This window comes from Pseudotamlana agarivorans (assembly GCF_001642835.1).
GTDB classification, from domain to species: Bacteria; Bacteroidota; Bacteroidia; order Flavobacteriales; family Flavobacteriaceae; genus Pseudotamlana; species Pseudotamlana agarivorans.
Genome location: NZ_LXEI01000008.1, coordinates 1 through 57,671 on the forward strand (window position 1 = coordinate 1; position 57,671 = coordinate 57,671).

A 57,671-nucleotide genomic window follows, 5' to 3' on the forward strand; every position below is an offset into this window, starting at 1 on the left:
TTTTTAGGGAAGGCTACAGATTGATATTCTGGAGAATAAAAATAAGGCAAGTATTGAAATTTATCATAAAGGTTATTTGAATTATGAAGACTTAAGGCATCAATATCAATAATTAAAATTTTTGGTGATTTATTTCTGTTGATATAAGAACGCCATCTAATTTTAAAAATAGGATAGGGAGTCCCGCTAAGTCCTAAGTTATATGTTCTTAATCCTGTTAGATTATTAATAATTTTAGTATTGTAATGCACCTCTGCTCTTGATGTTCCTATTATTGCAATATCGGTATTTAGTTTTCCTTTAAATATTTTATGCCAAGTATTGTTATTACAAACATTCTCTTTTGATAAAAAATAATCCATTATAAAATGTATACTAAATAGCATTAAATAAATAAACAAGAATGACTTCACTATTTTATACACAAACTTTCTCACGATTAAAATTGAAAATATATAAAGTTAGACGACTGATTTTTTATTGAAAGTATAATCCCTATAATAGCAAATAAATAAATTAAGTACTTAAATATTATTTTGCCTTTAGTTGGAGTGTAAATTGTAAAAACAACATCATCATTTCTAAAATACCAATCAACAATTATGAAAAAACTCAAGTAACCAATTAATGGTCTAATATCAGATATATAAGTTTGAGCTGTTTGTAGTTTAAAGAAATTATTTTGATTAAATATACCCTTTATGTATTCAAATGCATCAAATATTGATTTTGATCTAAAGAATATCCAAGCAAACGTAGTTAGCATGAAAGTTAAAAATATACTACAACTCTCCTTAATACTTGGAAAAAACTTATTAAATTTTGTTGTGTTGAGATATTTCCTGTTCCTTTTCATTAAAAATATTGGCAAAAAATAAATAGCATTTAAAATTCCCCAAATTACATAGGTCCAATTTGCACCATACCAAAATCCACTAACTATAAAAATTATAAAAACATTGCGAATTGTTCTTATCTTGGATCCTTTTGATCCTCCTAATGGTATGTAAAGATAATCTCTAAACCAAGTAGACAACGAAATATGCCATCTTCTCCAAAATTCAGCTATATTTCTTGAAAAATAAGGGGTTCTAAAATTTGTCATTAATGTAATTCCAAATAATTTAGCTGTACCGATAGCTATATCTGAATATCCTGAAAAGTCACAATAAATCTGAAATGAAAATAAAATCGCTCCAATTATTAAAATGCTCCCGGAATAATTAGAATAATTTTGAAATATATCATCCACGAAAATTGAGCATCTATCTGCTATTACTATTTTTTTAAATAAGCCCCATAGAATTTGCTTCACACCCTCTGATGCTTTATTATATTCAAAATATCGTTTTGAAAAAAATTGTGGTAATAATTTTGTTGCTCTTTCAATTGGCCCAGCAACTAATTGAGGAAAAAAACACACAAAGGCAGAAAAGGCAATAAAGTCCCTAGTAGGTTCAAGTTTACCTCTGTAAACGTCTATAGTATAACTTAATGTTTGAAATGTATAAAAACTAATGCCTACAGGTAAAACTATGTTTAATGAATTTGTTGTCAGGTTGCCTCCAAAAAATGAAAAAGCAGTTATAAAATTATCTAGGAAAAAGTTATAGTACTTAAAATATACTAGAAGACCGATATTTACAAGTACACTTATCCATAGTAAAGTTTTTCTATTGAAACTATTTTTTCCCTGAACAACTTTAAACCGATAGAATAATCTACAACAGTACTAAAAAATATTAGAGCTAAAAACTCCCATTCCCACCAACCATAAAAAATATAACTCGAAACGGCAATTAATGCATTTTGTGTTTTTATGGTTTTGTTAAAGACAAACCAATATAAAATGAAAATAACAGGCAAAAATATTGCAAAATCAATGGAGTTAAATAACATTTTTTTATTCTACTAGTTTTTTTACTTTTTAATGGTTTGTTACCTAAAAAACCTTACAAACTATCTTGAAATACTCTTCTCTCCTCAGGTAATTAAGCCATAGATGTCGGTTTGAGGCTTGTAAGGCTTCAAATTCTTCTGCAGTTAAACTATTATGAAAATTCAAAATTTGATTTTCTAAACTGTCTGGGCTCTGACTATTTAAAATTACAACGTGTTTATTCCAATCGATGCTATCTTCTAAAGGTAACTTACAATCTGTATCTAATAATATGGGAATACGTCCAACGGCTAAGGTTTCATAAAATCGTACCGAAAAATTGCCCCGTCCTCGAATGCAAAACGTGTACGCATTCACATAAATATTTTGAAAAAACTCTTTTTCTGTTAGTTTTTTTCCTTCTTCAATGCTTAAATCACCGCGATACTTATTTCTTAAAATAAAATTTGTTTTTAGACTTTGACTTTGCTCTAACTTTCGAAGTAATTTGGCGCGTTTTATACTTGAAGGGAAAAATGATTGTGAATCTACCGTTAGCCTGTAGGCTTGTCTTGTAGCGTGAAATTTTAAATGATTTACTAATTCTTTTGTATATTTTAAAATACCTGATTGTGCATGACCAACAAAACCAATCGAGGGCTTTTCAGCTTTTTTAACCGCAACGAACCCTCTGTATTCCAACACCATGTCATAAGGATCGTTTATAAATGATGGCATCACAAAAGTGTGTTTGGGCAACTGACTTTTAAACCCGCCTAACCTAAAGGTATACGCGTTTTCAATAGAATTGGTAAAACCATAATCCCCAGCTGTATAAATCCACAATGGCATTTTATATGTTTTAGACAACATTAGTAAAGTGTCGAATGCTTTTTGATGCTTTATAAACTTGGCATAATCTATGGGCATAATCATGATATCACAATCCTTTGCCTCTTCAACCAAACTGAAATATTCTACTAAACCCTTATGCTTTAAATAGCACAAATCAAAAAGTAAGGGAAACACTTTTTTACGGTATGCTTCCGTTAAAAATGTTTTGTTGGTGTAGATTTTAAGCATAGGTGTTTTGACTTTTTTCTGACAGTAATTCCGCCCATTTTTCACTTTGCTTCCAACGTTTCAAGAAAAATCTTACCTTAAAAACATTTAATTTATGCATTTTAAAAAAAAGAAGTAATTGATAACCTTGAATTTGTTGTTTGGTATAATGCTTCTGCTTTAAATACATGATGGTTGGAGATGGCTTAGGCTGAACTTTTTCATGTTCCCAAGGCTGAATAAATGTTGATCGAAATCCGCCTCTAGGTGCCTTTAGATGCGTTATACTCAAGTTCGGAAAATAAATAACGTCAACGCCAATATTACGTAACTGCATGCCAAAATCGGTATCTTCACCATACCCAAATTCTAAACTCATATCAAAATTCACCTTAGACAAATATTTAGCTTTAACAAAACTATTCCCAGATCCGAAGATAGAGGTTTGGTGAACTTTTTTATACCGTAGGTTTTCATCGGGCTGTAAATAACTGGTTAAAATAGCTTCTACACCGTACTGTTTGGCATATTGTAAAACTTCAGTTAAAAGATTATGAGCAAACCTATTATCATCATCATTTAAAAACACCCATTCACTTTGTACTTTACTTAAGGCCAAATTTCTTGCAAAACATGCCCCAGTTTGATGTGTAAAGGTATGGTCAATTTCAAAAGGCCAGGTTTCAGTATGTAAATAATGTAAATCGGAAACACTTTCAGGAGCGGGATTTTGCTCTACAATTATAACCCGTTTTGGCAGATGACTTTGCTTTCTTAAATCGGCAAGCACATCATATAAATAATCGGGACGACCTATGGTTGGAATGATAACGTCTATGGTCGAATGACCATCACCTTCTTTATTTCCCTTTTTTATGGAAATTGATTGTAGTTTGAATGACACTTGAGTCCGTTTGGTTGTAAACGTATGACACAAGGCATATAAAGAAAAGCTTCCTTCATAAATCCATTTATTTAAAAATAGCAACCACACCCATACCCATTTATAATGCTGCTTTACAAAGTTAAAAAGTAAATAAGTACTTGCTTGTTTCTCGTGAGAAGGCAGTTCTTGTTTTAATAACCTGGGTTCGGAATAGCACCACAAACCTTGAGGCATTCCTAACTTAGCTATCGCATTTAAGGCATAGGAAAAATTTATCGAATTCACTTCCTTTTTAAACTGTAATAAATTACTAGCTTTGATGACACCAACCAGTCCAGACATCTGCCATGTGGGGTAGCACACCTCTTTCTTGATATTAATAAAGGGTGATTGTTCTACATAACCAATAGCATCTGGGAAAAAAGATTGTGAACAGTAGGACAGACATTTTCTTTCTAATGCTGGAATTCTTTCAATATAATCGAAATTGACATGAGATTCTGCTGATAAATGTTGCCAAACCAAAATGTGGTTCGGAAACTGCTCGGCCAAACCATACATTACATTTAAAATGGTATGAGTTGCTTGAAAAAGAATATCGGTGTTTTCACTAATATCCTCAACACGAAGCACATATTGGTTATTGTGGGTCAGTACTATCATGATTTTATAAGTTTCTTATAAAATTCAACATTCCTAACCACTTGTTTCTCCATATCAAAATGATTTTCAACATACGCTCTTGCGGCATTTCCCACTTCCAAGCATTTCGATTTATTATTAAAAAGTACTTTGATTTTTTCAGCGTACACACCATGATCTTTGGGATGGACTAAATAACCACTTTGACCATCTTCCATAAGTTCTTGTGCCCAGCCAATATTACTATTCACCACAGGCTTTTGCATGGCCATGGATTCTATAGTCACCATACCCAAAGTTTCTGCGTAGGTAGGAAACACACAAACATGAGCATCTTGAATATGGTTTTTAATGGCATCATAGGGTAATCTTCCTAAATAATGCACATGATTTAAATCTTCTTCAGAAAAACTTTCCTTTAGCAAACTCCATGTTGAATGGTTACCTGCTTGAATATCGGAAGCATCATTACCAATAAGTTTTAACGTTGCTTGAGGGTATTCCTGCCTAACTTTTTTAAAAATTTCAGGTAGTTCAAGAACCCCTTTTTTGCGTATAAGTGTCCCTAAATACAAAATACTGTATGGTGTATACATTTCTGGATGAGTATTCGTGAACTTTTCTAACTGTAAGCCGTAGTGAATGGTTTTAATAGGTATATTTTTAATATTGAACAGCATTTTAGACTGTTCTCCTGCAAAATTAGTGGGAGCTATATAAGCTTGAGCCCCACGAACAGCTATGGTTTCAAACCACTTATTTTTAAGTTTTTGTGTACGCTGTTCTAAATGGCAAAAATAGGTATCACTACCATGAAACCTCATCACTACAGGCACCGAAAACTTCATAAAAGCAGAAATCCCTGTCCAATCTGGAACCTCTAGAATCTGGATTTGCTCTTTATTTATTATTTTCTGAACTTCCTTTTGAACGTATTTACGATAGTAAAACCATTTTGCAAAAGCAAAGTCTTTATCAGCTATTAAGTAAAAATGAATCCCATCTTCGACAAAGTCTTCCGTTTGTTTTTGACCATATACAAATACATAAACAGCATGCCCATGCCTGACTAAGGCCTTTGTTAAATTACCGATACTAGTTCCTAATCCTGCAGCATGATTTACTTTAGGATGTGGATATTCAGGGGTTAGGAAGCCAATGCGCATTAATAAATTTCTTAAAAGATTATTTATAATAAATTCGTTTTAATTCTTTTTTAATTTTTACCATAAGCTTATTTCTATCCTCAGATTTATTTACATAAGGAAACTTCTGATTAGGCTTTTTTACATTTAGAAAATTGGCTAGTTCCTCCCATCCATCAGTAATAGGATCAAAGACTAAAAAATTGCCTTTATTAGAAAAAAAATCCTGTACATTGGTATTGTGTGCATTATAAACATTTAAATAAATGGATTCATCTTTTAATGAATTATTTGTACCATAAATGAAATCATGATATTTGATTTTTTGTATTCCAAAATGATTCTGTACACTTTTAGCCCATTGTTCTGGGTGACGCTTGGTTAGAATAAATTTAGCTTCGGGATAAAGTTTGTATAACTCTTGATACAATAGAAACCAAGGGGTATCTTGAAAAGCGTCATAACTAGATAGAAGAGGCTTTGCTTTTTTTAAAATATAGCTTTTCACATCTAATGCTGTGTCATAATCATAAGCTTCCTTTATACTTCCACATACTCTATAACCTAAAATTTGTAATGCTTTTCCCAAAGAAGAGGTTCCTGTTTTATGAAACCCTATGATAAAAACTTTATCCCTGTCATGTTTAAAAACTCTTCTATACAGGCCTTGAAAAAACGCCATAGACGCTTTCATACTATTTACCTCATGTCTATGTAATTCAGGAAAAATCATTTTAGATTAGTTTAATATCAACCTCATAATTATTAAACTTAATTAAGAGCCTTAATTCTTTACTATTATTATGTATTATAAGTAAAAACTTTTAGTGCTTCAGAAGCAAAATTATGTCCTGTTCTCGGGCCATAAGAGTTAGAAAATATAATTGTTTTATTTTTCATCATATTATATTTTTTATGGTTTTCCATATTTTTTCAGATGCTCCATTAGGATTTTCACCCGCAACTATTTTAAACCATTGTTTTCCTTCCTCAACATTAGAAAGTTCCCCATCTAATATTTGTTTAACCAGTCCTTCTAGTTCCGTTTTATCTCTACAGAAAACAGCGGCACAATCACTTGGCATGCTTCTAAAGTGCACATATTTATAATTCTGACCAATATCTCGAATACCTTTTTTTAATTGTGGTTGTTCGTAGTTATAATAAATACACGGTTTGTTATGCGCCACAAAATCGAATACTGTGGAAGAACATACGTTGGTAACCAATTCACTATGTTCACAAACGTTATACAGCATTTTAAAATCTTCAGGAGTTGGCAGGACTTGGTTCCATTGTTCGCCCACTTGTTTCCATAAAGGATCTAGAACGTGTATAATATCTTTGTTAGCTTCTATTACGTCATCATATCTTGTAGTAAAATCAACCGGGCATTTTCTGTAAATAACCCCCAAGTTGTATCCTTTATCATTTAAACGTCTTACCGCATGGGCTAAATCTTCCAAATAATATTGATCTAGTGGTGATGTGGTTTCATCATCGCCAGAGTAACAAATGTATTTCTTGTTAGGATCTAAGCCGTACTGATTAAAAAATTCTGCTTTAGTTTGTTTTAAGCGTGGATCAAAATGCGGTTCAAACTGAGGCGTTCCGGTAACAAACACCTGTTTTTCTTTAACAAAAGGATAATATTTTAAAAGCTCTTCCTTCATTAAATCACTCCAAACGCAGTAATAATCGGTTTCAACCACCTGCATGGCTTTAGGTACGTTATCCCAAGAGTACACAAAAGCCACGGTTGGAATCCCTAAATCCTTAGCTGCCAATAAAGCGCTTATGGATTGGGTAGCTCGTTGTGTGGTACAAAAAACAACATCGGGTTTATGCTTTTCTAATTGCGCTTTGCAATAGCTGTATTTTGAGGTTGAACGTTCTAATATGTTTATTTTATGTCGTAATTTAACGAGTCCTTTCTCCGAATTATAAAGACCAATTAACGCTTGAGTATACAAACTTTTTAAACTGTTTTTAGTACCTGAGTAATTAAAAGGGAACTTATAAGTGGGATAGACGGCATCATTAAATTTATCACGAGAAATATTTAATTCTACTCTTTTCCTTGCTCTGGAATAAAAAGGTAGTAAGGGGTGTGCTGTATGGTCTTCTATTTTTACTTCTTTGAATCCTAAATTATCTTTTAAAGAAAAAACAGTATTATTCCAATACGTTATATCGAACCCCATCTGTTCTCCATTCTTCTTAAAATCGGTAAAAGCAAAATTTCTTAAACCAACACCATCGGGGAAAAATATAAAAACCTTTTTATTCATTACTATTCTAGCCTTTTTTATTTTTTAATTTGTCGCGTTGCACTTGCTCAATAGGTAAGACATCTTGACTTTTATAGCTAAGCGCTTGATAAACGGCATTCAAATCTCTTGTTAATTTACGTAATCCCATAGGTTCTAATGAGGCTGCGTGATCGGTACCTTTCCAGGTTCTATCTATGGTATAATGGCGTTCAATAATATTCGCACCTAAGGTATAAGCAGCAACATCTACAGCGATTCCTAAATGATGCCCCGAAAACCCAATATGTTTAACCTCATCTTTATATTTTTCAATTAGCAAATTGATATCCAACAGACAAACATCTTCAAAAGGCACAGGATAGCCCGAGGTACAGTTATAAAGCACTAAATCTTTATTTCTATTGTATTTTTTAAAAAGCTTGACTAAATTTTCAATTTCATCTTTAGTCGTCATTCCAGTTGAAATGTGCAGTTCACCCTTATAGTTTTCACACAACCATACCAACATAGCTTCATTGTTATTACACGCCGACGGAATTTTAATAAATTCTGGATTTAAAGATGTAATTTCTTTAGCTGATGTTACATCCCAAACCGATGTGGAATAGGTAATCCCAATTTCCTCACAATAGTTTTTTAATTCTTGATGTTGTGTAACATCAAACTCTAAAAACTCACGATGGGCCCCATAAGTATCTCCATATGAATTTGCAGGATTTGGATGGGGTTGATTGTATTGGTCTTCCGTTAGTAGCTCTCTATTATTTCTTTTTTGAAACTTTACGGCATCGGCATCACAAAAAATTTTTGCCACTTTTATAAGTTCTTTGGCAATAGTCATATCGCCTTTATGATTACAGCCTATTTCTGCAATAACATATGGTTTTTTATATGAAGTCATTATTTCCTTAGTTTACTTTTTATAAATTTCTTTAGCTTATTGTACCTTTTTCTTAAACTGCTCACTCTTGAGTATCTTGCTTTTACAGGAATAATTTTTTCATTACTAATAGTTAAATTAAAAAAATGCTCTATCTCATTTATTACTTTATTTGTGTTATTTATATAATCCTTATAATATATAACTAAGGTATTACGAGGATCCATAGACTCGAGCCATTTATTTTTAAAGAATTCTAAATCATCATTAAACCCATCTCTTTTGGCCTTTTCTAAAAAAACCTTATTGGATAATTTAACCGAATATCCTTCTGGCAATCCATTATGAGCTTCCTTTGCTCCTCTTTTATAAGCAAGTAATATTTCACTACTATCTCTCAATAAAATGACTTTTTTTCTATCCTTTAATAAGTTTAAATTGTTTTCGGAAGGAAAAATATGCTGTTTATAAAAAACATCATCTCTACAAAACCTATCTACATCAGTCCTTGTTAACTCCCGGATATCAGAATGTACTGTGTGTACAACATTAGACATAATTGGGGTACTTTGATTTCTAAATGAAAAGTCTTGAAACGCCACTAGATTATGTAATTTTCCTAAGGTTGTTAAAAGAGAGGAACTTGCACTCTTGGGAATAGCAACTATCAGCATATAAGACTAAAATCTTTTATTATAATTCATGATGAACTGACAAGCTTCTCGAATAGCCCCTGCTCCTGAAGGTTTGGAAAGCACCACATCGACATGACTTTTAACAATATCGGTAGCGTTATTAGGCGCTAAGGACCAGCCCACACTACAAATATTAGTTAAATCGTTTACATCATCGCCAACATAGGCCACATTGTTCATGCTTATCCCGTGCTCTAATACCAGTTTATGAAGCAGGGTATATTTATCTTTCACACCTAAAAACACATGGTCTATATTTAATTTTTCCATGCGTTTTGCCACAAGCTGGGAATTTTCTGAAGTCATAATCATCACCTGAATATCAAACTGCCTTAAAATTTCAAGTCCCATGCCATCACGCATGTCGAAACTTTTGGTATGCTCGCCATCTTTGGTGTATGTAATGGTTCCATCGGTAAAAACGCCATCGACATCGAAAACCACATGAGTGATTTTTGCTGATATTTTAGATCGTTTTTGACGCTCGATGAGCAAACTCTCTACAGCAATCCAATCGGGTTCACTATCAATTTCCAATAGAGAATCTTCAGGCATCTTTACAACCGCTGTATGTTCACCTAATCTATTTTTATGCTTTTGCAACACCACCTTTGTAGCTGTGTAAACCGCACCATTCTCAACTAAAAGTCCGTTAAAATCTTGTCGTCGTGGTCTGTTTAAGGGATCGTAATTTATTGGTGTACCGTTTTCATTCCATAAAAAACGATGGGTATTAACCACAGTTAAAGCCGAATCGTAATCCTTATTTAATGGTTCTAAGCAGGCATTTATATCGGTTCGTGTTGTAAAAGGAGATGTCGCTTGAAGTAAACAAAAGATATCGAATTGATAGTTGAGAGACTCACAAAACTCTAGCATAGCGTACTCGGTAGACGCCGTATCGGTAGCACTTTCGTCACTTCTTAAAACTGCTTTTACTTTGGATGTCCAGTGATATTCTTTTTTTATAAAGTTTATCACCCATTCGTCATCTGTAAACACATAAACTTCGTCCAAATTAGAAAAAATAGCTTCCCCCAACACCCAGGTAAACAATGGTCGTCCCACCATTTTACGTTTATTTTTATTTGGTATGCCTTTGGAATTTTTTCTAAGCGGAATGAATCCAATTTTTTTCATAAATTCAGTATAGTAAATATCCTTAATTTACGCTAAAATACATTTTTTAATGACATTTAAAGGTCTATCGGATTAGGAATTTCAATGCGTTGAATGTCTTTATTTTTATTTAAACAAACCTCTAATACGGAATGAAACTTTTCAATAAAATTATCATGTTTCTGGTCTAAATAATAAACTTTATTGTTATCTAAATAATTCTCAAACATTTCAAAACCTACATTATGAATAATAATACTCGGAACACTTAACATTAAAGCTTCAAGAACACATCCTGAATAATTTGTAACATGTAGAACGGATTCAAGTAAAACAGTTGGTAACGGAGTACTTTTAGAGTCTTGAAGGGTTACAATATCTTGTAAATCCTTTTCATTTAAATAAGCTTGCAACTCTACCATAGGCACGTTATTTCTCGGGTGTAGCCTGAATACCCAATGATACTTAGTTGATCTTACGAGTTCTAAAAACCTATCTGTAAACAGATCTACCGGAGACGTTTGCATACTAAACAGGATAATTTGTTGATCTCTGTTCGTTTTGTAAGTTTTCAAACAGTAAGCCACATAAGGGTGTCCTGCAACTTTAGATTTTATATCTGTATACTTTGCCCATGAGTCAATATTACTCTTTGAAAATACATCCCAGTTCCAATATTCATCTGGCATTATATTAAACCCATGATATGGCATTTTACTCCAAGAAACGTAAGCCATATGGACATTCGTCTGAGGACCGTGCTGAAAATCTATTGTTTTAATATTTAATTGTTTAGCAACAAATATTAAAGCATAATTATCATCAAAACCATAATAACTTAAAAATATAATTTTTTCAGGTCGAACTTTCTTCAATATTTTAGAATAAAATTCTTTTAAGCCTACTATTTTCTTCGACCATTTATCTAAATGGTTTTCCGTCAAATAAAAGGCATTACCCCCCGGAATATGTTTATCTAAATAACTTTTAAAGTTAGTATAATCTTCTAATTGGATTGAGCTTTTTGTTTTTTTAAAACGACTAGAAATCTTATTAAGTAATTTAAAGGCTTCTAAATATTTAGCTAATGGAACTACTGCCTTTTGATTAAAATAGTTGTTATAGAATTTTTGAAATTCAAAAATATAAACTCGATTATGAAGATTAAATTTTTCTATTAAAGGATCGAAAAATTTATTGTAGTATAAATTATTTTGATTTAAAATTCTATGAAAGTGGGAACCGACAAAAATAATTTCCTTTGGTTTCAAACTTAAATAAAACCACTTTAAACTTACATAAGATTTAAGGAACTTAGCGCATTTTTTAAATATGTTGATATTGGTAGAAACTTCTACATGTTCCGTTGACAACCCGGGAGTACCCGTTTTATTATCTTCATTTACATTTAATAAATGATAGTATAATTTTATCCTGATATAAGGCCAAACATGAACGCCGTTTACAACCCATTCATCCACAGGAAACTTTAATTCTATGTCTCCGAAAAGATTCTTTATTTCCTGTTGAGAATTTAAATGCGACATATTATAATTACTCTTTAAAAGGACACACCTCCATTAACCCTGTTTTAATTTCAGTAATAACCTCCGGTTTTGGCAAAGTATTCGGACTTTTAAGTAACTCTTCCAATTGAGCATAAGTTAATTCCTTATTAATTATTTCAGGTGTATAAGGTTGTATTTGTACGGACTCAAAATAGTCCTGAAACTTAATATCATCGCCAAATAATTTATCGGAAAACCGTTGCCACACCGCTGGTATGCCATAAGCATGTGCTACAATAATGCCATGAAGTGAGGAAGATACTATGGCTTCACATTCCAAAAACCTAATCGTTGTCTCCTCGACATTATTCGTCATTAAGTCTAATACTACAATATTATTTTCTGATAGAAACCATTTTTTTACCACAGCATAATCATCATAATGCGGAACGACACCTATTTTGTATTTTTTACTAACCTTTGGAAAAAAATAATCTGGAAGTAATAATGCAGGGTCTCCATACACTTTGGGCACTTCATACCCTTGATTTACCAAAAACTGTCTAGTTTGCGGACCTCGAACTGCTAAAAACTTGGCTTTTTTTATTGGATAATCCTTAGATATAATACCACTACCCCAAACCACACATTTTTTGTTAACGTGGGTTAAAATACTCCCTATAGTCGCATAAATGGGTTGAAAATGATTTAAGATTGAAAAATCTTTAGGACGCACCCAAACTACTTCTTTCTTCGAAATTTTTTCTACCAGATAAGCACCCAATAAATCACCGTAATTTTCTTTTGACTTATTTTGAATTTTAACCTCATTCCACCAGAAGAGGCGTATTTTATTGCTTTTTATCATGAATTATTAGCTCTTATTAAAAAGTAAAACTTTTAGTTTTTTCTTGTTTTTATTTATTCTATTTCTGATTCTAATTCTAAATCCTATAAAATAATGTATTAGTTCTATATTTTTCTTTTTTTTAAGAAGGCTTAACAACTCTTTATCAATCTGATCCAATTTATCTCTAAATAACAACTCTGCTATATAATAATCTTTATTAAACTCGTAAACATCCAAATTAAATACTTTATCATATAATTTAAGTTTTCCTAATAATTCCAATGTTAATTGTGTTCTCATACACTTTGAACATTGTGAACAATTAATTTTAATAGCACTAAATGAATTCGTACAAACATCTAAATGTTTATAAGTACTTGGCTCTTCTGAAATAATTTCTGTTCTTTTTAAACGAGTATATTGTACAACAGAAGAAAAGAAACTTAAGGATTCTGTTTGCAAATATTGAATTAATACAATATCCCATCCGCTAGTATCCTTGTTAGATAAATTAAAATAGTCAAACCTATAAGCTGAAGCATAATAATAAACAGATATAGCTTTTTGTATGGTTAACACACATGATAACTGAAGAATACTATGTAACTTTTGAAAATTTATACGAACAACTTCACCTATATTAGATTCTATAACTATAATTGGCAAATTAACTTCTCTTGCATATAACTTAGCATTCTCTAACCCTTTAGCAAAAGCTATTTCAGACAGTCTTCCTTCAAAAACACCGTGAGCTCCTGCTTTAAAATATGTTAAATAATTTAAAGCATATTCTTTTTTATCTTCCTTCTTATGTGTCGCAATTGTAGAAAGTGAATCTATTCCACATGAAATACCCGTAGCTACTTTAAAACAACCTTCATTTAGTCGTTTAAAATTTAAGTTCTCAGCATTAATCGTTATTATATGGTAATCATTATCAGTAAAATTTAACGCAGGAATTAAATAAGAAATGAGCGTATAGTGTAGTCTTGCTGAAATTTGACCTTTTACCGCAATATTTTCATTGTTTTTCATTGCTAACGGCAACAAAGCAACCACTGCTGCATCTTGATTCTCAGTTACAAAAAACTCTTTATACTGAGAAGCCAATTTATACCATAAAGCTTGTTCCTTGCCATCAGTTTCAAACACTATCTTTAAAATAGCGTATTCTCCTTGTTCTATAATTTCAGCTGGGTATATTATCATAATATTAATGGATACTATTATAGGCTGCTAATACTTCTCCTTTTATTCGCTTTCTTTCTAACCTAGGTTTATGCACTACTTGATTAATATTAAAAGCATTAATAAGTAAGTTCATATCAAATAAAGCTTTTAATACTAATTGCTCCATTTCTTCTACATCTTCAATATCTTCTATCAAAAAACCATTCTCTCCATGATTTATAATCTCAGATGTGGCATTTCCTGGGTTAGATTGCAACGGGAAAGCCCCCATTGTAATGGCTTCCAATAAGGTGTTTGGCATACCATCAGACTGACTGTTTCCAATATAAATTAATGAAGCTCCCATTAATTTTAATATTTCTAAATGAGATATAAATTTATCTTTATACAATAACTTTATATTTAGAATATCACAAATATTATTACCTTCAACATAAGAAACAACCTCTTCATCTGCTGCGAAAACTATAATTTTATATTTTTTTAAATGGAATGACAACTTAATTAATGCCTTTATAACCTGTATACATCTACCATGCTCACCTTGATAGCCTTTTACTAAAATTATAGATCTTCCACTTATGGGGGTTAATATAAACTCTTTTAATTTAGGAGTATAAAACCCTCCTCCTCCAGGAAAGCAGCCTAAATATTCACCCTTAAACCCATAGTTTAATGCAATTTGATAATCTCTTAAACAATCTGTAAAAAGATAATCTACTCTAAGTAACACCTCCCTTAAATCATTCTCATAATTCGGTTTATTATTTTTATAAAATAAATCACTTCCCCAAGCAGAATAAACCCATGTAGTATTAATGTACTTTTTCATAACATCAAGAATAGGAATACAAGATATCTGTAAAGCAAAACTATGCACCAAATCTGGTTTAATATCTTGAAGTAGGCTCTCAAAAGTATCTTCAACCTTATTTTCTATCAAAAAATTAAAACGCTCATATAGTTTAGGTAATTTCTTTTTAAAAAAGTGTCTCCCTTTTAAATTGGGATACTTTTGCTTCCACCCATGAATTTGTTTTACAAAAGGAATACGGTTGCTTGGTTCCCCATCTCGAATATCAAACCAATACACCTCATGTCCGGCTTGTTCCAATTGGTTTGTCCACCTAAAGAAATGAATTGAAGACATTGAAACTAATAATATTCGCATATTTAAAGAGCTCTATTTTATGATTTAGTAAAAGATGTAAGCTTTAGATTTATCCCAATCATCTTTATAAAAAGTAAGTAAATGCATTTTTAATTCTTCAGGTAGCTCGAATTTATCCGACTTCACTTCCTTTAATCTGATTTGACAAATATCTCTAGGTGTAATTTTATACTTCATAAATTTTGAATTATATAAACTAGGCAAAAACGGGAGATTCAATAATTTATAATTTATAGCATTCAACCTTTTTAACCATTCAACTTGTAGCTTAGTTGAAACGCCTTTATTCTCTTCCTTTTTTTCTAAAGTATCAAAATTAAAATAACAAGAAACATCCATAAAAAGAAATAAAGCCTTGAAAAATGATGAAGGTCGCGATTTTAAAGTCTCTTGAGAATATATGAAGACGTTTGAAAACATTTCTTTTAACATCGCTATTCTTTCATAGAAAAATAAATCTCTTTGTTTTAACATCCCAGAGTCATCTTGATGATATAAAAGACTTAAATCTTTATATCCTTTTTGATGTAAATACTGTTTATAAAGCGAAAGTATAAATTCATCATGCCTTCTAATTCCAAAAATAATTTTCACATCCCCATATAAACGCTTTACATTCCTAATATTTCTTTTGAACTCATCTAAATAACTTCCATTCCATGGATCTCCTGAAATCCCTTCATCTGTAATTAAAATTTTTTCTTTAAAATTAAACTCTATAATTTTTCTATGAGTATCCCATGCTCGAATTACTGACAAAGATTCTATTCTAGGAAAAACATGTTTTTGTAAAAAAGTAGTTCCTGTTTTATGTAATCCTATATGTATTATTATTTCCTGATTCTTCATAAAAACAAGCAATAATTCAAATTAATCGTATAAAAAATCATTAAAGGACGATTTTTAACTGTATTGTCTCCTTTTCCCTATCAAAACTATAATTATATGCCTGATTTCTATAGTTTTTTATTATTTCTATTAGCAACATATTATTGATGACTTCCATATCTAAAAAACTTTGGTGTTTTTTACCTAATCGTTCTTTTAATTGTTCTTTAATTCTAACCTTAAGCGCAACTGGGGTAATTTGGATTAACAGTGTTTTGTTTTTTACATTCTTTAAATGTGCTAAAGCTGCATCAATTTGATCTTGATTATTATTTAGGGTTAAGGTTAAATCTTCCTGTAAATTCAACTTATCGTAAAACTCCTTTTCTGTGGGTAGCCCCCAGCCCTGACTTAAATTCGCAACTGTTACATTATTGTGCTCCGAATTAATCATGTAGGCATGGTTAATTTTCTCTAGTTTAGAATGAAAAGGGTGCGTGCTAGATTTACTTCTATAGGCTTTAGGATGCCACTGGTGTTTTACTAAAGTTTCTGTTTCATGATAATAAATGCTTAAACCTGCATTCTTAAGTCTTATATGTATATCGGTGTCTTCGGCACCCCAACCGTGATAAAACTCATCATAACCATGAACACTTTTTAAAACTTTTGCAGGAAACAGAGTAGTTCCTGTTACCTCTTCACCTCCATAAAAAGCTACTTTATAATTATGAAAGTCTTGTTGTTTCAAAGACTCTTCTTTAGATAAAAAACCATACTTGAAATAAGTGACTTTATTGTGATCACCAAAAGTCAATGCTTTTTCTACAAATTCTGGGTGAAACATTAAATCAATATCACCAACCATGAAATAAGGTGTTTCACATTTTTTTAAAGCGATATTTATAGCCCTGCTTTTATTCCATAATTGTTGTTGGGTTTCACAATGAATTAGAGTTATAAACCCATATAGTCTTACTAATTCCTGTAAGGTTTTTAAGTAAGTCGGATCACTACCATAATCCACCAAAGTCACTTCAAAGTGAGAATTACTTTGTCTTTTTAGAGAATCTAAACAGTTTTTTACAATGCGTAAATCTCGGTTTCTGTTGGTGATAGTAATCGTTAACACATGATTAATTTTAAAGTCAATTATTGAATTAGAAGTAACAGTTAATCCTTATCCACATAGTTAATAACCTGTTCATTTGACAAGCCTTTATTTTTTAATAAGCTCTTTAGCACTATTTTATCTTTTAAAACACGTTTAAAAAGTTTATTTACTAAAAAATATTTAAAAGGCTGCCGATTCAATTTAGGAAGCCATGAATAATCAACTGTTTCTTGTTGCCTCTGATTTAAAGAATTAAAATCTTTTTCCATCCAAGGCTCAAGAATATTCCCAAGATGATACGCGTTATTCGTGTATGTCGCTAACCTGTAACCATCCATTAAAACAACAGGTTTATCCATAAAAGTGAATTCACTATCTCCATCAATTAAATAAATACAATTTTCATTAGGTAAAGCCTCAAATACTTCCTTTTTATAAGTCGCTACAAAGTGAGAACATCCTAAAACTGCAATAGTATCATCATCTGCTCTTAAAGTTCCTATACTATCACTAAATTTTTCTGGCAAATATGGCCAACCAATACTTTTCACAAATTTCTCTAACCCTGCTACGTCTTTAACTGGATTAAACCTCAATTTTTTAGAAAACCAATACTTAAACCAAATATTAGCCGTTAAATCTAAATGCTTTCTATATACAGGTACAGGGCAAACAGCTCCTGCTTTAGGAAAAGCCTTAAACACTTTTACCACCTCATCTTCCCATTGATTTAAAAACAGCACATCGGCATCGGTAATTGTTACTAAACGCTCTTCCACTGTTCTAACAGCTTTTAAAATGCTATTAATTTTACCAATACCCTCCCGTTCAATGATTAATTCGTCAATTTCTTGTTCCCTATAGAGTTTTATAAGTCTTTCATTAATTTCATCACTACATTTATTACTTATAATAGAGACTTTTATTTTAGAAGTTGCCGTTTTTAGGATTGAGAATAAACAAAGTTCGAAGATTTTATAAGCATCTTTGAAATAATCATTTTCATGAGGTATGTGCAATGGTATTATGACTCTATGATCACATGGTTCTTTTTGAACTAGTTTACCTCCCTTGGTAGGATTATATCCCTTTCGCATAAAAAATTAACCTTTATAAAATTTAAGTAACTCCATAACGCCCTCTTTTAAAGGTTTTAATTCCCTGCCCAATACTTTTTTCATTTTTGAAGTATCGGGACACCTTCTCGCCATATCGCCCTCTTTCAGGGCAGGAAGATGAACAATCTGACTTTTTGAATTGGTTATTTTAATGATCTCTTCAGCTAAAGACAAAATAGTCTGTTCCTTATCACTACCAACATTAAGGACGGTATTTATACAGGATGAATCATTGATAGCGTTTACACAGGTTTGCACATTGTCATCTACATAACAAAAGGACCGCGTTTGCAAACCATCTCCATATAAGGTAATATCTTTATTAGCTAATGCTAATTTTAAAAATTTAGGAAGCACAAAGTCATCACTCTGGTTAGGACCATAAGTATTAAAAAATCGAAATATTGTATATTCTAACCCATACTCTTTATAGTAAGATTTAAAAAAAGCTTCTCCAACATTCTTAACGATAGCATATGGAAGTCTTGAGTTTAAAGGCGTCGTTTTCTCATTTTGAGGGATTTCAAATGGCTCTCCATAAACTTCTGATGAGCTTGAGTAAAATACCCTTTTTACCCCTGTATTTTTTGACAATGAAAGGACATGTTTAATCCCTTCAATATCCTCTAAAACCATCATCGGATGTTCTAAAGTTCGCTTTACCCCCACTAAAGCCGCATAATGAAACACATAATCAAAATCGTATCGTGCAAAAACAGGCGCAATATCATTATAATAATTAACATTCGATTTTATGAATTTCACGTTAGGAAGGTTTGGTACTTTTTCCAATGAACCCGTTGATAAATTATCGATAATTACAATCTTATTAGAACTATCTTTCGCTAAGTGCATCGCTAAGGCACTGCCAACATTTCCCGCTCCTCCTGTTATTAAATATGTGCTCATTTTGTAGTCTTTATTTAAATAAGTCTCTCAACTGCATTTATATATTTTTTTTCAATGAATGAAATTTTATAGTTACTCAGGTATCGTCTTCTAAGTTTTTCTGATAAATTTGAAATTTGACTTTCCGACATACTTGTAATTAGTTTCATTTTATTTTCTAAATCTTCTTGACTTCCATCATACCAGAAACAATCATCCCCTAGCCTTTCTTCCATTGCACCAACTTTTGTTGATATAATAGGAGTCCCTGACGCCATAGCCTCTAAAGCGGTTAACGGGCCTGCTTCTTCAGAAGATGATATCACTAAACAATCACAATTTTTGAATACATTCACTATTTCAGAATTTTCGACATAACCTTTTAATACTATATTCCCATCATTAACTGCTAAATTAACTAAATTCCGTTTCTCATCTCCTTCCCCAAAAATAAAAAGTCTTCCCTCTTTTTTAGAAACATTTTTAAATGCATTTATTACTACATTTATTTGCTTTTCTTTCGAAAGACGAGACAAAACAAAAAAGTTATCAATTCTTTTATTCTTTAGTGGTAACCTTAGTAATTCACTTTCTTTAATTGCACATTGATCTATTAATAAATAAGGAGGCTCAAAATAATATTTTTCAAAATTTTTAGAATTCTTTTGGGAGTGAAAAATAAACAAATCTACTTTATTAAAAATATCTGGGTTAGATATAGTGTGTCGTTTAACAGTTGTGGTAACCCTAAAAACCAAAGGCTTTTTATTTTTTTTTGATACAGTAATTATATCTGAAATCATTACTGAAGAAAGCTGAGCACATATTAAAACTAAGTCATATTGAGGTATTAACAGATTCAATAAATCTGTTCTTTTTTTATCATAATTAAAATAACTTTTAGCTATTTTGTTATTAATAAGACTAAAAATATCTTTATGCCTATTATTTTTAATATAACTTACCTTGGCTAAAAGCCTCAAAAAAACATCATTTTTATAAAGAAGTTGATTTAAAGTATAAACTTTAAATTTTCTCCTACAATTATATATTTCTGAGTTTTTTGAGATATTTCCAGTACTGCATACTGAAACCTCATATTTTGAGCTTAATGACTTTGCAATGAATCCTGCTTCTAATTCTGTACCCCCAAAATCACCAATAGGCCCGACTATTAACACTTTACCCAAAATATTTTTTCTTTATTTTAGTAAATAATTCATCTTTAAAAAAAATAAAATTGCCTAAAACGATATCAGCGTAACGAAAGTTCATACTATTCAATATATACTTTTTAGCATTTTTGACATACTGCGTATTTTTTAAACCTTCGAACTCAAAAATATGGTTCTCAATTAATTTCCAACTTTTAATAGCGCTTAAAACACCAATCCTATTATCTAATCGACTTAGCTTAAAATCACTTTGATGATCTCTATAATACACTGTGGCTGGTTCAACAAAAATAACTTCTGAAACATTTAGGAGTATCCTAGTAAAAAACTCCCCATCATCATTATTACTTAAAGACTCATCCCATCCCCCCGCTAATTCAATAAGTTTTTTTGGAATTAAATAAGTCATTGGAGGTAAAAACTCATTATGTTTTCCAAAACATAATAGTAAATCTATACCATTTTTAAAATTTTGATACGATTTAAACCCCTCCTTCGACTTCAACAGGTTTACAATTTTAAATCTCCCCCATCTACAAGTTGAAATAGTTAAACTATCCTTTTTTTGCAAAGCATTAACCTGATCTAATAACTTATTGTTCGAAAGCAAATCATCTGAATCTAAAAACTGAATATATACCCCTTTCGATTTTTCTATACCTATATTTCTACAGGAACTGGCTCCTTTTATAATATTAGAATTTCTAAGGTACAATTGAAATCTTGAATCTTTAGCTACATATTTTTCTACAATTAAACACGTATCATCTGTACTACCATCATCAACAACAATGCACTCCCAATTATCATAAGTTTGGGCCAGCACACTTTCCAATGTTTCACCTATAAAATTGGCTCGATTATAAGAAGGAATAACTATGGAAACTATGGGTTTTATATCTTTAATCTCATCCATCGTTTTTCAATTTTAAAACTACCCCTTCTAATCCCAATAAAAATCCCTCCTATTAACAAAAATTCTAAAAACATTTTACTTTTCAATTTAAATAATAATTTGGATAATTCTGAAAAAACATGTTTTGAGGTTTTAATATCACCATTTTTTAAGGCTAGAAAAAAATAACCTATAGTTTCAACATAAAAATGGTTTATCAACTCTGAATCTCTTAAAATTAATACTCTTTTAAAATTTGTTATGCAGTTTAATGCAAGTGAATTTTTAAATTCTGGAACATATGTTTTATTTTTAGAAGTCTTTGTTGCCTCATGTTGCCTATATAAAAACAATGAACTATTTATAATAAAATATTGCTCTTTAGGTAATTCAAAAAAAAGCCTTGATAAAAACTCTGTTTCTTGACCTCTTAATATTTCTGTTTTAAACAAGTCCTTATTTGCTAAAAAATCCTTCTTAAACAAAACTGAAGGTGTTAACACCTTCAAATTCCATTGCGAATAATCCTTATATAAATAACTAGTTATTTTTAAATCTATAACATTATGATTTTTAAGAGAACTATCAGCAAAACTACCTGAACAAATTACTAACTGTAGTGTTTTAATTCGCTCAAAAGCATATATTTTTTTACTTATAAATTCCGGTAACATAATATCATCATCATCAAACCAATTCACATACTCACCTTTGCTAACTTCAAATCCATAATTTCGAGCTGCATTCCCTCCCGGCAAACGATCTTTTGGACGATGATAGTATTGGAAACGCGCATCTTTTGCACAGTATTCAGCCATAATAGCATCAGTGCCATCCGTACTCCCATCATCTACCACAAGACACTCCCAGTTGGTGTAAGTTTGAGCCAGTACCGAATCTAAAGTTCCCCTTATTAAATGGGCACGGTTAAATGTGGGAATTATAATGGATATAAGGGGTTCGCTCATGATTTAGTATATGAAGCTAAAATAAAAATTAAATTTGAGAGAGGAAGGTTCTGGAGAGAAGATCATTGATGAACTCTCAAATAATTAAAAAAAGGGTTATTTATTCTCACTAAAACTTAAATAAGAAAACCCTTTCGTTCTGTTTTTTCTCACACTCTCTATAATCTCAAACTTAGCTTGCTTAATCAATAACAACTCCAGTTTTAAATTTATAAACTGAGATATACTTCCTTTAAGGATAGCCTTAAATAAGAGTTTTTTATAAAATATCAACTTTTTATTTAACCCAGCTTCATTAAATGTATTAACATTTGCATGTATATATTTAAATTCTCTAACTTTGTTGGAATAATAAGCTTCAGAAAACGGTTTTATTACTTGGGATTTTCTATTTTCTCTATCATGAATCACCTTAGCTGTAGGAATCACTCCAACTTTACCCCCATGGTATAGCACACGTTGACAATAATTATCATCTTCTCCATAATGGTAAAAAATAGGATCGAAACCACCTACAGTTGCTAAGCATTTTTTAGACAATAACCATGCTGCTGCATTCACAAAAGGAATAGGGTATACATCCTTTAACGTATTACCTAAAACAAAATCGGAATAAAAATCTGGGTTTTTATCAAAACTCATATAGTTTGAAAATTTCCTGTCTAACCGTTGCTCATCACCTTGAACGTGCAACGGACTTAGTACCCAATATAGAGGATTACGTTTTTGAAAATCTAGTAAAACCTCAATAGTATCTGGAAATAAATAAGCATCTTGATTTAATAAAAAAACGTGTTCTGCACCTTCTTTTAAAGCATAGCTCATTCCAAGATTATTTGCTTGACCGAAACCTAAATTTTTGTCCTGGGCTAATATTTTAACCTCGGGAAATTGCTTTTTAACAAAAGCAACCGTCTCGTCGGTAGAAGCATTATCAATGACTACAGTAGAGTATTTGGCACAACTTTCCAAACAACGTTTTATCCATGGCATTCCGTTGTATGTTACTATTACTATAGTTGTTAGCATATTTTATTTTTTTCAAAAGGAATTGTATACTATTTTGAAGTTTAATTTTTTTATAGTTTTTTTTAAAATATTTAAAACTTTCTTTTTTATTTTTTTTACAATGTTTTTTAGTTTAGTAGAAAACCTACGATTGTATTCTAGTTCCTTTAAAACTAAATAATAGTCAATATATTTCGCAATATTTTTTCTAATATCTAATTCCTTTTTTGAAAAATCTCTAAAAAACATACTGTCATAAAAATTATACTTCTTGACTTCCTTTTTTAAGTCCTCTATAGTCAATTGTTTTTTACTATATCTTCCAGAACAATTATTAAGCAAACTGAATCCCAAAATATTTTTGACATAACCATCGGAATAACTCGGAAAATATCTTCTAGCATCATACACTAAGACTGGTCGTCCACAAGACATAGCCTCATAAGCAGATCGACCTAGTCCAAAAACAATGTCTGCTTGATTAATCAAATCCTCTACTTTCCAAATAGGATCTTTATATTTGTAAGCCTCTAAATACGCTAACTCTAGTTGCTCTGCTAATTCTTTAATTGTTTTATTTGCATCTTCTGAATGACATAAACTTAATAAAACTTTTGGGATCTTATTAATAGTTTTTTTGGGGTAAAAACGAGTAAGGTTAATCGAATTATAAATTAACTTACTTACAACCCCCTTATTTGCTAAATGACTTTGAACCTCTTGGGATATTGCAACATAACCATTAGCCTTCTTACTCGGCTGTTCTAATTTCGGATAAATTCCATGACAGGTTTGAATGACAAAACCGAATTTATATAGTTCATTTACTACTGTATAATGATTTGCTAAGATCAAATCATACTTTTTTAGAGACATAAAGTTGATTCCCAACACTTTCTCAATTCTATTTGAGATCTCTCCTTTATTAAAAGTAAAATATTCTACATTAAAATTTGGATATTTTTTTAATTCTTCTAAAACAGCATAAGTAAAAGTTTCTGAACCTCCAACAGTATCTAAACTACTATTAGCCACAAGAATATTAAGGTTTATAGTTGTTAATTTTTCTATTTCTGCAGAAAGCTCAACTCCAAACTCATTTTTATCCTCCCATTTAATTAAGTCATTAAAAAAATCTGATTTTTCATGTATAGCTTTCCCTAATCGTTTTTGCCACTTTTCACTGATATCAATATCTCCCGGTTGTTTTTCTATTAAATGATTTATATAGTATCTACACTTTCTTTCCCAAGATTCTATCGTTATCGCTTTTCCATAATGTTTAACATAACCTCCAAATTTCTTATTTTGAAACCCTCTAGGTACTCTAGAATGAAATTTCAAATCTAAAGTAGCCCTAAACATCATAGGTATATCCCTATATTCTGGACCAATAAACTCTCTTTCTGAATATTTTTTATTTACGTCTTTAGCTGTTATATAATAATCAAACAGTCTAAAGTAGTAGGCATCTACATTATTGTCTGCAATGTTTAAATTTTCTTTAAATTCTACAAACTCATCAGCATCAAATACATAAATCCACTCTGGCTTATATGCTTTAGCTTTATCAAACAACAACTGCCTATGTCCCCCTTCAGCTTTACTTCTTTGTTCTCTATCAGATTCCCAAATTTTATTTTCAATTACTTCTAATACTAAATGGTGTCTCTTTAATATATGTAATGTTTTATCAGTAGAGGCATCATCATACACAATAACACCATCTAAATAATTAGCTAAATGATCTAAAACATCTTTTATTAAAAACTCTTCGTTTCTAACTCGAGTTACTCCTATTATTTGTTTTTTACTGTGACCAATCATGATTTATTTGTATCATTTCACGTGGAAACTTAGTTATATTTCTTTCTGTTGATATTATATTTTCAACATTTATTATTAAAGAATCTTTAATAAAATCTTCTAATCCATTTAAATCAGATTTACAAGATAGATTTAAAACATATTCCCCTTCTGTTAATGGTAAAGATGGTATACTAAGTTTAATCACTTTTATTTCTTTTCCATCAATATAAATCTTTTCAAGAAAATATTCTGAGCCACTTGCTGTCAAAAGTTGGCCTTTCGTAGAAAATAGTGACATACCTATATGTATATCTCTTTTTTGTGAAGATAAATTTTCAACCTTAATTTCAAATTTATAATCATACCCACTCTTAAATTGATTTAAATTAATTTTTTTTAATTTATCGTTAAATACATCCAAATCTATTATTCTAACATGACCTTTACCTTGTCTATTTTTATACTGAGAGATATCAACAACATCATTTCTTTCAGCGGATAAATACTGATCTATACAATTATCAACATTTCCATTAAATGTAATTATACCATTTTCTAAAAGTAATGCTCTACTACATAGATTTTTTACCGCTGCCATATTATGACTTACAAAAAGAACGGTACGGCCTTCTCCTTTAGAAATATCCTGCATTTTCCCAATAGCTTTCTTTTGAAATTCGGCATCACCTACGGCAAGCACCTCATCGATCACTAAAATTTCAGGTTCTAAAAAAGCCGCTACAGCAAAGGCTAAACGCACCGTCATACCCGAACTGTACCTTTTTACAGGCGTATCGATATAACGTTGGCAGCCAGAAAAATCTATAATTTCATCTATTTTAGAAACAATCTCCTTTTTGGTCATTCCTAAAATAGCACCGTTTAGGTATATGTTTTCACGCCCTGTCATTTCGCCGTGAAAACCTGTACCCACTTCTAAAAGCGACGCAATACGTCCTTTCGTTTTTATTTCGCCAGTTGTGGGACTTGTAACTTTGGATAAAATTTTCAGCAACGTTGATTTTCCTGCCCCGTTTTTACCGATAATACCCACGACTTCACCACGTTCTACTTCAAAATTAATATCTTGAAGTGCCCAAACATAATCGGAACTCCCTTTCGTGCTACGGTCGTTACTTTCTCCTATTTTTAAAAACGGATTTTCTTTACCTCTTATTTTGTACCACCAACGTTTTAAGTCGTCATTAATAGAACCCGTACCAACTAAGCCTAATTTATATTGCTTAGAAATTTTATCTGCTTTTAAAATAATATCTTTTTCCATCATTTTAAACGGTATCTATAAAGCTTTTTTCTGTTCTATTAAAAACGATTAAACCAAGTAAAAAACAAACTACACTCATGCCTAAAGCGTATAAAAAAGCAGTCACAGAAAACTGCCCTACTCCTAAAGTCATATATCGAAACAACTCGATAAATGTGGTAACGGGATTATACTCTATGATCCACGAATACTCTGGTAATTTTTCTTTAAAATATGATAAGGGATACATAACTGCCGAGCCATACATGAGTAGTTGCATTCCAAAACCTACCAAATAGGTTAAATCTCTATACTTTGTGGTTAACGAAGATATTATCATCCCAATACCTAAGCCTAATAAAGCCATGAGCGCTATTAATACAGGTAGCAACAATAAGGCATATGTAGGAGAAGCATTAGACGCGGCATCTGTAAAAAACACGAAATAAACATAAAAGCCTGTGAACACCAATAATCGAATTCCGAAACGAACCAAATTTGAAATGACTACCGACAACGGTGTTATTACTCTTGGAAAGTACACTTTTCCAAAAATGCCTTGGTTAGACTTGAAAGTATTACTCGTACTGGTTAAACAGGTACTAAAATAATCCCAGCAGCTTAATCCTGCCAAATTAAATAAAAACGCAGGAATACCATTTCCGGTTGGAATATTGGCTAAATTATTAAATATTAGAGTGAAAGTAAGGGTTGTAAATAAAGGCTGAATTAAATACCATAAAGGTCCCAAAATGGTTTGTTTGTAAACCGTAATAATATCACGTTTAACAAAAAGGAACAACAAATCCTTATAGCGCCAAATTTCTTCAAAATTCAGCTCTATTAATTTTCTTTTAGGTGATATGGTATAAAGCCACTTGTCTTTATTTTGATTCAATATTATGCTTATTTAATAATTAACAACTTAAAAATCACTTGTTCATTCTAATAAACGTCCTTTTTAGCCCTTTACAAACATCTTTTTAATTTTATTCCAAATCCCACCTTTAGCTTTAGCCTCTTCATGATACCCATTAGCATAGTTCCCATAGCCGTAGCCATAACCGTAGCCATAGCCATAACCGTAGCCGTATTTGGCTTTTTGATCGTAACCATTATACACTAAGCTAATGTTTTTAATTTGCTTGCTTTTATGCTTTTCATTAATAAAATTAAGCATATCTCTTTTTGTATAATCCTGACGCACCACATAAATGGAAGCATCCACAAAATCGAGTAACTCTAGGGCATCGGCAACCAGTCCCACCGGCGGTGTATCCAGAACGATATAATCGTATTTGGATTTTAATTCGGAAATTAAAGCTTTCATACGTTCGCCAAGCAATAACTCCGAAGGATTAGGCGGTATAGGTCCAGAAACAATCAAATCTAGATTCTCGACATCTGTTTTCTGGGTTACTTCTTCCAAAGTAGATTGCCCAATCAAGTAGTTTACAACACCTAAATCGTTTTTAATCTTAAAATCACCGAAAATTTTAGGTTTCCTAAGGTCTAACCCTAACAGTACCGTTTTCTTTCCGCTTAAAGCGAAAACCGTAGCCATATTAATGGAACAAAAAGTTTTTCCTTCACCACTAACCGATGAAGTGATCATTAATGTTTTCGTACTTTCAAAATCCTTTGTACGATAATAATACTGTAAATTGCTTCGAATAGCACGGAAAGACTCAGCTACAGCCGATTTAGGTTTTCTATGCACTACCAAATTATCATCTAAAACATTCTTCCCAATAACTCCTAATAGCGGGATAGACGTTAATTTTTCGATATCTACCGGGCTGTGGATATTGCGGTCTAAAAACGTGAGTATAAACGCTATAACCATAGGAACTAATAAAGCTGCAAAAAACGCAAAAACGTAACGTACATTTAAATTTCTACCTAAAACCGTGGCTCCTGTATTTTTAGCTTTATCGACTACCAAAATATCGGAAACATTGGAGGCTTTAATGATTTCGGCTTCCCCGCGCTTGGCTAAAAACACGTTATAGGTTTGCTCGCTAAGGGTATATTGGCGCTTCATGGTTAGCAGCTTCTGCTGATCTTCTGGGAGTTTGCTAAATTCCGATTCCAATTTATGAAGATTACCATAAACGCTTTCCAAATCACGGCGTAATACACTGGATACCGAACTGATGTTCTCTAAAAGCACGTTTTTCAAGCCTTCTATTTGTCGGTTTAAATCACTAAAAATAGAAGCATCTTCTTTAACCGAATATTGTAATTTTGATTTTTGAACCGAAAGCTCATTAATTTTAGAAACGTTGGATAGAATATTCCCGTCGGTTACTCCCGCAATAGATGGTGCAGGAACTTCTGTAAATGAATTACTAGTCAGTAAGTAGTTTTTAAGATTTGCATAATAATCCAATTGCTTATTTATAGCCTCCTTCTCTAACTCATAGTTGGAAAGCTTCTCATTCAATAAACTCCCATCTGTGTCTAGTTGATAGATTTTATTTTCCTTGCGGTAATCGTTGAGTTCTTCAACATTATCGGTCATTTCAACTTTAACACGTGCAATTTGTTCATCTATAAACTTAATGGCATTGGTTACATATTGGTTTTTCCGACTTAACTCATCTTCACTTAAAACATCGACAACCATATTTAAGTAGTCAACAATTTTTTCTTTGTTTTTATCGATTAGTGTGATATCTAAAATGGGAGACGTACGCTCGTTTGAAATCGCCATGCGCGCATTATAACTTGCCACAACGCCGTCGAAATTATTAAATTGAATAAAAAACGTATCTCCCGAGGTTGCTATGCGGTTTTCGGCTAACCTTACAACTCCTTTTAAAAAGGGCAACTCAATAGATTCTCCTAACTTAAACCGTTGCTTAAATACCCCCAAAGGCACATCCACATGAGTAATTTCTTTAGTATTAAAATTTTGAACCGTGGCTGTCGTTCCTGTAAAATCTACTTCAAGTTCAAAAGCATCTTGTTCTAAAAAGGTGATTTTAATAGGATTATTAATAAGCTGCGGATAGCTATTATCTTGATAAAAACGAAACGGCGCTGCTTTATAAATATCTTGTTTTCTGAAGCGTCCTTCTTTTAAATAGGTTTTATAAAACTCCAAGCGCTCTACCACTTTTTCATGATGCGATCTGGATTTTAGTGTCACAATCATGGTTTGCACTTTTGCCGTAACCCCACCCCAGTTAAAAGTTAAACTGGCGTTGGATGTGAACAATGGGTTACTATCGTCTTCAATAGAAATTTTGGTTCCTAAGCGGTATGAAAACTCCTCACGTATGTTTTTTTGATACACGAAGAAAATCCCAATAGCAAGAAGCAACACAAATAACTTCCAATAGCTAAGGGCTCTAAATAAAAACTTTTTTATGTCAAAGCTCGCTGCCGATGATTCTGAAGTTTCAAATTCTTCTGTCATAGTCTGGCTTTATAAACTTTTGGTTAATACGTAAATAGACGTCATTCCCGCTAAAATAGACATGATTGTTGCAAAATTTTGCATCACTGTTTGTCCGGCACCAATAACTTTACGTTTTAATGGTTTTACTAAAATAATATCGTTAGGCTGAATGTAATAATAGGGTGAATTCATTGCTTTAATATCGGTTAAATCGATATGATGAATCCGTTGTCCGTCGGGATACTGCCTTACAATAAGCACATCTTTTCTATTACCCGTTAAACTGATGTCTCCTGCATTAGCGAGTGCATCAATAATATTTACACGGTCTTCAAAAATGGTATAAATACCGGTTCCGTTAACCTCACCAGTTACCGTATAGGTAACTCCTGGAAGCCTAACGGTGACAAATAACTCAGCCGTTTCTTTAAAGTACTGATCTAACAATTCCTGTTTAACAATTTCTTCAATTTCAGTTGTGGTATACCCTAAAACGGTAATTTCTCCTAAAATAGGAAACTTTATTTTACCATGATCATCTACCGTAAAACCATTAAAATACAGAGAAGCCTGACTTTGTCCATTATTTCCACCGGCCGTCGAAGTGGTTGCAACCGGGTTAAAAATTCTGGTAAGTTCTTCGTCCAAAGCCTTAACATTAATACTTAAAAGGTCGTTAACTTGAACTTTATACGGTTTTGGCAACTCTCGTAATACAGGGATACTATCGGTACCATCGCCGTTATCTTGTAAATACACGACATCTTTGTTTGTAATACAGGACACGAAAACAGTGTTTATTATGACCAAAATCACAAGAAACCATTTCTTCATACAGGGTTCGTTTTATTCACACAAATATAACTTTTCGATATGAACCATGAAACTTATGCTGTTTTTTTTGTTTTGTTGGGGGATTACACCCCTATTAGCTACGCTAGGTAATATGTCAAACCTCTAAAAACACCCCTATAATCCCCTCCAGGGGATATTGGTTCTCGTTTTTGATTTGGCTTTTGGGGTAAAATTATGGTTTGTGCTTTCAATTTTTACAAATAGTAAACGTAAGGCATTGTCCCCTTGAGGGGACCACAGGGGTGTAACGCCTACTTCAACTCATCAACAGCTTCCTGAATCGTTAATAACACGCTAAATAAATTATTTTTCACCTCTGAATTTGAAAACCTTAAAAACCTAATACCATACGCTTCTAAATCACCTTGACGTTTAGCATCATATAAAAAACTATAATCATGACTACTTCCATCTATTTCAATAGCTAATCCTATTTCGTGACAAAAAAAATCAACGATGTATTTTAACATTGGTACTTGTCTATGAAACTGAACACCAAAAGCTCGTTTTTTTATTTTTTGCCAAAGAATAACTTCTGGTAGGGTGCTGTTTTTTCGAAGTTGTCTTGCTAAATCTTTTAATTCTGGATTATAGGGGATAATTTTATTTCTCAAAATAGTTTGGTTTGATTTATTTCTTTGTAGTAAAAATACTTCAAATTAAATATATTGCAAGTATATGTGAATATGGTATTAATATTTACCACTGAATTTAGCTCACATAAAATACACCCCTATTAGCTGCGCTCTGTAATACCCCAACCTTTAAAACACCCCTATGATCCCCTCTAGGGGATATTGGTATGCGTTTTTGATTTTGCTTTTGGGGTAAAATTATGGTTTGTGCTTTCAATTTTTACAAATAGTAAACGCAAGGCATTGTCCCCTTGAGGGGACCACAGGGGTGTAACGCCAAGCCCCCCTCAATTAGCTACGCTAGGTATCTTCAATAAAAACAATGTTTCCATCTTGATTGTCCTCAAGAGGATACTGGTTATCGCCATTGATTTGGCTTTTGGGGTAAATTTGTGCTTCGTTCTTTGAATTTTTACAAATGGAAACGCGAGGCATTGTCCCCTAGAGGGGACTACAGGCGGTGTGACATCCCACTTCCTCACTCCCTTTTCAACAAAAACCACCTACCCTTATAAGGCCTTTTTAGTTTTTTGTCCGTTATTTGCAAAAAAATAAATAGACTTTGAATTATTTAACGGTTGAAAACATATCAAAATCATACGGGGAGCATGTGCTTTTTGAAGACATTTCTTTTAGTGTTCATAAAGATCAAAAAATAGCCTTTGTAGCTAAAAATGGGACTGGAAAAACGTCCATTTTAAATATTCTTTCAGGAGATGATCAAGCCGATTCAGGAAATGTGATTTACAGGAAAGACATTAAAGTGTCCTTTTTGTCTCAGGATCCTAAATTTGATCCGGCGCTCACTGTTGAAGAAACCATTTTTGCCAGCGACAATCCGATTTTAAAGGTGATTGCTAATTACGAAAAATCACTTTTAAACCCGAATGACACTGATGCTTACCAAGCGGCTTTTGACGCTATGGAACGTCATCAGGCCTGGGATTTTGAAACCTTATATAAACAAATTCTTTTCAAACTTAAACTTGAAAAATTAGATCAAAAGGTTAGTGTGCTTTCAGGCGGACAAAAAAAACGTCTGGCGCTTGCCAATGCTTTAATTAACAAACCAGATTTGTTAATTCTTGATGAGCCTACCAACCATTTAGATCTGGAGATGATTGAGTGGCTTGAAGCATTTTTTGCCAAGGAAAATATCACCCTTTTTATGGTAACGCACGACCGTTACTTTTTAGAACGTGTGTGTAACGAGATTATCGAGTTGGATGAAGGTCAGATGTACAGCTACAAGGGTAACTACTCCTATTACCTCGAAAAACGTGAAGCGCGTATTGAACGTGAAGCCGTTGAAACCGGTAAAGCCAAACAACTCTTTAAAAAGGAACTGGATTGGATGCGTCGCCAACCTAAAGCGAGAACAACCAAATCGAAATCTAGAATTGACGATTTTGCCGATATTAAACACCGCGCTCACCAACGCAGAAACGACCACCAGGTACAGTTAGAACTCAACATGGAACGTCTGGGAAGTAAAATCCTTGAGTTTCATAAAGTAGGGAAAGCCTTTAAGGAGAAGGTGATTCTTGACGGATTCGATTACACGTTCAAAAAAGGTGAACGCGTCGGTATTATAGGTAAAAACGGTACGGGAAAAACCACTTTTTTAAATATCCTTACCCAAACTGCGCAACCAGACGCCGGAAAAGTGGTTAAAGGTGAAACGGTGAAATTTGGATACTACACACAAAGTGGTATTACCATTAAACCAGAGCAAAAGGTTATTGATGTGATTCGTGAATTTGGCGATTATATCCCCTTAAAAAAAGGTCGTCAAATTAGTGCACAACAACTTTTAGAACGCTTTCTATTTAGTAGAAAAAAGCAATATGATTTTGTTGAAAAACTTAGTGGTGGCGAACGTAAACGCTTGTATTTGTGTACGGTTTTAATTCAAAATCCGAATTTTTTAATTCTTGATGAGCCTACTAACGACCTTGATATAGTCACCTTAAATGTCCTTGAAAGTTTCCTTCTGGACTTCCCTGGTTGTATCATTGTAGTATCGCACGACCGTTATTTCATGGATAAGGTGGTCGATCATTTATTTGTTTTTAGAGGCGAAGGCGTCATTGAAGATTTCCCTGGAAACTATACGGATTACCGCGTTTATGAAGACAGCCAGCCTGTAATTTCAACCACTACAGAAGACAAAAAAGACAGCAAATCGAAACAACAAAACGAAGCTGCTAAACTCTCGTATAACGAAGAAAAGGAGTTAAAAAACATTGAAAGCAAGCTAAACTCCTTAGCCTACGATAAAAAAGAACTAGAAAACAAATTCAACAATCCAGACCTCACACAGGAACAAATAAATAAACTCTCTGAAGATTTACAGAAAATTATTGATACCATGGATGAGAAAGAAGCGCGTTGGTTTGAGTTATCGGCTAAATTGGAGGGGGAATAATGAAGAGTGAATAATTAATAATGAATAATGGATAGTTTCAAAGTGGCTGAGTTTCAAAGAACCAAAGTTGCACAGTAATAAAGTAATAAGGTTATAAAGTGTGGCACAGCTAATGTAGAACATTCTAAACTTGACTCAGGTCTGTAAACTGAAACTGACAACTGAAAACCGAGACTGAGACTGAGACTGAGACTGAGACTGAGACTGAGACTGAGACTGAGACTGAAAACTAAAAAAATGACCTACCAAATCATTCAATATTTTAAATTCCTCCTAAAATCTACAAATCAACATGGGGTGCATTCGCCTTTTGTTTATGATTTAGTGACGAAATGTTTTTATGACCGTAAGCAGTACGCCGCATACGATCGTATTTCAGATTATAGAAAAAAGCTGCTTCAAAATCATGAGCTTATTAAAGTCACCGATTTAGGTGCGGGTTCCCAAGTGATGAGTCACCAAAAGCGTAAGATTTCTAGCATGGCAAAAAACGCTGGATCTACAACAAAACGCGCCAAGCTTTTATACCGCTTAAGCGCTTATCTTAAACCTCAAAACATTCTTGAATTAGGAACTTCCTTAGGGATTGCTACGCAAGCTTTAAGTCTTGGTAATCCGAGTGCCAACATCACCACCATTGAAGGGTGTCCGAATATTTCATCATTCTCGAAAGCAGCATTTAAAGACCAAAACCTTAATAATATAACCGCTATTACAGGAGATTTTTCTTCGGAAATACAAAAACTTCATTCAAATACTTACGATCTGATTTTCTTTGATGGCAATCATCAAAAGGAAGCCACTTTAGCCTATTTTGAGGCCTTGTTACCAACTGCTACAAATGATTCTGTTTTTATTTTTGATGATATTTATTGGTCTGAAGGCATGACTGAAGCCTGGGAAATCATAAAAAAACATCCTAAAGTCACCGTGAGTATCAATACTTTTTTCTGGGGATTTGTTTTTTTTAGAAAGGAACAGGTTCGGGAGGATTTTGTGGTTCGAGGGTAGGATTATTGTTGATTTGTGTAATTGTGTAATTGAGGGTTCAATAGACGGCTTTTTATTGATAGAAGCTACAATTTTTCATTCAAATCTTGTCTTCCTATAATTGCCATTATCTCTACAATGTCCTTATTTACTTTAAAATAAATACTATCAACGCCACAAACACAACGTCTGTAGTCCTTTTTTATATAGTCAACCGATTCGAATGAAAAGGGTCTTTGAGCAATAATTTCAAAATATTTAAAAAATGATTCAAAGTATTTGTCCGCTTGAGTAATTCCAAATTTTTTCACACCATAATGATGAATGCGTATCAAATCATTTTTAGCTTCATTACTTAATCTATATTTAGCCATTAAGCAAAGACTTTGATTGCGCTAGGATGTCATTTTTACTTTCACTTGTAAACCCGTTATCTTCGGCTTTCTCTAATTTAGCTCGTATCCAGTTAACTTCAATTTGCTGTTTTCGAGCTTGTCTAATTAAATCATTTACTAGTTCGCTCTTACTTGAATATTCTTTACTATCCACTTGAGTTTTTAGCCATTCATCGTTTGGCTTTGTGAATGATATACTTTGTCTTGGCATAATTTATTTGTTTGATGTAAATATACACCGAATTCGAATCAATAAAAAATAATTACCAACTTATAGGTTTCAACATTTGTTTTCCAGTAATCACAGCTCAACAATGAAACACCCCTATAATCCCCTAAAGGGGATAGTGATTCGCGTTCTTAATTCATCAGTTGGCTGAAATTAATCTTCATACTTTCAACAATTAATAGTACATGTGTCGCATTGTGTCCTCGAGGATTATCGAGATGAAAACCACTGGTTTTATCGAAGATACCTAGCGGAGCTAACAGAAATGTTTTGAAAATGGCTTTTCTAGCTAAAACCAGATCTACACACATCTACTCTTACCGATTACACAGTTAAACAATTACATAATTAAACACCAATATCAAACCACCTCTACCCCATTCAAATAAACACGTTCGATTTGATGATTTCCGAATGAATATGGTATAAAGTGATAAGAACTGATAGCTTTTGTTAAGATCAAGTTGGCTTGTTTTCCTTTGGTAATTGACCCTACTTTATGTTCTAGGCCCATGGCGTAGGCGCCGTTTATAGTCGCTGCATTGATGGCTTCTTCTGGCGTTAATTTCATTTTTATACAGGCTGCCGATACCGCAAAATTCATATTTCCTGAAGGTGACGACCCCGGATTATAATCGGTGGCAAGTGCTAAAGGCAGTCCGGCATCAATCATTTTTCTGCCTGGAGCAAATGGAATGCTTAAAAAGAAGGAACAACCTGGCAAGGCTACAGGCATGGTTTTAGAATTTTCTAAAACCACAATATCTTCATATTTCATGACTTCCAAATGGTCTACCGATAATGCTTTTTGTTTCACTCCTGCTTGCACCCCTCCTATTGAATTAAACTGATTCACATGAATTTTGGCTTGTAAACCATGCAACTTTCCGGCTTCTAAGATGCGATTAGTATCTTCAACAGTAAAATACCCCTTTTCACAAAACACATCTACAAAATCGGCAAGCCTAGCTTCAGCAACTAAAGGAATCATTTCTTTAATGATATGATCGACGTAACCGACTTTATTATTCTTATACTCTTCAGGAACAGCATGAGCCCCCAAAAATGTGGCCTTAATAGGGATTTGATGATTTTCCTTTAAGCGCTTAATCACGCTAAGCATTTTTAATTCAGCTTCTAAAGTTAACCCGTACCCTGATTTAATTTCAACAGCACCTGTACCTAAGGCTATGATTTCATCTAAGCGTCTTTTGGTTTGCTTATACAGTTCACTTTCTGATATATTTTGAACTTTTTTAGCAGAGTTTAATATCCCTCCACCTTTATTGGCAATGTCTTGATAGCTTAATCCTTTTATTTTATCTACAAATTCGCCTTCACGCTGACCAGCATAAACCAAATGGGTGTGTGAATCGCACCAAGTTGGTAAAACCATTTTACCTGTAGCATCAACCACATGGTCTACCGCTCCATCGGGACAGTCTTTCATCGGACCAAAATCATAAATCACATCATTTTTTACGAGAAGAAAAGCATCTTTAATCGTTGGTAACTCATTCATGGATTTTCCAGAGACAAAACGAGTGTTTTCATCTCTAATTTGAAGTAATTCCTTGATGTTTTTAAATAAAACTTTCATGTGTTAATATTTATTGTTTTTTAGTGGTCACATGGAACACCCAATTATCATTTCGCCGTGTGAGTAAGCTTAATAATGGGTGCTTCATTAAAACAGGTTTTCTAGTAATTGATTATCGACTAAGTTAGGTAAAGTTACTTTTAAATTTGGAGTACGATTCATTTCACGTCTAATCGCAAAAAGTGCTTCCTCGTTTCTGGCCCAACTTCTACGAGCAATACCATTATTCACATCAAAAAACAACATACTTTTTAGGCGTTCTTCAGCTTCCGAAGAACCATCCAGTAACATTCCAAATCCGCCATTCATCACTTCACCCCAGCCTACGCCTCCGCCATTGTGAATGGACACCCAAGTAGCGCCTCTAAAGCTATCACCAATCACGTTATGAATAGCCATATCAGCGGTGAATTTACTACCATCATAGATGTTAGAAGTTTCACGATAAGGTGAATCTGTACCGCTCACATCATGATGATCGCGCCCTAAAACCACAGGTCCAATCTCGCCATTGGCCACAGCATTATTAAAAGCTTCAGCTATTTTAGCACGACCTTCGGCATCGGCATACAAGATGCGCGCCTGCGAACCGACAACCATTTTATTTTTCTTGGCATCCTTAATCCATGTGATATTATCTTGCATTTGCAATTTAATTTCATCTGGTGCCGTTTTCATAATTCCTTCTAAAACAGACGCAGCAATATCATCAGTTTTATCAAGATCTTCCGGTTTTCCTGAAGTACAGACCCAACGGAAGGGTCCGAATCCATAATCGAAACACATCGGACCTAAAATATCTTGAACGTAAGACGGGTATTTAAAATCGATATTATTTTCGGCCATCACATCAGCTCCAGCACGAGAGGCTTCTAATAAAAAGGCATTTCCATAATCGAAGAAATACGTGCCCTTGGCCACATGATTATTAATAGCATGAGCATGACGGCGTAACGATTCTTGCACTTTTTCCTTAAAAGTCTCTGGTTCTTCGCGAATTAATCGGTTGGATTCTTCATAAGTTAATCCTGCAGGGTAATAACCTCCTGTCCAAGGAATATGTAATGAAGTTTGATCGGACCCCACGTGAATAAAAATATTTTCTTCATCAAAACGCTCCCAAACTTCAACCACATTACCAATAAACGCGATAGAAACCACTTCTTTTGAAATTTTTGCTTGTTTAACTCTAGTAACTAAATCGTCTATGTTATCAATTAACACATCAACCCAACCTTGTTCGTGACGTTTTGTAGCTGCTTTGGCATTCACCTCAGCACAAATGGTAATACAACCTGCTATATTTCCTGCTTTAGGTTGCGCCCCACTCATACCGCCTAATCCTGCGGTTAAAAATATTTTACCTTCTGAAGTATCGACTTTTTCCAACACTTTTCTAAAGGCATTCATAACCGTAATTGTGGTACCGTGTACGATGCCTTGCGGACCAATATACATGAACGATCCTGCTGTCATTTGCCCATATTGCGTAACACCTAGCGCATTAAATTTTTCCCAATCGTCTGGTTTGGAGTAATTAGGAATCATCATACCGTTAGTTACAATCACACGAGGTGCATTTTTTGACGATGGAAATAATCCCATAGGGTGACCAGAATACAGATGCAACGTTTGCTCATCGGACATTTGAGACAAGTATTGCATGGTTAACAGGTACTGCGCCCAATTTTGAAAAACCGCGCCATTACCACCATAGGTAATTAATTCTTCGGGATGTTGAGCCACAGCAGGATCTAAATTATTCTGAATCATGAGCATGATAGCCGCTGCCTGCGTTGATTTTGCAGGATATTCTGAAATCCCTCGTGCAAATATTTTATAATCGGGTTTGAATCTATACATATAAATTCTACCGTATTCTTTAAGTTCTTGAGCAAATTCTGAAGCCAATTCCTCATGCCAATCTTTAGGAAAATAACGCAAAGCATTTCGAATCGCTAATTGTTTTTCTTCCTTAGATAGAATATCTTTTCGCTTTGGCGCGCGATTAGCACCTTCAGGGTAAGTATATTTTGATGGCATTTTTGTTGGAATGCCTTGTAAAATTTGTTCTTTGAATGTCATTTTTTTTGTTTTTTGATGGTTGACAGTTGGCCTTTGACGGTTGACTCTTGACTCTTGACGACTCGCCCCCCCTATTAGCTGTGCTATATACCTTCAACGAAAACGATGTTTTCATTTCGGTAGTCCTCAAGGATAAACACCCCGTGATCTCCGAGGATGAACACCCCTATAATCCCCTCAAGGGGATAACGCTCGTTTTCAATTCGAAGATGCGTCTATCGCTCTTCATGTCATGTTTCATAATTAGCGCTTCAAGCTTTCCTATTACACGGTTAAACAATTACACGAATAAACTATATAAATAAAACTACCTTAAATTAAACGCTTGAGTTTTCACCAAATCAATCATATTATTGATATCATCTTTTAAAAGTCTATCATCCTCTAATTTCGGAACTTTTTCTCTAATTATTCTGTGGTTTTCTTCAATAATATCTGAAAAAGTATTCGGACGCCTAAACTCTAAAGCCTGAGCACCGTACATCAATTCGATGGCCAATATTTTTTCTAGATTCCCTAAAATCTGATTGAATTTACGCCCTGAAATACTGCCCATAGACACGTGATCTTCCTGCCCTAGTGAGGTTGGAATACTATCTGCTGAAGGCGGAAAACACAGCGATTTATTTTCAGTAACCAAGGCAGCCGTAGTGTATTGCGGGATCATAAACCCAGAATTCAGTCCGCCACCAGTCGTTAATAAACGTGGCAATCCGAATTTACCTTCAATTAAAAGGTAACAACGTCGGTCTGAAATATTACCCAATTCCGCGGCAGCGATAGATCCATAATCTAAAGCCATCGCTAAAGGTTGTCCGTGAAAATTACCACCCGAAATCGCCTCGGTATCACTTAAAACAATTGGGTTATCGGTCACTGAATTCATTTCTATTTCTGCCAGTTCTAACAGATGATAATAGGCATTTCGAGACGCCCCATGCACTTGCGGAATACAACGCATAGAATATGGATCTTGAACACGCTCGCAGTTTTCATGAGAGTTTACATTTTGTGAAGAATACAACAACATCGTCATACGCTCGGCCACTTCGATACAGCCTTTAAACGGACGAATTCTGTGCAACTCATCTCTAAAAGGCGACGAACTGCCTTGATAGCCTTCAATACTCATAGCACCACAAACATCGGCCAAATCTAATAGGTATTCCATTTTATTCAACCCTACAATCGCATGAGCAAGAATGAATTGTGTACCATTTATTAAGCCTAAACCTTCTTTAGCTTGGAGCTCTATTGGTTCTAAATTATGCTCTTTTAATATCGCTTTCGCGGATTTAATAGAATCTCCAATCCAAAATTCGCCTTCACCCAGAAGCGGTAAAAACAAATGTGACAAGGGTGCTAAATCACCTGAAGCGCCTACTGAACCTTGCTCTGGAACCGTTGGTAGCAAATCGTTTTCAATGAAATATAAAATACGCTCTACAAGTTCTAAACGTACCCCGGAATACCCCTGACTTAAAGCATGTACTTTACAAATCATCATGATTTTAGACAGGTTTTTATCTATAGGGTTCCCTACGCCAACAGCGTGCGTAATGAGTAAATTTTCTTGAAGTTTATTAGTTTCCTCTGGTGTAATTTGCACATCGCAAAGTGGACCAAATCCTGTATTTATACCATAAACCGCTTTGTTGGAGCTTGCCATTTTTTCAACTTTAGCACGACAAATTTGAATTTGTTCGATAGCTTCTTCACACAAGACCGCTTCCAAGCTTCCGTTAGCAATGGCTAGTACTTTTTTTACCGTTAAGGTGTCAATTCCGTATTTAAATATCTTTTTCATGGGTATTCAAGCATTAATAGTGGTACAATTACAAAATTATCGATAATTTTGATACCAAATAAGATCATTAGTTTAACCAATTAATAACTATGAGTTATCAAATAGAACTAAGACATATCAAATATTTTTTGGCTGTTGCCGAAGAATTACACTTCCGAAAAGCTGCCGAAAAGCTATACATATCGCAGCCTGGCTTAAGCCGACAGATTAAAGAAATGGAGGACTCCCTAGGCATAACGCTTTTCCACCGACACAACCGAAATGTGCAACTCACTCTTGCTGGTCAATATTTACAAGAAGAGCTTTCCAAAAACTTGAAGCAACTCGATAACATTTTACATCACGCCAAACTTTTGGAAGACGGTAAAGATGGTGAACTGAATTTCGGCTATGTGGGTTCGGCCATGCAACGAATTATCCCCGAATTGCTTATCAAGTTTACAAAAAACCACCCGAACGTTTTATTCAGTTTAAAGGAAATGGATAATATCAAGCAAATTGATGGTTTGTTGGCTCAAGATATTGATATAGGTTTTGTACGTTTGGAACGTATTCCACGAGGCTTATCCAGTCAACTGGTGTTAAAAGAACCTTTTTGTTTAGTGCTACCCAAAAACCACAGCATTTCTCACGACACCTTCAAAAGTGTGAGTCAGTTAAAAAACGAATCCTTTATTTTATTTGATCCTGAATACAGTGCCGCCTATTATGAGAAAGTCATGGGTATTTTTGACGATAGCGGCTTCACCCCCATTACTTCTCACAACACCATACATGCCGATTCTATATATAAATTGGTAGAAAACGGCTTCGGAATATCCATCGTTCCTAAATCTTTAAAATCTTCAGAAAACAGCAATCTTAAGTTTATAGATTTGGATATGATTCCGCAGCGCACCTCACTTTCGGCGGTTTGGAAAAAGGATAATAGTAACCCGATTCTAGCCAAGGCGATTGCCTTAATTCATAAGGATATCACAAATTAATGTCATTCTAAAATAAAAGACTATCTTTGCCGCTTGAAACTCAGAAAAATGGGTTTAAATTCCTCAGAGTGAGGATGTGTTACTAGAAGTTTAAGGTTAAGTATGTCGATTCGCTTCTTATGTAACACCACATAAAACAATCGAATACTTACATATAGAATGAGCACATTCCAAGAATTAGGTCTTAATAATGACCTATTACAAGCTATTACAGATTTAGGATTTACAGAACCTAGTGAGGTTCAAGCCAAAGCCATCCCTATTTTATTAGGATCTGAAGGCGATTTAGTGGCCCTAGCCCAAACTGGAACAGGAAAAACAGCCGCTTTTGGTTTTCCAATGTTAGAAAAAATTGATGTTGATAGCCGCACCACCCAAGGTTTAATTTTATCACCTACACGTGAGCTTTGTTTACAAATTGCCAACGAAATGAAATTGTATGGTAAATATTGTAAAGGTTTAAATGTGGTTGCCGTTTATGGTGGATCTAGTATCACCGATCAAGCCAGAGATATTAAGCGTGGCGCACAAATTATTGTAGCGACTCCAGGTCGTATGAAAGATATGATTAGCCGTAGAATGGTTGATATTTCTAAAATACAATATGCGGTTTTAGATGAAGCCGATGAGATGTTAAACATGGGCTTTAAGGAGGATATCACCGATATTTTATCCCACACACCAAAGGACAAAAGTACTTGGTTATTTTCTGCAACCATGCCTAGAGAAGTTGCTGCTATTGCAAAAAACTTCATGCACGATCCGCAAGAAATTACCGTTGGAAATAAAAATGAAAGTACCAGTAACGTATCTCACGAATACTATTTAGTAAACGCTAGAGACCGTTACCAAGCTTTAAAACGTTTAGCAGATGCTAACCCAGATATTTTTTCTGTGGTGTTCTGTAGAACAAAACGTGATACTCAAAAAGTAGCCGAACAACTTATTGAAGATGGCTACAATGCTGGGGCTTTACACGGCGATTTGAGTCAGAATCAACGTGATTTAGTCATGAATGCCTTCCGTAAAAATCAAATTCAAATGCTTGTTGCAACCGATGTTGCGGCTCGTGGTATTGATGTTGATGATGTTACGCACGTTATAAACTACCAATTACCTGACGAAATTGAAACCTACACCCACCGTTCTGGTCGTACCGGACGTGCTGGTAAAACAGGGGTTTCTATGGTTATTGTTTCTAAAAGTGAAGTACGTAAAATTAAAAGTATCGAGCGTATTATTAAACGTCAGTTTGATAAGAAAGAAATTCCAGATGGTATGGAAATCTGCGAAGTTCAGTTGATGTCTTTAGCCAATAAGATTCATAATACTGAGGTTAACCCAGAAATTGAAAAGTACCTTACGGAAATTAATGAAAAGTTTGCTGATACTTCTAAAGATGAATTAATTAAAAAATTCTTCTCGGTTGAGTTTACACGTTTCTTCAATTACTATAACAAATCTAAAAACCTAAATATTGCTGAAGGTTCTTATGATAGAGATGGTGGTCGTGAAGGCGGAAGAGATTTTAAAGGTGGAAAATCAGATTCGACACGCTACTTTATAAACGTAGGTAGTAAAGATGGTTTCGATTGGATGCAGTTGAAAGACTTCTTAAAAGAGAAATTAGAACTTGGTAGAGATGATGTTTTTAAAGTTGAAGTAAAAGACAGTTTTTCATTCTTTAATACTGAAAATGAAGCAAAAGAAAAGGTATTATCTTTTTTCACCGATTTCAAACACGAAGGTCGTTTTGTAAACGTTGAAGTGTCTGAAAACCGTGGTGGCGGAAGACGTAATGACAGACGTGGCGGCGGACGTCGTGATGGCGGAAAACGCGCCGGAGGAAGACGTGACGATCGTAAAGGTGCTTCTGGAAACCGAAGTGAAAGACGTCGTAGCGAAGGAAGTTCAAAACCAAGACGCTCGGATTCTGGCGGAGGAAACTTCGATAGACCAAGACGTTCTAGAAGATAGAATTTGGCTGTAGGCAGTAAACTATAAGCAATATGTTTTAGGCTTACTGCATATTGCACATAGCCTATAATCATACAGTTGTCACATTGAGCTTGTCGAAATGCACTATTTTAAACATAATGACTTGAGCTTCGACAAGCTCAGCTTGACAACAAGAAAACCAAATTGTGGTTAAACTATTTTGTTAATTTTTAGTCAAAATAAAAAAGATACCTATCTTTCAAACTTATTGTTTATTACTTTTATCCCATAATCAACTAAAAGGATTTATGAAACGTTACCTCATCTTATTAACTGTACTACTTATTTCTACCGTGGGTTTCTCACAAGAAGAAGCTGACAGGGTTTTAGGTGTGGTTATAAACGCTTCAACCGATAAGCCTTTAGAAAGCGTTAATATTGTAAACCTTAATCAGGTGATTGGAACCACCACTAATAGTAAAGGTGAGTTCTCTATTTCGGCGAAAGTTAACGATACACTTCACTTTTCATATCTGGGTTTTAAATCTATTAAAGTACGTGTTACCAATGACTGGTTAAAATTTGGAAGTTCGAATATCGAATTAACCGAATTGGCTTTAGCTTTAGAAGAAGTGGTTGTAAATCAATTAAAACTTACAGGCTATTTAGAAGTTGATATTGCTCAAGTTCCTGCTGTTAACGACAATTACCGATACAGTATATCTGGACTAGAAGGTACAGGCTACGAAGCCAGTAAAGAATCTGGTCTAACCAAAGTGGTAGGGTCCTTATTTAATCCCGCCGATTTCTTACACCGTATGTTTGGTAAAAAACCAAATGAGCTTAAGAAATTAAAGAAAATGAAAGAGGATGATGAAATTAGAAACCTCTTAGCTTCACGTTTCGACAGAGAAATGCTTACCGTTTTACTACAAGTAGATCGTGTGGATTTAGACGAAATTGTGAGTCAGTGTAACTACTCCAAAGGGTTTATTCAAACCGCAAACGACCTACAAATTCTTGATGCCATTAGCGAGTGCTACGAAGAGTACAAGGTGCTTAGCCGTGGTAGAAATCGTAAAATCTAAATATTATTTATTGTTTAATTGTTGATGTGTTTAACTGTATAATCGGGTAAAAACTAAGCGCTTGTTCGTTTTAGCGTAAGGCCTTAAGCTATATGCAAGTTACTTTCAACGATTAAGCCTAAAAACAAACATTGTCACACTGAGCTCGTCGAAGTGTTATTCCTCCCTTTTGACTTTGCTACTTTGCAACTTTGTTACTTTGAAACTTTAAAATTTTACAACTTTTCATAAAACCGAGCAACAATATCATCATAACTCTTCAAAGTCTTCTTACACCAATCCAAACGCTTCTCATTAATTTCATCTTCAGAGAGTTGCCAATTTATATCACTTCGTCTTAATTTTGTGGTAACATGCTGTAAAATAATAGCAGCAGACACCGAAATATTCAAACTTTCAGTAAAGCCAACCATAGGAATTTTCAGAAAACAATCGGCTTCATCTAAAACTTCTTGAGACAATCCTTCTGTTTCTCTTCCGAAGAAAAAACAAGATTTTTTAGTCACATCGAAATCATGCAATTCACAATCGTTGGTATGTGGTGTCGTGGCAACAATTTGATAGCCTTTTTGTTTCAAATCACTCATACAACTTTTCACATGATGATAGCGATTTAAATCCACCCATTTTTGGGCACCCATAGCGATTTCTCGATCAATGCGTTTTGAATTGCGCTCTTCAACTATATTCACCTCTTGAATGCCAAAAACATCGCAACTTCGTATCACAGCACTTGTATTATGCAGTTGATATACATCTTCGGTAGCTACAGTAAAATGTTTTGTGCGCTGTGGCAGTACGGTATCAAAACGTTGCTTGCGGTTTTCGGTGAGGTAAGTTTCTAGGTATTCTAAGAGTTTTAAATCTATCATGACGCAAAATTAGTAAACTTCTTAAAAATTAAACGAACTATCCATTACTGATGTAACCATAATTTCAAGATTAAGGACTCCTCTTTTTTTCACGATGCCATAAAAAATAATACCTTTATAACATGAAACATTTAGTCGTACTTACAGGAGCTGGCGTTAGCGCCGAAAGCGGTATAAACACTTTTAGGGATGCCAATGGTTTGTGGGAAGGCCATGATGTTATGGAAGTTGCCACACCCGAAGGTTTTGCTGCCAACCCTGAATTGGTGCTGAATTTTTACAATCAGCGACGTAAACAATTGTTTGAGGTTGAACCCAACCAAGCGCATTTTGATTTGGCTGAGTTGGAGAATGATTTCAAAGTGAGTATTATCACTCAAAATGTAGACGATTTACACGAACGTGCTGGCAGTAGCAATGTGATTCATTTACATGGCGAGTTACGAAAGGTAAAAAGCTGCTTTGATGAAAACGATATCATGCCATGGGAGAACGATATATTTCTAGGTGATCTTTGCAAAAAAGGCCATCAATTACGTCCGCATATCGTGTGGTTCGAAGAAGCCGTTCCTATGATGGACAAAGCCATTGACATTTGTGAAACCGCCGATATTTTAATGATTATTGGCACATCCATGCAAGTTTATCCCGCTGCAGGATTAAAAGATTATGTTCCCGATAACACCCCAACCTATTTTATAGACCCTAAGCCGAATATCAGCAGTAGAAAAAATCTAATTGTTATGGCTGAAACTGCAACCGTAGGCGTTCGTAAATTAATGCCGATTTTAAAGGCAAATCATTAAAGTGAACTCTTATACAAATCAAGCTTAACTTGTATCTTTACAAGAACAATCTAAATACTAAAAATCATGAAATCCATAAGTCGTAAAGTATTCCCTTTAGCCTTTTTTTGTGCTATCATGTCATTAACTAGTTGCGTTAATAAAGCAAAGAAAACTACCGAAAACGCCATTGTGAAAACCGAAAAAAGCAAGGTTTACCCTAGTGATGTGATTCCATTTATGGACCAATGGAAAATTCTTTTGGGTAATGGCGAATCGTCGAAAGATTTAAAAAATTACGAGCATGAAGATTTCTTTTATGTAGCGAACGATCAAGATACCAATTGGGTGGTTTATAAAACCCCAAATTCAGGAATTACCTCTAGAACCTCTAGTAACACGAGAACCGAATTAGGTCAGAAAGCGCATTGGACTCCAGAAACAGGAGGCAAACTAACAGGAACCTTAAAAGTAATGCATGTTTCTACAAGTGGAGATGCACGTGTAGCGGCTTCTTTTTCAACCGTCGTTGGACAAATTCATAGTGATGAAGGACACGAGAATGAACCTATAAAAATATTCTACAAGAAATTTCCTGGCCACACGAAAGGCTCTGTTTTTTGGAACTATGAAATCAATACGAAAGGCGATAACTCGAAACGATGGGATTATTCTACCGCGGTTTGGGGTTACGATATGTCGGTTGTTGGAGAAACCGCAACCACTTTCCCTGAAGAACCAAAGGACGGGATTGCTTTAGGAGAAACCTTTACATACGAAATAAACGTTTATCAAGGCATCATGTATTTAACATTTACAAGTGAAGGTCATGAAACGGTAAAATTCACCAAAGATTTAACAAAATCAGATTTTGCTACAAAAGCCGATATTCCAGAACAAATATGGACTTTATACGCTAGTATTGGTCGTGATGGTGTCGAGCGTGAAACGGCTTACTCAAACGAAATGCAGTATTTTAAACAAGGGGCTTACAACCAATCGAATGGTAAAAATCCGGAAGACAATATGGTTTGGAGCACAGGATCCGATCATTTTAATGGTGATATCGAGAAACAATATCAAAACAGAGCCTACACAGAAGTATGGTTTAAAGAAGGGACTGTAGGTCCTGGTGCACCCCCAGACAAAGAGTAAAAAGCATATTTATAAAGTAAAAGGATGTAGATTATTAAGCATTTTTTGCTTCAATCCACTTACTCATAAACTTGGTGCTTTGCATGGTATGATGTTGTAACATCTGTCCTGTAAAATTATGCAAGCGCTTGTCGTGAAGGTCTGTTAAAGTGTTTTCTAAAACTTCAAAAAACAGGTTAACGTGTTGCTGCTTATTAAACCGTTCATTAATCACCGGAAAACCATAGTGTTGTTTTTCAGTCCAAAGTGTTTCATTTTCGTAGAGTTGCACCGCTTTGTTTGAAAACTCTTGAGCATCATCGGCTATAAAACCATTGGGTTCAAAATCACCAAACATGCCTTCCGCAGCAATGCTAGACATCACACAAGGCGTCCCGTTTTGCATGGCATCAATGAGTTTTCCTTTTAAGCCAGCACCAAAACGTAAAGGCGCCAAACACACTTTGGCTTTCTGCATGACCTCATGAACATCTCCAGCAAAACCTTTTATAAAAAAACCCTGTTTTTCGTTATGCAATTGGGTCACTTTTTGAGAAGCATAAGCCCCGTAAATATGAAGTTCGGCTTGTGGTATTTGTTTTTTTATAAGCGGCCAAATGGTTTCTTTTAAGTACAAAACCCCGTTGTAATTGGGTTCGTGTAAAAAGTTACCGATGGTAATAAAATGTTCTCGGTTTTCAAATGTTGGAAGTTTTTTTATCGCTTCCGCGGAAATAGTCTCTAATAAAAACGGCAGATAAACTAAGAGTGCCCCATCGACCTTAAACTGATTTCTCAGAATATCCATCTCCACTTCCGAAATCATTAAACTCAAATCGCACCTGTAAATACTGGCGATTTCGCGTTTCGCCACATCGTTAAATAAATAGGACGTATCAAAAACCTGTTTGTCTTTAAAAGCTTGTTGACGCCCCTTTCTTAAGCAATGTAAATCTTCAGTATCTAATAACTTAATGGCATTCGGACAATTTTCAGTCACCCGCCATCCAAATTGCTCCTCCATCATAAAGCGATCGAACAAGACCACATCGGGATTTAAATCGACAATAAATTCATCAAAACTTGAATTATTGAGGGCTATCGCCACTTGTGAAACGCCGATACTATCTAAATTAAACGCGTTATCACTTTTAGCACACGGACTAGCAAAAGTGATGCTATAATCCGCTTTTTGAAACGCCTCAATAAGCTGCATCATCCTACTACCAGCTGCAGAACTTTTAGGTTCTGGCCATACGAATCCGATGATGAGTAGTTGATTGGGCATTGACAAGTTAGAAGTTAGAAGTTAGAAGTTAGAAGTTAGAAGTTAGAAAAGTGATCAATAAAAATTAAGCAAAATATGAACAATGAAAAAAGTAATAATTATATATAAACAACATTGATAATTATTATCTTTTTCATTATTAATTATTAACTGTTAATTATTCACTATTAATTGTTAGTTATTCAATATTAACTTTTCATTGCTAATCGTCAATTGTACATTGTACATTGTTAATTATTACTCCGCTTTCGGCTCCAAACCATATTTAATACGAACGGTTTTTGCCCAGTTAATTACTGATTCTATTTGTGCGTCGCTAAGTTTGGCTTCAGAATGCGTCCATGTGTATGAAGGTAAAGGCATTTCTTTTTCTTCAACCATTTCAATCAATTCTTCAAATTTGTGGTCTTTACGCTTTGTTGAATTATCCACCCAATCAGAAAAATTAAAATGTTTTTTTCCGTCTTTAACATGACTTGCTAACCAATAATTTACAGGCGTAATATTATTGTACCATGGGTAACGCGTCACATCACTGTGACAATCATAACAAGTTTCTTCCAAAATACGTTTTACATCTTCTGGCGGATTAGTCTCTGCCAAAAAAGGTTCGATAGATTTTAAATCACCTTCATTTTTTTCAGGCCCAAAAAACTGAGCGATAACAAATAATACCAATAAGGCTAACAGGATCTTTTTTAATATCTTCATTTTGATTAGTTTTAGGCATTAAAAATAAGAAAAGCATTTGACTACTTCTCAACTTTACGAGGAATTAAATAAGGTAGACCACTCCAAAGAAAAACGTTTACACTATGCTCATTTAATTTTAGCCAACCCCGAACTATTACCTCAACTCTTAGAAGTACTTTTTGTGGTTGACGATAAAATCTCATCAAAAGCAGGTTGGGTATTAGAAGCTATGTGCAGATTAAATCTAGAACCGCTTCTGCCCTACTTGAATCTATTTACAGAAAATATTAATAAGGTACATATCGACTCGGCGGTGCGTCCGGTGGCGAAAATCTGCGAACTTATAGCCTTGAGCTACACAGGGAAAGAACCGCATGCCGTGAAAACAGCATTAACAGCCACCCACAAAGAACGTATTATTGAAACCTGTTTTGATTACATGATTAACGAAGAAAAAGTTGCCGCTAAAGCCTATGGTATGACGACACTTTTTATGCTAGGCAAAGAATACGATTGGGTACACCCAGAATTAAAAATCATTTTAGATCGTGATTTTGCTGGCCAAAGTGCTGCTTTTAAAGCGCGTGCTCGTCATATTTTGAAAAAAATGAATAAAACCAAGAATTTATAGTAGAATTAGATTTAACACGTAAAAACTTAAGCTTCTCATATTCTGTATTCGCGTTAAAAAACCTATCTTTGCGACTTCTTAAAATCAAAATTTATGTCACTATCAGCATTAAATGCCATCTCACCAATTGATGGTCGTTATAGAAGTAAAGTTAGCGAATTAGCTCCTTATTTTTCGGAGGAAGCTTTAATCAAATACCGCGTTTTAGTAGAAATAGAATACTTTATTGCACTTTGCGAAATTCCGTTACCACAATTAAAATCGGTTGATGCTTCGCTTTTTGATAGTTTACGAGCGATTTACAAAGATTTTTCTTCGGAAGATGCCCTTGCCATAAAAAAAATTGAAAGTGTTACCAACCACGATGTTAAAGCAGTTGAATATTTCATTAAAGAAAAATTTGATGCCTTAGGATTGTCTGAATACAAAGAGTTTATTCACTTTGGTTTAACCTCTCAAGATATTAACAATACCGCTATTCCGTTAAGTATTAAGGAGGCTATAAACGATGTTTATATTCCAGAATATACGACGGTTGTAGATAAATTAAAAGAATTATCGAAAGATTGGTCTGCCATTTCTATGCTTGCTAGAACGCATGGACAACCAGCATCTCCAACACGTTTAGGGAAAGAAATTGAAGTTTTTGTAGTGCGTTTAGAAGCACAATTTGAGGTTTTAAAAACCATTCCAAACGCAGCCAAATTTGGTGGTGCAACAGGTAATTTTAACGCGCACCATGTGGCTTACCCAAATAATGACTGGAAAGCTTTTGGAAGCCATTTTGTTGAAGAAAAACTAGGGTTACACCACTCGTTTCCAACAACTCAAATTGAGCATTACGATTTTATGGCTGCTTTATTTGATGCCTTAAAACGTATTAACACGATTATTATCGATTTAAATAGAGATATCTGGACATACGTGTCTAATGATTATTTCAAACAAAAAATTAAAGCAGGAGAAGTAGGAAGCTCAGCGATGCCACATAAAGTAAACCCTATTGATTTTGAAAACTCTGAAGGGAATTTAGGTATAGCAAATGCCGTATTTGAACACCTTTCGGCTAAATTACCAATCTCTAGATTACAACGTGATTTAACCGATAGCACCGTTTTACGTAATGTAGGTGTGCCTTTCGGACATACCCTTATTGGTTTTAAATCGACTTTAAAAGGCTTAAACAAATTACTTTTAAATGAAGGTAAATTTGCTGAAGATTTAGAAAACAACTGGGCTGTAGTTGCTGAAGCTATTCAAACGATTTTACGTCGTGAGGCTTATCCGAATCCATATGAAGCTTTAAAAGGATTGACAAGAACAAACTCCAAAATAAATCAAGAGTCTATTTCTAGTTTTATCGATACTTTAGAGGTGTCTGACACAATAAAAGCTGAATTAAAACGTATTACTCCTAGTAACTATACTGGAATTTAATAATATTTATGTTAAGCGATAAACAATCATTAGGATTAACCATGTTGATGGTAGCTGGAATTTTTTCATTCGGAATTCTAGACATCCTAGATAATTTTATTGTTTTAACTATAATGACACTTATTTTTTCTGCCGTTGTGATTAACATCATTTACATGAAGACAAAATCACGACACAATCAGCAGAAGTAATTTAAGCTTGTAATAAAATAAAAAAGCTGTCTAAAAAGTAGCATCCTGTTAAACACAGATCGTAATACTTTTAGACAGCTTTTTTAGTATAAAGCATTTAGCTTACAGCCTATTGCTATGATTACCTAAAAAAATCACCAATTTTTTGAAACTGCGCTTCATCAATATTCGCGTTTTTCATAGCTTCAACCAAACTAATCATTTTTTCGGGTGTCATATCATGGCCTAAAACCCGTACTACGGCGAAGCCCCTTTCTTTGGCATATCCAAACAAGATAAACTCATCGGCTTCATCATTTTCACCCAAATATTTTACGGAAAGATGTTTGCCTTTATCGCTTAAGTCGATTAACTCATTGTATTTTTCGTTACTTAAAATGGTTTTAACCTTAGCGAGCTCCGTGTCATAAACCAACTGATTTTCGGGATCTACTTTAAAACCTAAAAAGTTTAGTTTTTGTACAGACTGATAAGCCTCTTGCTGCTTTTCGGTGAAATTGGATTGATCAACCTCGATCATCGATAAAGGAAAATCCTGCGACACAAAACCTTTGGCTTCTTGGTGCTCTACAAAATAGCGCTGTAAACTTTCACTATTATCACAGCTCGTAAATAAAACCGCAATTAAAAGCAAAGGCATGATGTTTTTGAATATGTTTTTCATGGTCATGATGATTACGATTATTTTTTCTTATCCAAATGTTTCCCTGCAGGTATATTCATTTTATCGGTAAGCTTAGAAATTTGCTTTAAATCGATATCACCTGTAAGAGAAACCACTACAGTTTCAATATCTCGATTTTCACCATTAACTTCTACCCCTTGATTCTTAAGCACTTTATCCACGCCATTTACAAAAATTAGAAGCTCTTTAACATGGTCTGAATCTTTACCTTCCTTAACATAGAACTTAACATCGGTACCTTCGTCCTTAACCTCCATGAGCTCTTCTAAACTGTTTGATCTTGAAGACACCCATTTAGAGATATCTCCCGCAATACCTTTATTAGCTGTTACAATCGTTTTAAAACTGGTGATACTTTTAACCATATCCATGTATGCTTCGGCCTCTGGGTCATCGACATTAATGCCCATTTTTGCAATCATCTGAAACATTTTTGGCTTGATTGAAACATAGGTCACTTCTGTATTATCGCTATATTTTTCAAAAATATCGCTTTGCGCCCATCCAGATAATGGCCATAACACTACCGCAAATAGCAGTACTAAAAATTTATTTTTCATAGTTTTTGTATTTATGTGATTTGAAGTTTTCATTTTTTCTCTTTTTTAAATATTATTTGTGTGGCATTTTCCATTTCATTCAGATAATTTAAAGTTGAAGTCCCTTTATTGACTTCATCTAAATAACCTACTGTTGAGGCGCCTTGATTAAACTTTGTTGAAATCATTTCTAACGACTTTGACACTTCCATAAAGGCCAACTCAGGATCGTTAAAAGTACCTAAGTCTTGATTTTTAGTTCGATTCCCCAGATAAAAACCTAAAAGCAATACTACCGTAGCCGCAACAGCCGTAAGCCATTTATAAGGAATAACCGGTGTCTTTTTTAAAGGCAATGCTTTGTTAAAAGTTTCCTGCTGATTTACCGAAAAATAGGTGAAAAGTGATTTATAAACCTCTAAATGTTCGGGAACATCAGATTCGGTAAAAAAACGTTTTAACTCCTGTTCCTCGGCTATAGAAGTTTCGCCATTTTCATATTTTTCTACTAATTTTTCTATCTTATTTAATACCATAATTATGCGTATTAGTCAGTTTTTCTCTAATTGTTTTTCTTGCTCTCGATAAAGCCACCCGTACTGCTGTGGGATTCATATCTAGTATTTTAGAAATTTCATCAAAATCGTAAGCTTCAATATCCCGTAGCTGAACGATTAAACGTTGTTGCTCTGGTAGTTGTTCCATAATTTTTTCAACCCAATGCAGACTATCATTCAACTCCACTTGCTTTTGAACCCCAACCTGTTTGTCTTCATAATTGCTATGCACAATTTTTAGGTTTTGCGACTGCTTCGATTTCAACTTATCATAACAATAATTTTTAGTCATCGTCATCGAAAAAGCCTCTACATTTTTATAGGCTGGGATTTTAGACTTATTATTCCATAATTTGATAAGAACCTCTTGGGTGGCATCTTCGGCTTCTTCCGTAGAAACCAATAAGCGTTTAGCCATACGAAACAACTTATCTTTAAATGGTGATACTAAATCTAAAAACTCCTTTTGGTTCATTTTTGGTTTTCGTTATCAAAAAAAACAGTTTTTTTATGCTTTCTGTTATTACGACGAGTTAACGATCGTTTTGTTACATAGCAAAAATATTCCCTGTCAAATTTAGCTCCAACTTAAGCAATAAGTATCAGCTTTTATTAGTTCTATTCAAATCTAATTTAGTTTTCCTTTTGCTATATTATTTTAAGTAACAGTAACATTATATTTTTTATTACTCGATTTTGTAAGTAATTTAGCTAATTATTTACCAACTATTTTATTTACCAAACTTTATGTACATTTTAAAACACTTCCCTCGACTTTTATTTTTTATTCTATGCTTCAATATAGTACTTACTAGCTGCTCCAAAGAAGATACACCTCCAACTCCCGATCCTGAAGAAGAACTACCTACTCCAGAAGAGGAAGGTCCTGTTGTATTACAAAATGAAGTGAATGATTTTGTTTGGTTGGGTTTGAATGAAATTTATTTGTGGCAGGATGAAATTCCAAATTTAGCAGATGACAAGTTTTCTAACACAGATGATTATTATAAATTTCTTAACACTTACAATTCCCCTGAAAGTTTATTTGAAGACTTGCTTTATAACCGTAGTGATGTTGATAAATTTAGCGAAATTGTAACAGACTACAACGACCTTGAAAACTATCTACAAGGAAACTCAAACTCAAATGGTTTAGATTTCAGATTATATAGAATAGATGATTTCTCTAATGACATTATTGGAGTTGTAAGATATGTTGCCAATAATTCTGATGCAGCAACAAAGGACATTAAAAGAGGTGATTTTTTTATAAGCGTTGATGGCCAACAATTAACTATTGACAATTATGTTAATTTACTCTTTGGAGCAAACAATACCTATAGCCTTGGCATGGCAACGATTTCTAATGGTTCTATAATGCCTATTAACAAATCGGTTTCATTAACAAAAACAGATTTTTCTGAAGACCCAATTCTTATTAATAAAGTTATTGAAACCAATGGGATTAAGGTAGGCTACATGATGTTGAACCAATTTATTAATACTACTGAAAATAATCTGAACTCAAAATTTGCAGATTTAAAAGCCCAAGGCGTTACAGAACTTGTATTAGACTTACGATATAACGGGGGTGGCCATGGCAGCACAGCTTTAGCTTTAAGCAGCATGATTACCGGTCAATTTAAAGACGACATTTTTTACCATAACATATGGAATACAAAATATCAGTCTTATTGGGAAGATACTGATCCTGAATTTCTAATAAATCGTTTTTCAGATAAATTAAATGATGGTACCGCTATTAATTCATTACATCTTAACAAAGTGTATATTTTAACAACATCTAATTCAGCTTCATCTAGCGAATTAGTTATTAATGGTCTTAATCCTTATATTGATGTTGTGCAAATAGGAACTACTACTTTTGGAAAATACGTAGGGTCTATAACTGTATATGATTCTCCAAGTTTCTTTTCCAAAACTGACATTAACCCGAACCATACCTACGCAATGCAGCCCATAATATTAAAAGCAGTAAATTCCATTGGTGTGTCTGATTATTTCAATGGTATAACTCCCGACTACACCATTACATATCAAACAAATTCGGGAAGTCAGGTTGAAGGAGAAAACATTTTAAATCTTGGTATTCTAGGTGATGAAAGCGAACCTTTCCTAGCAAAAGCATTATCTTTAATTGCCAGTGGCACTGCCAAAACTAATTATGATAAACTTAGTGAAATTAAGGGATTAGATGTTGAACCTATCGCCAACACTAAAGAATTCTCTCCATTTGGAAAGGAAATGATTCCTATAATAGAAACAATTGATTAATTAATGAAAACATTAAAAACCTCCATATTATTATTACTAATAGCTTTATTAAACATCAGTTGTTTTGAAGATTTAGATGATCAACCTATTACCACCAGTGAAATAAATGATTTTGTATGGAGCGGTATGAATCTCTTTTATTTGTATAAAGATGATGTTCCCGATTTAGCAAACAACCGTTTTGCAAATAATGAAGCCTACGTTAATTATTTAAATGGATTTTCTAGACCTGAAGACCTATTTGAAAGCTTAATTTATGAACGCCCGACTGTAGATCGCTTTAGTTGGATTGTGGATGATTTTATTGCTTTAGAAGAATCTTTTCAAGGCGTGAGCATCACCAATGGCATGGAGTTTCAGCTGTATCGCTTTTCAAGTGCTTCCTCGTCGCTTTTTGGAGTGGTTACTTATGTACTTCCTGATACCCATGCTCAAAGCAAGGGGGTTGCCCGCGGTGATATTTTTTATGCGGTTGATGGCACAAGTCTTAATACTGGCAATTATTTACAGCTATTAAATCAGTCAAGCTACACCATAGATCTTGGTGAGTATAACACCAATGATACCGACGACACCTCTGATGATAGCATCACGCCAATAAACAAAAGTATTTCACTAACGAAGACACAGTACGATGAAAATCCTGTTTATATTCAAAAAGTTATAGAACAAAGCCAAAGAAAAATTGGCTATTTAATGTATAATGCCTTCACGGGAACCGACGCTTATAATCAAGCTTTAAATCAAGCTTTTGGTACTTTTAAGAGTGCAGGTGTAAGCGATTTAGTTTTAGATTTACGCTACAATTCTGGTGGCTCGGTAAATAGCGCCATTTTACTTTCTAGTATGATTACAGGACAGTTTAACGGAGACATATTCTGTACCGAGCAATGGAATTCTGAAATCCAAGCTACTTTAGAGCAGGAAGCCCCAGAACAACTCATTAACCGTTTTGTAAACAGTCTTAACGGCTCTTCTCTTAATAGTTTAAACCTTTCTAAGGTATATGTGCTTACCACCGGTAGAAGTGCTTCGGCAAGTGAACTGGTGATAAATGGTTTAAAGCCCTACATCCAAGTCATTCAAATAGGAACGACAACCGCTGGAAAATATCAAGCATCAACAACTTTATATGACTCTCCAGATTTTGGCCGTCAAGGGGCCAATCCAGCACATACTTATGCCATGCAACCCCTTATTTACAAATCCTTAAATGCAGATGGTGAAACCGATTATTTTAACGGTCTAACCCCTGCAATTGAATTGGGAGAACAGGTGACTAACATGGGGGTTTTAGGTGATGTTAACGAACCGCTTCTATCTGCTGCCTTATCCACCATTACAGGAATAGCTAAAAAAGCACCATCTAAAACCTATCCACTTGAAATGATTAATAGCAGTGACGCTTTTAAAACCGTGCAACCAGGTATGCATGTGAATAAACCATTATCTTCAATACTCAAATAAATCTTAAATTTTGAATACGCATAAAATCTACTTCAATTGGAGCTCTGGAAAAGACTCTGCTTTAGCATTATATCATTTATTACAAGATGAAAATTACGCGATTGATGCCTTAATCACTACCGTGAACAGTCATTATAATCGGGTATCGATGCATGGCTTAAGAAAAGAACTTTTACAAGCTCAAACTGATGCGATTAACATTCCTGCGCGACTTATTGAACTTCCTGAAATGCCTAGCATGGAAGTTTATGAGCAAAAAATGAAAGAAACGGTTACCCAACTTAAAA

Annotated in this window: 52 protein-coding genes and 1 pseudogene (1 of these 53 running past the window's edge); 13 read left to right on the forward strand and 40 right to left on the reverse strand. The window is 33.9% G+C overall.

Annotated features, from left to right (window positions below; all coding sequences use genetic code 11):
- From A6I66_RS09455 to A6I66_RS09590, 28 genes and pseudogenes are all read right to left on the reverse strand, one after another.
- Positions 1-362 (reverse strand): hypothetical protein (locus A6I66_RS09455; protein ID WP_157614173.1); only part of this gene is annotated, 362 nt, incomplete at its 3' end.
- Positions 363-439: 77 nt separating this feature from the next.
- Positions 440-1,899 (reverse strand): annotated as a pseudogene (locus A6I66_RS09460) (MBOAT family O-acyltransferase).
- A 43-nt stretch (positions 1,900-1,942) separates the two neighbouring features.
- Positions 1,943-2,962, reverse strand: coding sequence for an exostosin domain-containing protein (locus A6I66_RS09465; RefSeq protein ID WP_067148339.1), 1,020 nt, complete (start codon positions 2,960-2,962; stop codon positions 1,943-1,945).
- Positions 2,955-4,490, reverse strand: a complete 1,536-nt coding sequence (locus A6I66_RS09470) for a glycosyltransferase family 2 protein (RefSeq protein WP_067148342.1) — start codon at positions 4,488-4,490, stop codon at positions 2,955-2,957. The genes A6I66_RS09465 and A6I66_RS09470 overlap by 8 nt, the downstream gene beginning before the upstream one ends.
- Positions 4,487-5,635 (reverse strand): glycosyltransferase family 4 protein, encoded by a 1,149-nt coding sequence (locus A6I66_RS09475; RefSeq protein ID WP_067148345.1) that lies wholly within the window; start codon positions 5,633-5,635, stop codon positions 4,487-4,489. Before A6I66_RS09475 ends, A6I66_RS09470 begins: the two co-directional genes overlap by 4 nt.
- 19 nt (positions 5,636-5,654) lie before the next feature.
- Positions 5,655-6,347 carry a sulfotransferase family protein gene (locus A6I66_RS09480; protein WP_084399608.1) on the reverse strand — a complete coding sequence of 231 codons (693 nt, stop codon included), beginning with the start codon at positions 6,345-6,347 and terminating at the stop codon, positions 5,655-5,657.
- Between the two features lie 166 nt (positions 6,348-6,513).
- Entirely contained in the window at positions 6,514-7,905 is a 1,392-nt protein-coding gene (locus A6I66_RS09485; RefSeq protein ID WP_067148348.1) for a CDP-glycerol glycerophosphotransferase family protein, read from the reverse strand.
- 7 nt (positions 7,906-7,912) lie between these two features.
- Complete coding sequence (locus A6I66_RS09490; RefSeq protein ID WP_067148351.1) at positions 7,913-8,788, reverse strand: N-acetylneuraminate synthase family protein; 876 nt, start codon at positions 8,786-8,788, stop codon at positions 7,913-7,915.
- Complete coding sequence (locus A6I66_RS09495; protein WP_067148355.1) at positions 8,788-9,441, reverse strand: sulfotransferase domain-containing protein; 654 nt, start codon at positions 9,439-9,441, stop codon at positions 8,788-8,790. Before A6I66_RS09495 ends, A6I66_RS09490 begins: the two co-directional genes overlap by 1 nt.
- Before the next feature lie 6 nt (positions 9,442-9,447).
- The gene (locus A6I66_RS09500) at positions 9,448-10,602 is read right to left on the reverse strand and encodes an acylneuraminate cytidylyltransferase (RefSeq protein WP_067148360.1); all 1,155 of its coding nucleotides are present in this window, start codon (positions 10,600-10,602) and stop codon (positions 9,448-9,450) included.
- A 56-nt stretch (positions 10,603-10,658) separates the two neighbouring features.
- Positions 10,659-12,128 carry a hypothetical protein gene (locus A6I66_RS09505; protein ID WP_067148362.1) on the reverse strand — a complete coding sequence of 490 codons (1,470 nt, stop codon included), beginning with the start codon at positions 12,126-12,128 and terminating at the stop codon, positions 10,659-10,661.
- A 7-nt stretch (positions 12,129-12,135) separates the two neighbouring features.
- Positions 12,136-12,957, reverse strand: coding sequence for a polysaccharide pyruvyl transferase family protein (locus A6I66_RS09510; protein ID WP_067148365.1), 822 nt, complete (start codon positions 12,955-12,957; stop codon positions 12,136-12,138).
- 6 nt (positions 12,958-12,963) lie between these two features.
- Positions 12,964-14,148 (reverse strand): hypothetical protein, encoded by a 1,185-nt coding sequence (locus tag A6I66_RS09515; RefSeq protein WP_067148368.1) that lies wholly within the window; start codon positions 14,146-14,148, stop codon positions 12,964-12,966.
- A gap of 4 nt (positions 14,149-14,152) precedes the next feature.
- Positions 14,153-15,301, reverse strand: a complete 1,149-nt coding sequence (locus A6I66_RS09520; protein WP_067148372.1) for a glycosyltransferase — start codon at positions 15,299-15,301, stop codon at positions 14,153-14,155.
- 24 nt (positions 15,302-15,325) lie between these two features.
- Positions 15,326-16,150 (reverse strand): hypothetical protein, encoded by an 825-nt coding sequence (locus A6I66_RS09525; RefSeq protein ID WP_067148375.1) that lies wholly within the window; start codon positions 16,148-16,150, stop codon positions 15,326-15,328.
- Between the two features lie 40 nt (positions 16,151-16,190).
- Positions 16,191-17,261, reverse strand: coding sequence for a glycosyltransferase family 2 protein (locus A6I66_RS09530; RefSeq protein ID WP_067148378.1), 1,071 nt, complete (start codon positions 17,259-17,261; stop codon positions 16,191-16,193).
- Between the two features lie 41 nt (positions 17,262-17,302).
- Positions 17,303-18,340, reverse strand: coding sequence for a glycosyltransferase (locus tag A6I66_RS09535; protein ID WP_067148380.1), 1,038 nt, complete (start codon positions 18,338-18,340; stop codon positions 17,303-17,305).
- A gap of 6 nt (positions 18,341-18,346) precedes the next feature.
- Positions 18,347-19,270: an NAD-dependent epimerase/dehydratase family protein gene (locus tag A6I66_RS09540; RefSeq protein ID WP_067148383.1), complete on the reverse strand. Its 924-nt coding sequence runs from the start codon at positions 19,268-19,270 to the stop codon at positions 18,347-18,349.
- Between the two features lie 14 nt (positions 19,271-19,284).
- A complete protein-coding gene (locus A6I66_RS09545; RefSeq protein WP_245683452.1) occupies positions 19,285-20,430 on the reverse strand; it encodes a glycosyltransferase family 4 protein in 1,146 nt (381 codons plus the stop codon).
- 1 nt (position 20,431) lies between these two features.
- On the reverse strand, positions 20,432-21,340 hold the full coding sequence (locus A6I66_RS09550; protein ID WP_067148389.1) for a glycosyltransferase family 2 protein: 909 nt from the start codon (positions 21,338-21,340) through the stop codon (positions 20,432-20,434).
- Positions 21,319-22,287, reverse strand: a complete 969-nt coding sequence (locus tag A6I66_RS09555) for a glycosyltransferase family 2 protein (protein ID WP_067148392.1) — start codon at positions 22,285-22,287, stop codon at positions 21,319-21,321. The genes A6I66_RS09550 and A6I66_RS09555 overlap by 22 nt, the downstream gene beginning before the upstream one ends.
- Before the next feature lie 96 nt (positions 22,288-22,383).
- The gene (locus A6I66_RS09560) at positions 22,384-23,316 is read right to left on the reverse strand and encodes a glycosyltransferase family 2 protein (protein WP_067148395.1); all 933 of its coding nucleotides are present in this window, start codon (positions 23,314-23,316) and stop codon (positions 22,384-22,386) included.
- A gap of 12 nt (positions 23,317-23,328) precedes the next feature.
- Positions 23,329-25,122, reverse strand: coding sequence for a glycosyltransferase family 2 protein (locus A6I66_RS16495; protein ID WP_084399612.1), 1,794 nt, complete (start codon positions 25,120-25,122; stop codon positions 23,329-23,331).
- Entirely contained in the window at positions 25,106-26,389 is a 1,284-nt protein-coding gene (locus A6I66_RS09570) for an ABC transporter ATP-binding protein (protein WP_067148948.1), read from the reverse strand. The genes A6I66_RS16495 and A6I66_RS09570 overlap by 17 nt, the downstream gene beginning before the upstream one ends.
- 4 nt (positions 26,390-26,393) lie before the next feature.
- Positions 26,394-27,266: an ABC transporter permease gene (locus A6I66_RS09575; RefSeq protein WP_211267545.1), complete on the reverse strand. Its 873-nt coding sequence runs from the start codon at positions 27,264-27,266 to the stop codon at positions 26,394-26,396.
- Positions 27,267-27,329: 63 nt separating this feature from the next.
- Complete coding sequence (locus A6I66_RS09580) at positions 27,330-29,792, reverse strand: exopolysaccharide transport family protein (RefSeq protein ID WP_067148402.1); 2,463 nt, start codon at positions 29,790-29,792, stop codon at positions 27,330-27,332.
- Between the two features lie 9 nt (positions 29,793-29,801).
- Positions 29,802-30,608 (reverse strand): polysaccharide biosynthesis/export family protein, encoded by an 807-nt coding sequence (locus tag A6I66_RS09585; protein ID WP_067148404.1) that lies wholly within the window; start codon positions 30,606-30,608, stop codon positions 29,802-29,804.
- A 272-nt stretch (positions 30,609-30,880) separates the two neighbouring features.
- Positions 30,881-31,243: an endonuclease domain-containing protein gene (locus tag A6I66_RS09590; protein ID WP_084399615.1), complete on the reverse strand. Its 363-nt coding sequence runs from the start codon at positions 31,241-31,243 to the stop codon at positions 30,881-30,883.
- Positions 31,244-31,826: 583 nt separating this feature from the next.
- Here A6I66_RS09590 and A6I66_RS09595 point away from each other — a divergent pair.
- A complete protein-coding gene (locus A6I66_RS09595; RefSeq protein WP_067148411.1) occupies positions 31,827-33,692 on the forward strand; it encodes an ABC-F family ATP-binding cassette domain-containing protein in 1,866 nt (621 codons plus the stop codon).
- 237 nt (positions 33,693-33,929) lie between these two features.
- Positions 33,930-34,703 (forward strand): O-methyltransferase, encoded by a 774-nt coding sequence (locus A6I66_RS09600; RefSeq protein ID WP_067148414.1) that lies wholly within the window; start codon positions 33,930-33,932, stop codon positions 34,701-34,703.
- A 65-nt stretch (positions 34,704-34,768) separates the two neighbouring features.
- Here A6I66_RS09600 and A6I66_RS09605 read toward each other — a convergent pair whose 3' ends face one another.
- From A6I66_RS09605 to hutH, 5 genes are all read right to left on the reverse strand, one after another.
- A complete protein-coding gene (locus A6I66_RS09605) occupies positions 34,769-35,056 on the reverse strand; it encodes a type II toxin-antitoxin system RelE/ParE family toxin (protein WP_067148417.1) in 288 nt (95 codons plus the stop codon).
- Positions 35,049-35,288, reverse strand: coding sequence for a ribbon-helix-helix domain-containing protein (locus tag A6I66_RS09610; RefSeq protein ID WP_067148420.1), 240 nt, complete (start codon positions 35,286-35,288; stop codon positions 35,049-35,051). The genes A6I66_RS09605 and A6I66_RS09610 overlap by 8 nt, the downstream gene beginning before the upstream one ends.
- Before the next feature lie 379 nt (positions 35,289-35,667).
- A complete protein-coding gene (gene hutI, locus A6I66_RS09620; protein WP_067148426.1) occupies positions 35,668-36,906 on the reverse strand; it encodes an imidazolonepropionase in 1,239 nt (412 codons plus the stop codon).
- An 87-nt stretch (positions 36,907-36,993) separates the two neighbouring features.
- A complete protein-coding gene (locus A6I66_RS09625) occupies positions 36,994-38,991 on the reverse strand; it encodes a urocanate hydratase (protein ID WP_067148429.1) in 1,998 nt (665 codons plus the stop codon).
- 307 nt (positions 38,992-39,298) lie between these two features.
- Positions 39,299-40,798, reverse strand: a complete 1,500-nt coding sequence (gene hutH / locus A6I66_RS09630; protein WP_067148432.1) for a histidine ammonia-lyase — start codon at positions 40,796-40,798, stop codon at positions 39,299-39,301.
- 89 nt (positions 40,799-40,887) lie between these two features.
- On the opposite strand from hutH, the gene A6I66_RS09635 reads away from it, so the two are divergent.
- The 3 genes from A6I66_RS09635 (at position 40,888) to A6I66_RS09645 (ending at position 44,810) form a co-directional block, all read left to right on the forward strand.
- The gene (locus A6I66_RS09635; RefSeq protein WP_067148435.1) at positions 40,888-41,784 is read left to right on the forward strand and encodes a LysR family transcriptional regulator; all 897 of its coding nucleotides are present in this window, start codon (positions 40,888-40,890) and stop codon (positions 41,782-41,784) included.
- Positions 41,785-41,943: 159 nt separating this feature from the next.
- Complete coding sequence (locus A6I66_RS09640) at positions 41,944-43,761, forward strand: DEAD/DEAH box helicase (protein ID WP_067148438.1); 1,818 nt, start codon at positions 41,944-41,946, stop codon at positions 43,759-43,761.
- Positions 43,762-44,030: 269 nt separating this feature from the next.
- Positions 44,031-44,810 carry a carboxypeptidase-like regulatory domain-containing protein gene (locus A6I66_RS09645; protein ID WP_067148441.1) on the forward strand — a complete coding sequence of 260 codons (780 nt, stop codon included), beginning with the start codon at positions 44,031-44,033 and terminating at the stop codon, positions 44,808-44,810.
- A gap of 215 nt (positions 44,811-45,025) precedes the next feature.
- On the opposite strand, the gene A6I66_RS09650 is transcribed toward A6I66_RS09645, so the two are convergent.
- Positions 45,026-45,682 carry a TrmH family RNA methyltransferase gene (locus A6I66_RS09650; protein WP_067148444.1) on the reverse strand — a complete coding sequence of 219 codons (657 nt, stop codon included), beginning with the start codon at positions 45,680-45,682 and terminating at the stop codon, positions 45,026-45,028.
- Between the two features lie 122 nt (positions 45,683-45,804).
- Between A6I66_RS09650 and A6I66_RS09655 the strand changes: the two genes are divergently transcribed.
- A complete protein-coding gene (locus A6I66_RS09655; protein WP_067148448.1) occupies positions 45,805-46,488 on the forward strand; it encodes an SIR2 family NAD-dependent protein deacylase in 684 nt (227 codons plus the stop codon).
- Between the two features lie 66 nt (positions 46,489-46,554).
- Positions 46,555-47,622, forward strand: coding sequence for a polysaccharide lyase family 7 protein (locus A6I66_RS09660; RefSeq protein ID WP_067148452.1), 1,068 nt, complete (start codon positions 46,555-46,557; stop codon positions 47,620-47,622).
- Positions 47,623-47,656: 34 nt separating this feature from the next.
- Here the strand turns inward: A6I66_RS09660 and A6I66_RS09665 are convergent, their stop codons facing one another.
- Both A6I66_RS09665 and A6I66_RS09670 read right to left on the reverse strand, forming a co-directional pair.
- Positions 47,657-48,889, reverse strand: coding sequence for a glycosyltransferase (locus A6I66_RS09665; protein WP_067148455.1), 1,233 nt, complete (start codon positions 48,887-48,889; stop codon positions 47,657-47,659).
- 237 nt (positions 48,890-49,126) lie between these two features.
- Complete coding sequence (locus A6I66_RS09670) at positions 49,127-49,600, reverse strand: heme-binding domain-containing protein (protein WP_067148458.1); 474 nt, start codon at positions 49,598-49,600, stop codon at positions 49,127-49,129.
- Positions 49,601-49,637: 37 nt separating this feature from the next.
- On the opposite strand from A6I66_RS09670, the gene A6I66_RS09675 reads away from it, so the two are divergent.
- The 3 genes from A6I66_RS09675 (at position 49,638) to A6I66_RS16665 (ending at position 51,841) form a co-directional block, all read left to right on the forward strand.
- Complete coding sequence (locus A6I66_RS09675; RefSeq protein ID WP_067148461.1) at positions 49,638-50,213, forward strand: adenylosuccinate lyase; 576 nt, start codon at positions 49,638-49,640, stop codon at positions 50,211-50,213.
- Between the two features lie 93 nt (positions 50,214-50,306).
- On the forward strand, positions 50,307-51,650 hold the full coding sequence (purB, locus tag A6I66_RS09680) for an adenylosuccinate lyase (RefSeq protein ID WP_067148464.1): 1,344 nt from the start codon (positions 50,307-50,309) through the stop codon (positions 51,648-51,650).
- Between the two features lie 8 nt (positions 51,651-51,658).
- Positions 51,659-51,841: a hypothetical protein gene (locus A6I66_RS16665; protein WP_068602976.1), complete on the forward strand. Its 183-nt coding sequence runs from the start codon at positions 51,659-51,661 to the stop codon at positions 51,839-51,841.
- 121 nt (positions 51,842-51,962) lie between these two features.
- On the opposite strand, the gene A6I66_RS09685 is transcribed toward A6I66_RS16665, so the two are convergent.
- Genes A6I66_RS09685 through A6I66_RS09700 form a run of 4 tightly spaced genes read right to left on the reverse strand, consistent with a single transcriptional unit; the run spans position 51,963 to position 54,097 of the window.
- Positions 51,963-52,505, reverse strand: coding sequence for a DUF4252 domain-containing protein (locus A6I66_RS09685; RefSeq protein ID WP_067148954.1), 543 nt, complete (start codon positions 52,503-52,505; stop codon positions 51,963-51,965).
- Between the two features lie 17 nt (positions 52,506-52,522).
- A complete protein-coding gene (locus A6I66_RS09690; protein WP_067148957.1) occupies positions 52,523-53,086 on the reverse strand; it encodes a DUF4252 domain-containing protein in 564 nt (187 codons plus the stop codon).
- Positions 53,087-53,115: 29 nt separating this feature from the next.
- Positions 53,116-53,601 (reverse strand): hypothetical protein, encoded by a 486-nt coding sequence (locus A6I66_RS09695; RefSeq protein ID WP_067148466.1) that lies wholly within the window; start codon positions 53,599-53,601, stop codon positions 53,116-53,118.
- Positions 53,588-54,097: an RNA polymerase sigma factor gene (locus A6I66_RS09700; protein WP_067148469.1), complete on the reverse strand. Its 510-nt coding sequence runs from the start codon at positions 54,095-54,097 to the stop codon at positions 53,588-53,590. Before A6I66_RS09700 ends, A6I66_RS09695 begins: the two co-directional genes overlap by 14 nt.
- A 272-nt stretch (positions 54,098-54,369) precedes the next feature.
- Between A6I66_RS09700 and A6I66_RS09705 the strand changes: the two genes are divergently transcribed.
- The 3 genes in view from A6I66_RS09705 to A6I66_RS09715 are tightly spaced (at most 10 nt apart) and all read left to right on the forward strand, a layout consistent with a single transcriptional unit that may run on beyond the window.
- The gene (locus A6I66_RS09705; protein WP_067148472.1) at positions 54,370-55,917 is read left to right on the forward strand and encodes a S41 family peptidase; all 1,548 of its coding nucleotides are present in this window, start codon (positions 54,370-54,372) and stop codon (positions 55,915-55,917) included.
- A gap of 3 nt (positions 55,918-55,920) precedes the next feature.
- Positions 55,921-57,384 carry a S41 family peptidase gene (locus A6I66_RS09710; RefSeq protein ID WP_067148475.1) on the forward strand — a complete coding sequence of 488 codons (1,464 nt, stop codon included), beginning with the start codon at positions 55,921-55,923 and terminating at the stop codon, positions 57,382-57,384.
- A gap of 10 nt (positions 57,385-57,394) precedes the next feature.
- Positions 57,395-57,671: the 5' portion of a Dph6-related ATP pyrophosphatase gene (locus tag A6I66_RS09715; protein WP_067148478.1), read on the forward strand. Its footprint extends 452 nt past the window's final position; 277 of the gene's 729 nt are visible here — the first part of the coding sequence; the start codon lies at positions 57,395-57,397; its stop codon lies beyond the right edge, outside the window.

Excerpts from the sequence above, each read along its gene's own strand:
- A6I66_RS09550 (WP_067148389.1), bottom strand. The coding sequence starts at position 21,340 with ATGGATGAGATTAAAGATATAAAACCCATAGTTTCCATAGTTATTCCT.
- A6I66_RS09665 (WP_067148455.1), bottom strand. The coding sequence starts at position 48,889 with ATGCCCAATCAACTACTCATCATCGGATTCGTATGGCCAGAACCTAAA.
- A6I66_RS09510 (WP_067148365.1), bottom strand. The coding sequence starts at position 12,957 with ATGATAAAAAGCAATAAAATACGCCTCTTCTGGTGGAATGAGGTTAAA.
- A6I66_RS09555 (WP_067148392.1), bottom strand. The coding sequence starts at position 22,287 with ATGAGCGAACCCCTTATATCCATTATAATTCCCACATTTAACCGTGCC.
- A6I66_RS09465 (WP_067148339.1), bottom strand. The coding sequence starts at position 2,962 with ATGCTTAAAATCTACACCAACAAAACATTTTTAACGGAAGCATACCGT.
- A6I66_RS09535 (WP_067148380.1), bottom strand. The coding sequence starts at position 18,340 with ATGCGAAAGGGATATAATCCTACCAAGGGAGGTAAACTAGTTCAAAAA.
- A6I66_RS09560 (WP_067148395.1), bottom strand. The coding sequence starts at position 23,316 with ATGCTAACAACTATAGTAATAGTAACATACAACGGAATGCCATGGATA.
- A6I66_RS09515 (WP_067148368.1), bottom strand. The coding sequence starts at position 14,148 with ATGATAATATACCCAGCTGAAATTATAGAACAAGGAGAATACGCTATT.
- A6I66_RS09580 (WP_067148402.1), bottom strand. The coding sequence starts at position 29,792 with ATGACAGAAGAATTTGAAACTTCAGAATCATCGGCAGCGAGCTTTGAC.
- A6I66_RS09505 (WP_067148362.1), bottom strand. The coding sequence starts at position 12,128 with ATGTCGCATTTAAATTCTCAACAGGAAATAAAGAATCTTTTCGGAGAC.
- A6I66_RS09655 (WP_067148448.1), top strand. The coding sequence starts at position 45,805 with ATGAAACATTTAGTCGTACTTACAGGAGCTGGCGTTAGCGCCGAAAGC.
- A6I66_RS09695 (WP_067148466.1), bottom strand. The coding sequence starts at position 53,601 with ATGGTATTAAATAAGATAGAAAAATTAGTAGAAAAATATGAAAATGGC.
- A6I66_RS09475 (WP_067148345.1), bottom strand. The coding sequence starts at position 5,635 with ATGCGCATTGGCTTCCTAACCCCTGAATATCCACATCCTAAAGTAAAT.
- A6I66_RS09625 (WP_067148429.1), bottom strand. The coding sequence starts at position 38,991 with ATGACATTCAAAGAACAAATTTTACAAGGCATTCCAACAAAAATGCCA.
- A6I66_RS09650 (WP_067148444.1), bottom strand. The coding sequence starts at position 45,682 with ATGATAGATTTAAAACTCTTAGAATACCTAGAAACTTACCTCACCGAA.
- A6I66_RS09525 (WP_067148375.1), bottom strand. The coding sequence starts at position 16,150 with ATGAAGAATCAGGAAATAATAATACATATAGGATTACATAAAACAGGA.
- A6I66_RS09700 (WP_067148469.1), bottom strand. The coding sequence starts at position 54,097 with ATGAACCAAAAGGAGTTTTTAGATTTAGTATCACCATTTAAAGATAAG.
- A6I66_RS09500 (WP_067148360.1), bottom strand. The coding sequence starts at position 10,602 with ATGAAAAAAATTGGATTCATTCCGCTTAGAAAAAATTCCAAAGGCATA.
- A6I66_RS09690 (WP_067148957.1), bottom strand. The coding sequence starts at position 53,086 with ATGAAAAATAAATTTTTAGTACTGCTATTTGCGGTAGTGTTATGGCCA.
- A6I66_RS09540 (WP_067148383.1), bottom strand. The coding sequence starts at position 19,270 with ATGAGCACATATTTAATAACAGGAGGAGCGGGAAATGTTGGCAGTGCC.
- A6I66_RS09570 (WP_067148948.1), bottom strand. The coding sequence starts at position 26,389 with ATGGAAAAAGATATTATTTTAAAAGCAGATAAAATTTCTAAGCAATAT.
- A6I66_RS09710 (WP_067148475.1), top strand. The coding sequence starts at position 55,921 with ATGAAAACATTAAAAACCTCCATATTATTATTACTAATAGCTTTATTA.
- purB (WP_067148464.1), top strand. The coding sequence starts at position 50,307 with ATGTCACTATCAGCATTAAATGCCATCTCACCAATTGATGGTCGTTAT.
- A6I66_RS09610 (WP_067148420.1), bottom strand. The coding sequence starts at position 35,288 with ATGCCAAGACAAAGTATATCATTCACAAAGCCAAACGATGAATGGCTA.
- A6I66_RS09685 (WP_067148954.1), bottom strand. The coding sequence starts at position 52,505 with ATGAAAAACATATTCAAAAACATCATGCCTTTGCTTTTAATTGCGGTT.
- A6I66_RS09660 (WP_067148452.1), top strand. The coding sequence starts at position 46,555 with ATGAAATCCATAAGTCGTAAAGTATTCCCTTTAGCCTTTTTTTGTGCT.
- A6I66_RS09600 (WP_067148414.1), top strand. The coding sequence starts at position 33,930 with ATGACCTACCAAATCATTCAATATTTTAAATTCCTCCTAAAATCTACA.
- A6I66_RS09670 (WP_067148458.1), bottom strand. The coding sequence starts at position 49,600 with ATGAAGATATTAAAAAAGATCCTGTTAGCCTTATTGGTATTATTTGTT.
- A6I66_RS09480 (WP_084399608.1), bottom strand. The coding sequence starts at position 6,347 with ATGATTTTTCCTGAATTACATAGACATGAGGTAAATAGTATGAAAGCG.
- A6I66_RS09485 (WP_067148348.1), bottom strand. The coding sequence starts at position 7,905 with ATGAATAAAAAGGTTTTTATATTTTTCCCCGATGGTGTTGGTTTAAGA.
- A6I66_RS16495 (WP_084399612.1), bottom strand. The coding sequence starts at position 25,122 with ATGATTGGTCACAGTAAAAAACAAATAATAGGAGTAACTCGAGTTAGA.
- A6I66_RS09490 (WP_067148351.1), bottom strand. The coding sequence starts at position 8,788 with ATGACTTCATATAAAAAACCATATGTTATTGCAGAAATAGGCTGTAAT.
- A6I66_RS09495 (WP_067148355.1), bottom strand. The coding sequence starts at position 9,441 with ATGCTGATAGTTGCTATTCCCAAGAGTGCAAGTTCCTCTCTTTTAACA.
- A6I66_RS09470 (WP_067148342.1), bottom strand. The coding sequence starts at position 4,490 with ATGATAGTACTGACCCACAATAACCAATATGTGCTTCGTGTTGAGGAT.
- hutH (WP_067148432.1), bottom strand. The coding sequence starts at position 40,798 with ATGAAAAAGATATTTAAATACGGAATTGACACCTTAACGGTAAAAAAA.
- A6I66_RS09605 (WP_067148417.1), bottom strand. The coding sequence starts at position 35,056 with ATGGCTAAATATAGATTAAGTAATGAAGCTAAAAATGATTTGATACGC.
- A6I66_RS09640 (WP_067148438.1), top strand. The coding sequence starts at position 41,944 with ATGAGCACATTCCAAGAATTAGGTCTTAATAATGACCTATTACAAGCT.
- A6I66_RS09585 (WP_067148404.1), bottom strand. The coding sequence starts at position 30,608 with ATGAAGAAATGGTTTCTTGTGATTTTGGTCATAATAAACACTGTTTTC.
- A6I66_RS09520 (WP_067148372.1), bottom strand. The coding sequence starts at position 15,301 with ATGCGAATATTATTAGTTTCAATGTCTTCAATTCATTTCTTTAGGTGG.
- A6I66_RS16665 (WP_068602976.1), top strand. The coding sequence starts at position 51,659 with ATGTTAAGCGATAAACAATCATTAGGATTAACCATGTTGATGGTAGCT.
- A6I66_RS09705 (WP_067148472.1), top strand. The coding sequence starts at position 54,370 with ATGTACATTTTAAAACACTTCCCTCGACTTTTATTTTTTATTCTATGC.
- A6I66_RS09645 (WP_067148441.1), top strand. The coding sequence starts at position 44,031 with ATGAAACGTTACCTCATCTTATTAACTGTACTACTTATTTCTACCGTG.
- A6I66_RS09635 (WP_067148435.1), top strand. The coding sequence starts at position 40,888 with ATGAGTTATCAAATAGAACTAAGACATATCAAATATTTTTTGGCTGTT.
- hutI (WP_067148426.1), bottom strand. The coding sequence starts at position 36,906 with ATGAAAGTTTTATTTAAAAACATCAAGGAATTACTTCAAATTAGAGAT.